Source organism: Myxococcus guangdongensis, from assembly GCF_024198255.1.
Classification (GTDB): Bacteria; Myxococcota; Myxococcia; order Myxococcales; family Myxococcaceae; genus Myxococcus; species Myxococcus guangdongensis.
The window spans coordinates 53,465-110,127 of record NZ_JAJVKW010000023.1 but is presented as its reverse complement, the minus strand read 5'-3'; the positions used below and the strand labels follow the sequence as shown (position 1 = coordinate 110,127).

Here is a 56,663-nt window from a genome sequence, read left to right as displayed (position 1 = left end):
CGCATCCCCCTGCTTCTCCAGCAGGACGGCGGCGCGGTACTGGTTCTTCGGCGCGTCCTCGGCGGAGGGGAACAGCTCCGCGTAGCGGATGAACGTGGCCGCGGCCTCCGAGTAGCGCTGCTGCCCCTCCAGCAGGCGCGCGGTGTTGAAGAGCGCCGCCTCACGGTCCTTCGACTTGGGGTAGTCCTTCACCAGCTTCTGGTAGCTGACGACGGCCTTGTCGAAGTCGTAGGACTTCTCCGCGTTGACGGCCACGCGGAACAGCGCCGCGTCCGCGAGCGGAGAGGACGGGTACTCGCGGTAGATGCGCTCGTAGAGCTTGAGCGCGGAGTCGAACCGCCGCGTGTTCTCGTGGGCGACGGCCGCGTTGTTCAGCGCCTTGTCCGCGAACTCGTGCCGGGGCGCCTCGTCGACGAGCTGCGTGTACTTGCGCGCCGCCTCCTCGTACTTGCCCTCGGCGAGCAGCTGGTCGGCCAGCTTGAAGCGGCCCGCGAGCTTGAACTTCACGAGCTGTTGGTGGAGCTCGCTGGACGGCTCGATGACCTGCGCGTTGCTGGCCAGCCGGGCGCTGACCTCCTCCACGCTGCGCCAGTCCTTGTCGATGAGGAAGGACTCGACGGTGAGGTTGGTGGCGTAGCGGGCCACCTCGTTCTTCGGCCACGTCTGGATGATGCGCTCGAAGCGCTTGCGCGCCTCGGGGAAGTCGTCGTGCGCGTAGTACAGCTCCGCGGCCTTGTACGCGATGCCCGGCGCCTTCGCGTCGCGCGGCAGCAGCGCGGCGTACCGGTCCGACGCGGACACCAGCTTCGCCTCCGTGGGCGTCAGCGGCACGGGCTTCACCGCGGAGCCCTCCGGCCGCTCACTGGAGCGCAGCACCTCGAGCTTCGGCGCCTTGCCAGCCTGCTGCTCCTGGGCGAGGAGCTGCTGCCACGCGAGCACCGCGCTGTGCGCCGCGTCGTCCCGGTGCTTCACGCTCTCGCCGGTGTCGCGCACCCGCTCGTAGGCCTGCGCGGCCTCGGCGAACTGGAACGAGAAGTAGAGGCACTCGGCGTAATAGAAGCGCATCTCGCCCGCGCTCTTGCTGCGCGGGAAGCGCTCCAGGTACGTGCCATACGAGCGCGCCGCGGTGGCGAAGCCCGCCTGTGCCTGCTCGAAGCGGCCCTCCTTCTTGAACACCAGCGCCTGCTGATGGTGGAAGGTGGCGGTGGTGTAGAGGCTCTTCTCGACGAGCGTGGTGGCGCGGGAGACCGCGTCCGGGTCGCCCATGTTCTTCGAGTGCCACGCGGTGCCGGGCTGATAACGGGTGGCCAGCTTCTCCGACTCGGCGAAGGACTCCGCCATCATCCGGTCGCGCTCGTAGGACTGCACGATGCGCTGCTGGAGCTCGGGCGCGTCGGGCGTCAGCGGCTCCTTCTCCAGCACCTGGCGATAGGCGGCGATGGCGGACGCGTAGTTCGTCTGGTCGAAGTACACGTGCCCCAGGCGGCGGTAGACGTCCGCCTCGTAGGGCCGCCCGGCGCGCCGGGTGAACAGCGACTTCGCGCGCGGCAGTCCGCCCCACGTCTCGTCCGCGAGCGAGATGGCCACGTACTGGAGGGCCTCGTCGCGCAGGTCTCCGCCCACCTCGGCGTTGCCCTGGGCCACGGCCTGGGCCTGGTAGAAGTCCACCAGCGTGAGGAAGGACTCCACGCCCTCGTCGAATCGGTCCATCCGGTAGTACGTCCAGCCCAGCTTGTAGAGGGCCTTGTCGTAGAGCGGATGGAGCGTGTCGCGGGAGGCGGCCTCGAAGGCCTGCGCCGCGCGCGGCAGCGCCTGCGGGTCCTTGTAGTTCTCGAACCAGTACTCGCCGATGCGCACCCACGCCTCGGTGGCGAAGCGGCTGCGCGGATAGCGCGCGATGAGCTGTTGATAGGCGAGGAAGCTCTCCTCCACCTGCTCCTGTTCCTCCAGGCAGTAGCCCAGGAGGTAGGACGCGCCATCGTTGAAGCGGTAGTCCGGATACTCCTTCAGCAGCCGGCGATACAGCGCGATGGAGTCCGCGTAGTCCTTCTTCGGCTCCACGGGGAACGCCGTGCCGTCGGGGTTCTTGTCGTGGATCTCCAGCCGGTCGCGATACTCCTTCATCGCCAGCTGGTGCTCGTCCTGCGAGCGCTCGTAATAGAGCTCCGCGAGGCGGAACATCACGTCGGGCGTGTAGCGCGGCTCGCTGGGGTAGCGGCGCAGGAACTCCTCGAAGCGGACGATGGCCTCCATCCGCTCCTTGCGCTCCTGGGCCTCGAAGTCACGGATGACCTTCTCGTACGAGGACGCGAGCGAGTCCCGCTTCTGCTCGTACCGGTGCTCCATCAGCCCCTGCACGTCGCGGCTGAACTCGCGCGACTCCTCGTCGTACGTGCGCAGGGCGCGACTGACGTCCTGGAGCAACAGCTCCTCGTCCGGCGAGCGACCCAGGCCATTCAGGTAGTCCCGCGCGGGCGCACCCGAGGGGCTGGGGGCCTGCGGGTCCGACGGGCTCGTGGCCTGGGCGGGAGCCTCCGTCGCCTGGGCGGCGGCGGGCAGCGAGGCCAGGGCGAGCAGCACCGCGAGAACGCGCCGCATCACCGGCTCTCCTCCGACGTGAGCACGTCCCGGAAGTCGGCGTCGAGCGCGCGCAGGGCCTCGGCCTTCTGCGCGGAGACCTTCTGGATGGACGTCGTCTTGTCCTGCTTCTCGGTGAAGGCCACGTCCACCACACCCACGTCCGCCTTGAGCACCAGGTCGTAGAACTGTCGACGCACGCGCCGGACGCTGTCGTACGCGATGCGGCCCACGAGCTGCTTCGCGTTGCCGGCCACCGCGGCCACCTCGGCCTCGTAGCGCTCGAGCAGCTGCTGCTCGGCCACCACCTTCGCGCGGATGCGCGTGGCCTTCTTCTCCACACGTCCACGCAGCGCGCCCTGGGCCTGGGCGACACGGCCGCGCAAGGCCTCGCCGCGCTGGCGCACCGCATGCGCGCGCGCCGTGATTGCTGAGGGCGCCTGTCGTCTCTCGACCTGCTCGAGCACCTCATGCTCCGCTCGCAGCGCCTGCGCGAACCGGCCGCGGATGGCCTGCTCCCCGGCGAGGGCCGCCGCCGCGCCGTTGCGCTCATCGGCGAGCCGTCCGCGCGTGCGGTCCAGCTCCCCCTGCAAGTCCTTGAGCGTCTGGACCTCGGCCTGGAGCTGCACGAGGAACTCCTGCTCCTCCTCGGGAGGTGTCTGCCGGAGCAGCCGCGTGTCATCCACCCACTTGCGCACCGCCGCCGCGACGGCGTGCAGACCCTGCACCTCCGCGCCCAGTCGGAAGGCCTCGCGGTCCACCGCGTCCACGCGCGCCTGCATCCGCCGCAGCCGCTCCTCCAGCTCCTGCTGCGTGGCGGGCATCGAGGCGAAGCGGACGGCCAGCGCCTCTCGCTCACGACGCAGCGGCGCGAGCCGGGCGCGCTCGTCGGCGGTGAGCGAGGACTCCAAGGACAGTCCCTCCAGCTCCACCAGCGAGGCCTCGACCTGGATGCTCGCCGTCTCCACGGAGTCGGACAGCGTGAAGCCCTCCTGGAGCTCCGGGAAGGTCTGCAGCTTGCGCGTGTCCAACGCCGTGAGGATGCGCGCGGCCAGCTCCCGCGCCTCGAGCGTGCCCTTCCGCCCCTTGTCGATGTCGCCCACCGTCTTCATCGCGCTGCTCACCTCGCGCTCGGTGGAGGCGTACTTCAGCGCCAGCGGGGGCAGCACCGTGCGCACGTCAGGCACGGAGTCGGTGCGCGCCAGGAGTCGCTCGAAGTACGCCACCGGGTCACGGTTCGCGCGCAGGAGCACATCCACCTTGTCGCGCTCCGGGCGGAAGGTGCCGATGAGCTCGTCGTACGACGCGATGGCCTCCTCGTACCGCTTGAGCTTCTGGAGCAGGTGGCCGCGCAGCAGCTTCGCCTCGGGCGCGAGCTTGGACTCGGGCGACACCAGGAGCAGGATGTCGACGGCGTTCTTGGCCTCCTGGTGGTTGCCCTTGCGCACCTGGGTCCACGCGATTTCGTAGAGCGACTCCGGGAACGACTCGCTCTCCTGCGGCACCCGACCGTACCAGTCGAGCGCCTCGTCGAAGCGGCCCGCCTCGTACAAGAGGCGTCCCAGCGACATCAGCGCCAGCTCGCGGATGCGCTCGGTGTCCGTGTCCGCCGTGGCGCGGACCTGGGGCTTGCCCTGGGTCTTCGGCGCCGTCGTCACGGCCGAGCCCTCCACGGGCGTGAGCAGCTGCTGCAACTGGAGGATGGCGATGGGCAGCTCACCCGCCTGCATCGACAGCACCGCCATGTGGTAGCGCGCCTGCAACTGGTAGGGCCCGCCATGGGCCTGGGCCAGGGGCGCGAAGGCGGCCCTCGCGTGGGCGATGCGCTCGGAAGGCGCCAGGTCCGTGCGACGGAAGAGCCGCTTCGCGTAGACGTACTGGATGTCCGCCGGGAGCTGTCCGCCGAACAGGCCGCGCGCCTGCTCCACGTAGGTGTCCACGTCGTCGTAGAGGTTGAGCCGGCCGCTGATGGCCAGGTAGCGCGCGAGCGCGTCGCGGTGGCGCGGCGAGGGCGTGGGCAGCGACAACAGCTCGCGCAGGTACAGCCGCGCGCCCACGTCGTTCTTCTGCTGGTACAGCGCGTCCGCGAGGAAGTAGAGCGCGTCCGCGTACCGCGGGTGGCTCCGGAACTCCGGGTCGCTCACCAGGTCGTAGAAGTGGACGGAGGCCGCGGTCCAGTCGCCCAGGAGGTACTGAATCTCCGCGTCGGAGTAGCGGCGCACGCGCGCCTGCGCCTCGTCGGGCTCCGGCTGCTGGCTGTACTTCGACTCCACCTGACGAAGGCTCTCCTCGGCGAGCTGGAGCTGGCGCTCCACCGTCGTCAGCCGCTGCTCCAATTGCTGCGCCGTGGGCGGCGGGGGAGGGGGAGTGTCGGCCCGGGCGACAGCGCCACCCGCGAGGCCGAGCACCAGGGCGAGTGCGCGAAGCGACACGTTCACCGGCGGGCCCCTACCGCGCTTCAGTGGAGGTGGTGGCCGGGGGGCTCGTTTCCGCTTCGCCATCGATGCGGGGCGCCGCGTCGCGCGACAGCTCGATGTCGTAGCGCACCGCCGGCCGGTCCTTGTGGTCCGTGGTGACGCCGCCCTGCTCGAAGCCCACCACGCGCACCGTGGACACCTTTCCCGGCTCCGCGTTGAAGGTGTAGCTGGATTGCACCTTGAACTTGTAGCCCTCCACGTAGCTGAACACGCCGAAGCCGTTGCCTCGGTACACCAGCCGCACCGCGAGCTGATGCTGGCCCGGGACGATGCGCCCGTTGAAGACCTCGAACTGCTCGCGCTTGGCCAGCTCGCCCTGCAAGTCCAGCTGCGTGAAGATGGGCGCGCCGTCGAGCGCGTACGTCACCGACTCCAGGATGAAGGAGCCGCCCATCTCGTTCTTGTGGACGATGTGCGCCCGCGCGCCCGTGGTGACGTCACCGCCGAGCACCGTCTCCTGGAGCAGCAGCAGCCGCGCCTTGGAGCGGTAGATCTTCTCCTTCAGGTCGACGACCTGCTCCTCCAGCGTCTTCACGCGCGCGTTGAAGGCCTCGTCCGCGGTGCTGTCGCCCTCGGGCGCGGGGACCTGGGCGGCAGCGACTGGCGGCTGCGCGGAAGAGCGCGACTCCTGCGCGAGCGCCGACCCACAGAGGGTGGCGCTCACGAGCGCGAGGAGTCGGAGGGTGGCTGCGACACGCACTGTGCGACCTCAGGAGGCGGACGGCCCGGCCCGTCGGCAGCAGGTTGTAACACCCTTGACCGCGGGGCGTCTCGTCACCCGCGGTGCAGGAGCCGGTTGCCCGGCCGCTTCCTCGTCAGCCGCCCTTCTTCAGCTCGGTGAGCACCAGCTTCGCCACCGCCTTGAGCGTGTCGAACACGCCCACACCCGTCGGAGCAATCGCCTCGTACTTGGGGATGTTCCGCGGGTTGAGCGCCTTCTGCATCTCATCCACCGTGACGGCGTTGGGCAGGTCGCGCTTGTTGTACTGGATGACGTACGGAATCTTGTTCAGGTCGTAGCCCTGCTCGGCCAGGTTGATGCGCAGGTTCTCGAGCGACTCCATGTTCGCCTCCATGCGCTCGATCTGACTGTCGGCCACGAAGACGACGCCGTCGACACCCTTCAAGATGAGCTTGCGGGAGGCGTCGTAGAACACCTGACCGGGCACCGTGTAGAGGTGGAAGCGCGTCTTGAAGCCGCGAATCTCGCCGAGCGACAGCGGCAGGAAGTCGAAGAAGAGCGTGCGGTCCGTCTCGGTGGAGAGCGAGATGAGCTTGCCCTTCGTCTCGGCCGCCGTCTTGTTGTAGATGTACTGGAGGTTGGTCGTCTTCCCGCAGAGACCCGGCCCGTAATAGACAATCTTGCAGTTGATTTCGCGGGATGAGTAGTTGATGAAGGACATGGCTTCCCGGGTTACTCGCTGAAGAGGTTGTCGATATCGTCGTCGGAGATCTCGGCGAACGGCGACCCGGCACCCGGGCTGTCCGTCTTCTTCACCAGACTCTCGAAGATCTTCGTGAGCTCGTCGCTGGCCTTCTTGATGCGCAGGCGGACGAGGCCCAGGCTCGTGCGGTTGTCGAAGATGACGACCAGCACCACCCGGCTGCCGACAATCGTCATGTAGAGCGAGTCCTTGGCCCCTTCGTGGAACTGGTTGGGGAACTCGTTCTCACCGATCAACTTGGCGAGCCCGCCCATCGCCGCCACGTTGCCGGCCGTCAGCGAGGCCAAGGACGTGGTGTCGATGTTCTGCGTCTGGCCCGCGGAGGAGATGAGCTGCCCGTTCTTGTCGACGAGGAAGACCACCTTCGCGTTCGCGTCCTTGGTGAGCCGGTCGCAAACGGCGTTGATCTTGGTGAACTCCTCTTCGTACATCACCAGTTGCGTGCCCATGGGCGTATGCGCTCCTCAGCGTTCGCTCGTCCCTCTCACGGTGCCACCCCGTTGTTTCTGGAGTGAATCCCGGAGGTTAGACGAGGCGCTACCGACCGTCAGGATGCTTAGCAAAGCCCCTCCACCACAGCAAGAAGCCATCCGTTCCTGGCGGTGAGAACGAGGATGTCCCGGGCTTGTCCGCCCGCTTCGGACCCTCCGGAAGCCCCGGTCAACCCCCTTCAGGACCTTTCTGGAGGCCCTGAGGGCACCGGTTTGGGGGTGTTCGCGGCTTTCTCTATACTCCGCCGGGCTTTGACGCCCCCACGCCTCCTTGCCCCCATCCTGGCGCGTCTGGCGCCCTTGCTGTTGGTGCTGGTCGCTGCTCCGTCCGTCCGGGCGGAGGAGGTGCGCGAGCGAGCCTCGCTGCGCCTTCGCTACGGCATTGCCCTTCGGAACGGACAGCAGGCCGATGTAGGGCCTGGGCTCACCTATGACGGCTTCACACCGAATGATCTGGCGGTGATGGGGACGGCGTGGGCGGGTTCGTGGCTGGGCGGGTGGGCGTCGGTGCAGCGGGAGGGGTTCGACCTGAAGGAGGACTCGGTGCGGATCACCGGCGGCAGCCTCCTGCGGGCGTCGGTGGGGCCCCGGGCCCGGGCCTTCCTGGGGCCGGTGCGCGCGGAGCTGGGGGCGGGCTACGGGTACGCGCAGCTGCCCGTCTTCGGCACCTCGGACGAGCCGGTGCTGGCGCGGGGCGTGCGGCACGCGGCCCTGGTGAGCGCGAGCGTGCGGGTGCCGCTCTTCACCCGGCTGGCGGTGGAGGCGCGCGGCGAGGTGCCGGTGTCCCTGTCGGTGAAGGACGCGGCGGGCACGAAGGCGGAGGCCAAGGGCTTCGCCGCGGGCGGCGCGCTGTTGTTCCCGCTGACGGGCGGCGGGAGCTGGTCCGGGACGGTGCTGCTGGACTTCCAGCACGTGCAGGACACGGTGACGCTCGCGGATGGCTCGCGCTCCGAGCAGCGGATGCGTCGGGTGGGCGCGGCGCTGGAGCTGGCGTGGAACGACGCGCCCTCCGCGCCGGCCGTGCCACCGCCGCCTCCACCTCGGGTGCCGATGGGCACGCTGGCGCTCCAGTTGTTGGACGCGGAGTCGGGCGCGCCGCTTCCGGCCGCGAAGGTGGTGCTCGTCGCCAATGGTGTGGAGGGCGCGCCGCGCGAGGCGGATGCCCAGGGCAATGTGGAGGGCGTGGAGCTGCCGCCCGGAGACGTGCTGGCGCGGGTGAGCGCGGAGGGCTACGCGCCCGCCGAGGGCCGCGTCACATTGGAGGACGGTGGCCGCGTGGCGTTGGCGGTGCGCGCGCGCAAGCTGCCGCCGCCCACGGGGGGGCTCAAGATTTCGGTGGTGAGCGCGGGCAACGGCGTGCCGCTGCCCGGGGTGCGGTTGATGGTGGGCGGCGTGGAGGCTCGCACGGACCTGCGCGGTGAGGTCCACGTGAAGGAGCTGCCGCCGGGGCCCGTGGCCGTGGTGGCGACGTCCCAGGGGTACCGCACGGCGGAGGAGGCGGCCATCATCGTCGCGGGACAGCAGACGGCGCTCTCGGTGCCGCTCGCCTCCGAGCGCAAGGGCGAGCCCGCGACGCTCACCGGACAGGTGCGCAACGCGCGCGGTGGCAAGCCCATCGCCGCCACGTTGCTGATTCCCCAGGCGAAGGTGAAGGCGCGCACGGATGCGAAGGGGGCGTTCACCTTCAAGGTCCGCGGTGGCACCTACCGCATCACCATCTCCGCGCGTGGGTTCTTCACGCAGTCGAAGCTCGTCACCTTGAAGGACGGCGAGCAGGCCATCTTCAACGTCGATCTCTTCCCGAGGCAGAAACGGTGAGCAACACGTGTCCCTGGCTCCTGGCCCTCCTGCTCGTCGTGTCGGGTTGCGACGATGAGGCGGCCACTCCAGTCCCCCCTCCCGTCGAGTCCGCCGCGGCCCCCGACTCGGGCCCCGCCGTGGAGCTGGCCCGACTGGAGGGCCTGTCCGGCGACGTGCAGGTGGAGCGTGGCGGCAAGAAGCTCCCCGCCCAGGCGGGCCCGCTGTACTCCGGCGACGCGGTGGAGACGGGGGCTTCGGGCGCGGCGACCTTGAGCTTCCCGGACGGGCGTTCGGTGGAGGTGGGCGCGGACGCCCGCGTCGGCGTGGGGCAGGACTCCGGCGGCGTGGTGCTGACGGTGGAGCGTGGAATCGTCTTGTCGCGCGTGCCCGCGGGGGCTGCGGCCGGGAAGAAGGTGTCGCTCACGCTGCTGACGCCCTTCGGCCTCACGCGCGTGGGCTCCGAGCCCAGCGAGGTCTCCGTCCAGGTGACGAAGGACTCCGGCCGCGTGGAGGTGAAGCTGGGCGCCATCGAGTTCGTGGCGAAGGACGGCAAGCAGCTGCGCGCGTCCGAAGGCGACTCGGTGGAGGTGTCCGCGGGCCGGGCGGAGCTGATGCTCAAGGGCTCTCGATGGGTGGAGCTTTCGCCCATCGACGTGACGGTGCGGGTGGGCTCGGGCCGCGCGGAGCTGCGCGGGAAGGACACGAAGCGCTGGAGGTCGGTGCGCGCGGACGGCGAGGTGCTCTCGCCCGGTGACGGCGTGCGCACGCGCACGGGCGGCTCGGTGGACCTGGCGCTGAAGGACTCGTCCTCGCAGCTCACCCTGGGGCCCTCGGCGGAGATGGTGCTGGAGGGCGCGGGGCAGGGCGGCACGCGCGACGAGGCGCGGATGGACCTGCGCCAGGGCCGGCTGGGGCTCCAGCTCGCGCAGGGCCGTCAGAGCCGGGTGGTGCTGGCGGGGCTCACCTTGGAAGGTGACGGGGCCTCCCGGCTGGCGGTGCGGCGCACGGGGTCGGGCTATCTGGTGGACGCGCAGACGGGGCGGGTGACGCTGGTGCGCGGCGAGGCGCGGCAGCCGCTGCGGGCGGGTGAGCGGGCCATCGTGTCGGGTGAGACGGGCGAGGCGCGCATCGAGTCGCTCGGCCCCGCGCCGCTGCTGCTCGGCGCGGGAGACGGCGCGGAGGTGTACCACCAGGACATGCCCGAGGTGGCCTTCGGCTGGGAGAAGGAGGGGGAGGTGACGGTGGAGGTGGCGACGGACGCGGAGTTCTCCAAGCCCCTGCTGACGGGCACGGTGTTCCAGCCCTTCGTCAACGTGCCGGCGCCCGCGCGAGGGACGCTCTTCTGGCGGGTGAAGGGCAAGGACGGCCAGGAGGTGGCGAAGGGCAGCGCGGTGTTCGCCCCGGAGCGCCTGGGCCGGGACTTGGACCGGGTGCGCAACGTGGTGCCGGAGGGATTGGAGAAGACGACCATCTTCTACCAGGACAAACCGCCGGCCGTGACGTTCACCTATTCAGAGGAGACGTCGGCGGCGCGCTACCGGGTGGCGGTGTATCGGGCGGGCGCGTTGGACACGCCCGTGGCGGAGCGCACGGTGACGGAGGCGCGCGCGGCGTTGGATGCGGGCGCGCTGAGCGAGGGCAGCTACCTGTGGTCCGTCACGCCGCTGTCCGAGACGGGTGAGCAGCTGAAGGGGGGCCGGATGAACAAGCTGGAGCTGGTGTACGACAACTCGGTGCCGATGCTGCTCGTGTCTCAGCCTCGCCAGGGACAACGCTCCGCGGCGAAGGTGAGGGCCACGGGCGTGGCGCCGGTGAACGCGCGCGTGTCCATCAATGGACGTCCCGCCAGCCTGGATGGCAAGCATCGGTTCGACACGTGGGTGGAGCCGGTGGGCTCGCCCCCGCTGCTGATGTTTAGAATGACGCGACCCGGTGCTCCGGATGTCCACACGGTGCGCACCCTGAAAGAGCGAGGGCCCTGAGGATGTCTCCCCCCCAGACGACACAGCCCGGCTCCGGCACCGAGGAGGCTCCTCCGCCGCTGCTGCGCCCGTACGGCCCCTATGTCCTCGTGCGCAAGCTGGCCGAGGGCGGCATGGCGGAAATCTTCCTCGCCAAGCTGCTCGGCGCCGACAACTTCGAGCGCAACGTGGTCATCAAGCGGATGCTGCCGCACCTGTCGAACATCCCCGACTTCGTGGAGATGTTCCGGGACGAGGCGCGGCTGGCCGCGAAGCTGTCGCACCCCAACATCGTGCAGATACAGGAGCTCGGCTTCACCGAGGGCTGCTACTACATCTGCATGGAGTACCTCGCGGGCGAGGACTTCTCCACGACGCTGCGGCTGGCGGGACGGCGCCGCGCGTACCTGCCGTTCCCCATCGTGCTGCGCGTGCTCATCGACTCGGCGCGCGGGCTGCACTACGCCCACGAGTTCTGCAACGAGATGGGGCAGCCGCTCAACGTCGTGCACCGCGACATCTCCCCGTCGAACCTGTACCTGACGTACCAGGGGCAGGTGAAGGTGCTGGACTTCGGCATCGCCAAGGCCGAGTCGAGGCTCGCCAACACGCGCACCGGCGTCGTGAAGGGCAAGTACATGTACATGGCGCCGGAGCAGGCCAAGGGGCAGGGGGTGGACCGGCGCGCGGACATCTTCGCGCTCGGCGTCAGCCTGTACGAGGCGCTCACGCACGTGCGGCCCTTCTCGCGAGAGAACGACCTGGCGGTCCTCAACGCGCTCCTGCACGGCGAGTTCAAGCGTCCGCGCGAGCTGCGGCCGGATTTGCCCGCGGCGTTGGAGGCCATCGTCCTCAAGGCGATGGCGCCGCTGCCGCAGGACCGCTACCCCACCGCGGAGGCCTTCGCCGAGGACCTGGAGGCGTTCCTCGGAGAGCACCTGAGCGCCGCGGGGACGCCGCAGCTCGGCGCGTTCCTGCGCAGCCACTTCGGTGAGGACCGCTTCACCGAGCGCACCCGCATCCCCACGCTGTCCTCGCTCTCCGCCGCGCTGGGCGTGGTGACGCAGGCGACGGGCGTGGTGGAGATGGGGACGGACGTGGTGGGGGCGCCCTCCTCCGCGACGGGCAGCACCGACGTGGCCACGGCGCGCGGTTGGAGTGCGCGCTCGCCGGCGTCGTCCTCGGGGCTGGTGCCAGCGGCGACGAAGACTCCGGCCACCGAGTCGGCGCCGATGCCCGCGCCTGTCGCCGCGCCCCGTGCGCGCGGCTGGCGTCCGCTCGTCGTCGGGCTCGCGGGTGGGTTGTTGCTCGCGGGGGTGGGCATCGTGGGCTACGCGCGACTGGTCGCGCCGGTGTCCGCGGGTGTCGTGCCTCCCGCGGCTCCTCCCATCGCCGCTGTCGCGCCGGCTGAGGCCCCAGTGCCTCGGGAGCCTGCGCCTTCGACGGAAGCTGTCGCAGCGCCCGCGCAGCAGGCCGCGGTGCCCGTGTCGCCGCCACCTGTCGGGACACAGCCTCCCGAGGGGATGGCGCAGGGGACTGGAGGCGAGGCGGGCGCGGTGGGGAGCCGGCTGTCACCACCGCCTCCCGTGGAGGACGCGGCGGAGGGCAAGTCGGTGAAGAGCACGGCGAAGAAGAAGGTGTCGCTCAGCGTGGCCGACATCTCTCGCGTCGTGGCGCAGGGGCGCTCGCGAATCACCGCGTGCTTCGAGAAGAACCGCAAGGACCTGCCGTCGAGCGAGGGCCAGGTCCAGGTGGAGTTCTCCATCGCGTCGACCGGCAAGGCGCGGGCGAGCGTGAGCGGGGCGCTGGCGGGGACGGGCGTGGGCCGCTGTCTCCAAGCGCAGGCGGAGCGGCTGCGCTTCCCGGCGCATGTCGACGGGGAGGTGAACGCGGTGGTGCCGTTCGCCTGGCGGCTGACACCGTAGGAAGCAGCACGGCGCCGGGAGCTCCCGGCGCCGGAGCATAGGCCTAGAGGTCGCGGCGGGCGGACAGCGCCTTCGCCAGCGTGGCCTGGTCGGCGTACTCGAGGTCACCGCCCATGGGCAGGCCCTGGGCGATGCGGGTGAGGCGCAGGCCCATGGGCTTGAGCAGGCGCGTCAGGTAGAGCGCGGTGGCCTCGCCCTCGACGTCCGGGTTGGTGGCGAGGATGAGCTCCTCCACCTGACTGTCGCTGAGGCGCTCCAACAGCTCCTTGATGCGGAGCTGGTCCGGGCCCACGCCCTCGAGCGGGGACAGCACGCCGTGCAGCACGTGGTAGCGGCCCTTGAACTCGCGGGTGCGCTCGAGCGCCATCAGGTCCGCGAAGGTCTCCACGACGCACAGCACCCGCTCGTCACGGCGGTGGTCCCGACAGAAGCCGCACGTCTCCGTGTCCGTGAGGGAGAAACAGCGCACGCACAGGTGCACCTTCTCCTTCACCTCGCGGATGGCCTGCGACAGCTCGGAGGCGTACTCGCCCGGAGAGCGCAGGATGTGGAACGCGAGGCGCTGGGCGGTCTTCTCCCCGATGCCTGGCAGCTTCGCGAGCTGGGCGACGAGGCGGTTCAGCGGATCGGGAGTCATCCGGTATCAGGTAACGCCGGGGATCTTGATGCCGCCGGAGATTTTCGCGAGCTCGCGCTGCATGTGCTGACGGCTGCTCGCCAGGGCGGCGTTCACCGCGGCGGTGATGAGGTCCTCGAGCATCGACGTGTCGTTCGGGTCGATGGCTTCCTTGTCGATCTTGATGCTGCGGATCTCCTGGATGCCGTTGGCCACGACGGTGACGCGGCCCTCGCCGGCCTTGGCCTCGACGGTCTCCTCGGCCAGCTGCTGCTTGCGCTCTTCGATCTTCTCCGTCAGCTTGTTCGCCTGCCGGATGAAGTAGTTCAGGTCGACGCCGGGCATGTGCTTCCTCGGTACGGGCGTGGAGTGTGGCGCGCACCCTAGCGTTGCGCGCGTCCATTGTCAGGCGCTGTCGTCGGGGGCTTCGACAGGAGCGTCGGCGGCCGAGGCGGCGGAGGGGCGCTCGGGCTCGTAGATCTGGATGTGCTCGATTTCTCCACCCAGCACCAGGAGCACGGAGCGGACCGAGGCGTGGTTCCGCACCTTGCTCTCGGTGTTCTTCTCATGGGTGGCGCGGCTCTGCGCGTCGCGCTCGGCGAGGCTGGGCGCGGCCCGGGAGTCATCCGCGGACACGTCCTGGAAGGACAGCTTCACGGGCCGGCCGAAGTGCTCGGCCAGGAGCTTGTCGATGGTGGCCTTGCCCGCGGCGGCGGACACCGACATGCGGTGCAGGCCCGCCGCGGGGAGGTAGCCGAGGATGATCTCCCCGGCCTTCATCGACATGAGCCGGCCGTTCGCGAGGGCGGTGCCGTGGCGCAGGGAGCCCGCCTTCACGGACTCCACCGCGGCACGCCAACGCTCGATGAGCGGCAGGTTGGGGTTGTCGCGCCCGCGCGCCACGGGGGGAGGCGAGGCGGCCACGGGAGGCGGCTCGGGCTCGGGTTCCGCGACGGGGGCCTCGGGCTCGGGGATGCATTCGCCGGAGGCGCAGCCGCCAGGGGAGGCCTCTTCTGGATAGAAGCGCGATTCCTCGTCGCTGTCGCCGTAGGGCGGCGGCTCGGGCGGGCCGGGCGGCGGCTCGGGCTTGCGGACGTTGATGACGCGGACGGTGGGCGCCGGCTCGGTGGTGCGGGAGAGCGGGGTGGCGCCCGCATGCGGGCCGGGCGGGGCGATGGGCTGCTGCGGGGCTGGTGCCGCCGGGGGCGTGGGCGCGGGAGGGCCGTTGCGCAGGAAGGACAGGGGGCGCGCGGCGGACGGGGGCAGACCCTCGAGGACGGGGCCCGAGGGCAGGGGATTCTCGACGGGGTAGGCGGCCGGTGGCGGAGCGTCCGAGACCGCCTGGGCGCCGCCGCCGTTGCGCAGGAAGGACAGGGGGCGCGCGGCGGAGGGGGGCAGCCCGGCGATGACCGGCCCGGTGGCGGGGACGGGAGGGGCGGCGCTGACGGAGGGCGGAGGCGTCCACGCGCCCGCGGCTGGCTGGGGCGCGGGGACTTCACGCACGGCCCCGTCATGTCGTGGCGGCGCGATGTTGGCGGGTGGCTCGTCGGATGCGTCCCCGCTGTGTCGCGGCAGGTCGATGTCCGGCGGTGGCTCGGGCTGGTAGTCGGCGTCGTCGTAGCGAGAGGCGCCGGAGCGCTGCGTGTCGAATGACGCGGGCGCATCGAACCGAGACGTTTGCGTGGGGCGCGCGAAGTCTCCCGCGGACTGCTGTCCGGACGCAGGAGCCGGCGCATCCCAGGGAGGGCCCGACGGAGTACGTGCCGTCGCCCCAGGGGTGGGCTGTCCCGTGGATGACCCAGGAGCATCCCAAGGTGGGCCCGAGGGAGCACGTCCCGTCATTCCGACGGGGGCATGTCCCACAGGCGCGCGGGACGCATCCGATGGACCACCCTGAGGCGATGCCGACGGCCCTGCGTGCGATGAACCCGCGGAGCTGCTCGTCCCGCTCTGCGCGACGGATGGCGCACCGTCGAACGCGCCACCCATCGGCCCGCGAGCCGACGCTCCGTGGGCCGACGACGGGCTTCCGTTGACCGCCACCCCCTGCGGATCCACGCCGCCATTCGGCGACTGCTGCGCCGAAGGCATCGCCGTGGACGCGCCATCGTTCGACGGCGCTCCCGCGGAAGTGCCCACATGCCTCTGCGTCGAGACGGGCTGCTGTCCCGCAGTGGGCGCAGCTCGACCCATCTCCCACGGACGAGGGGTGGGCGCGGCTTCGATGGACGGAGCCTGGCGAGGCTCAGGCGCGAAAGTTCGTGGAGCTGGAGCGACCTCCCGGCGCTCCAGCATTGGCCTTGTCCGCCTGAGGCAGTCCGGCCGTGAGCCGGTCCACCTTCGCGAGCAGCTCCGGAATCGAACCCCCCGGCGACAGCTGGATGGCCTTCAACAGCGCCATCTCCAGCGCGAGCCTCGGCTGCGCCGCGCGCGACACATCCCAGACCGAGCCATGCACCACGTCGAACAGCCGCGTGAGCTGCGCGCTCTCCGCGTCCTTCGCCAGCGCCACGAGCGCCTTCTGCTCGGACTCCGCCAGCTCCGCGGGCGCCTCGCCCAGCGTCTTGGTGACGAAGAGGTGGCGAAGCTGCATCGCCAGCTCCTCCGCGAGGCGCTTCAAGTCGAGGCCCCGGTTGAAGACCTCCTCCACGCGCTCAAGCACGCGCTTGGCATCCTTGTGCACCAGCGCATCGGCGAAGTCCTGCACCATCGTTCGATCGATGGCGCCCAGCGCCTCGGCGACCTCCTCGTCCGTGGGGTTCGCGCCGCACGAGGCGAGCACCTGGTCCAGCAGGCTGAGCGCGTCGCGCATGCCGCCCTCGGACTGGCGCACCACCAGCGACAGCGAGCGGTCCGAGATGCCCGCGCCCTCCGCCTTGCAGATCTCCTGCAGTCGCTGGAGCATCCGCGCCGCGGAGATGCGGCGGAAGTTGTGGCGCTGGCAGCGCGACAGGATGGTGTCCGGGAGCTTGTGCGCCTCGGTCGTCGCGAAGATGAACTTCACGTGCCCGGGCGGCTCCTCCAGCGTCTTGAGCAGCGCGTTGAACGCCGCCCCGGACAGCATGTGGACCTCGTCGATGATGTAGATCTTGTGCCGGTCGCGCTGCGGCAGGTACTTCGCGTTCTCGCGAATCTCGCGGACGTTCTCCACGCCGTTGTTGGAGGCACCGTCGATCTCCGCCACGTCCACGCTGGTGCCGGCGGCAATCTCCGTGCACGCCCGGCACTCACCGCAGGGAGTCGCCGTGGGGCCCTTCTCACAGTTGAGGGCCTTGGCGAGCAGGCGTGCGGCCGTCGTCTTGCCCACGCCACGCGGGCCGCAGAACAGGTACGCGTGCGCCACCCGGTCCATCTTGATGGCGTTCGCGATGGTCCGGACGACGTGCTCCTGTCCGGTCATGTCATCGAACTTCTGCGGACGCCATTTGCGGGCGAGGACGAGGTAGCTCATGGGGGCAGTCATCTAAACACGACGGCGCGAAGGATCCATCTCCAGGCGCTGCGACTCAGCGTCCGAGCGCCTTCAGGACGACCTGGGCCGAGTTGTGCCCCGCCGCGCCGATGACACTGCCCGCCGGGTGGCAGCCCGCGCTGCAGAAGTAGAGCCCCTGCACCGGCGTCTCGTAGGGCAGCCTGTCGGTGAAGCCCAGCTTGTTGTCCACATGGTGGATGTGGCCGCCGGTGATTCCGAAGTGGCTCTCGATTTTCGGGGGCGTGAGGGCGAAGTACTCCTGGACCAAATCACTCGTCCCCGGCGCGAAGCGGTCGCACACCGACAACAGCTGCTGCACGTAGCGCGACTCCTCCTTCTCCCACGTCGTGCCCTCGAGCTTGTAGGGCACCCACTCCACGAAGAGCGCGGAGTTGTGGCGGCCCTCGGCGTCGCGCAGCGACGGGTCCACCGTGGTGTGGATGTACCACTCGATGGAGGGGAAGTCGGACAGCCTGCCCGCCTGCGTGTCGCGATACGAGCGCTCCAGTGCGCCGAGCACGTCGTCCTCCTGCGGCAGCAGGTGGATGGTGGGGCCGAACTGGCCCTTGTCCTCGGGCAGACACGTGAACTTCGGCAGCTCCTTCAGACACAGGTTCACCTTGAGCGTGGTGCCCGGCACCGCCATCGCGCCCACCTTCGCGCGGTAGTCCGCCGGCAACGCCGCGGTGTCCACCAGCTTCAGCGTGCGGAACGGGTCTCCGTTGGACACGACGACCGAGGCCTGGAGCTCCTCGCCGTTCTCCAGCACCACGCCCTTCACCACGCCCGCGTCCACGCGCACCGACGTCACCTTCGCGCCCGTGCGGATGACCGCGCCGTGCTTGCGCGCGACGTTGGCGATGGACTGGGTGACGGTGCCCATGCCGCCGCCGACAATCATCCACGTGCCTCCGCTGCCCGGCAGCCGGCACATGTTGTGGACGAGCAGGTTCATCCCCGTGCCCGGCGTGTCATAGCCGCCGTCCAGTCCGGAGAACGCGTCCGTCACCGCGTACATCGCCTTCACGAAGTCGGACTTGAAGCCGAAGCGCTCCAGGTACTGGCGCGCGGAGCCTCGACACAGCTTGATGAAGTGCTCGCGCAGCGCGGGCCGGATGTAGCGCTCGGCGGTCTCCTCGTGGGACAGCGGCGGCTTGAGCCACGCGGGCGCCAGGTCGTCGCGCAGCGCGGCCAGCTCCGTGTTCATCGCCTGGTTGGCCTCCCAGTCCGCTTGCGAGAAGAACTCGAGGAACTGGCGCTTCAGCTCGCGCTCATCCGAGCCGAACAACAGATAGCGCTCGCCCGTGGTGGGCAGGAAGTAGTGCGGGTCCCTCCGCTTGAGGGGCAGGTCCAGCTCCAGCTCGCGCAGGAGCTCCGGCGGCATCAATCCCAACAGGTACGCGCCCGTGGACACGCCCAGCCCGGGCGCGCTCTTGAACGGGTACTCCGTCCGGCACGCTCCGCCGATGACGTCCTTCTCCTCCAGGACGGTGACGGACAGGCCCCGGCGCGCGAGCATCGCCGCTGTCACGAGTCCGTTGTGCCCCGCTCCCACCACGATGACGTCCGGCATGGCCTGCTCCTTCTCGAGGGAACCGCGTTCCTACCCGAGCGAGGCCCTGGCGGACAAACGTCCGATGGCTTGCACCTCGCCGCGGGGCCGGGGAGAGTCCCGGGCGCCCGTGTCCGCCGCCCTGCCCGAGACGCCCACCCCGCCCATGCCACCCGAGCCCCTGCCGTCGGATGACGCTCGGCCCCATCCTCCGGCAAGGCCCTCCCGCCTCGCGCTGGCGACCCTCGTCGTCGTGGCGCTGCTGCCCGCCGTCATCGCCGTGGCGCAGCTGGGCCGCATCCACCCCGACGAGGTGTTCCAGGCGCTGGAGCCCGCGTACTGGCGCGTGCACGGCTACGGCGTGCTGGCGTGGGAGTGGCGCGATGGCATCCGTAACTGGGCTGTCCCTGGAGTCCTGGCCGGCTTCCTGAAGCTGGCGGGGATGCTGGGCATCACCGACCCCCAGGGCTACCGCGCGATGACGGCCGTGCCCCAGCTCGCGCTGCATGCGTGGAGCCTGTGGGCCGTGTACCGCTTCGCCGCCCGGCGCACGGGAGTCTCGGGAGGTTGGCTGGCCGTCCTGCTGGTGGGCCTCTACGGGCCGGTGCTCGTCTTCGCCGGACGCACCCTGGCGGAGTCCTTCTCCACGTCCTTCCTGGTGGTGGCCCTGGAGGCCCTGGACCGGCGAGAGCGTGAGGCGAGGGCCGGGCTCCTGGGTGGCGCCGCGCTCGGGCTCGCGGTGGTGACGCGCTACCCGTCCGCCATCTGTGTCCTCACCGCGCTGCTCTATCTGCTGGTGGCACGGCGCTGGCGGATGCTGGCCTTCACCTGCCTGGGCGGGCTCGTCGTCGCGGCGGGGCTGGGGCTGTTGGACCACCTCACCTGGGGCAGCCCCTTCCACTCGTTCTTCACCTATGTCCGCTTCAACGTCCTCTCGGGCGAGGCCGCCGCCCGCTTCGGCTCGGCGGCTCCCGGCTTCTACCTGCTGCCCCTGGTGACGGCCGTTCCCGTCTGGGCCTGGGTCGCGGTGCCCCTGGGCCTGGAGGCAGCGAGGCGAGGACGCACCGGTATGTCCCTGCCGCTGACGTGCGCCGCCGTCTACCTGGGCGTGCTGCTCGTCACCGCGCACAAGGAAGAGCGCTTCCTCTACCCGGCGCTGGTGTTGGGCGTGCTCGCGGCGGTGCCCGTCGTCGCGGACCTCCTCACCACGCGCGTTCCCGCGTCCGCTCGCTGGGGCGTGACGGCGATAGCGCTCGTGACGGGGCTCGTCTCCGCCCGCTGGTTCCCGCCCCAGGACCTGCGCGCCGACCAGTTCCGCGCCATCGTCGCGTCGACGCGGATGGGCGGCGCCACGGGGTTGCTCATCGTCAACGAGGGGCTCTGGGGCTCCGGCGGCTTCTTCTACCTGGGCCAGCGAATCCCCTGGCTCACCTGTGACTGGCCCCGCGACGAAGCCTTCCAGCGAGGGCTGAACGACAGGACCTTCAACCGCGCCGTCTCCTTCGAGGACCGGTCCCTGCCCGAGCTCCAGGCCGGCGGCTTCCGGATTGCGGAGCGCATCGGCCGCGAGACGCTGCTCGTCCGCGACTGAAGTCAGAAGGGGAGGGCGCCGGCCCTCCCGCCGAGGGTGAACGCCGTAGCCCGCAAAGGCGAAGAGCCAGCCTCCCGAGGGAGACTGGCTCTTCAGAACGGCCGGGACACACGCGGTGGTACGCTACCGTTGCTTCCTTCCGGACCTGGCGGGGTTCGCGCCCCCACGTTGTCCCGACCACAAAGGCTGTAGACATCAACTGCAGTATCAACAACGGAGAGGGTGGGATTCGAACCCACGATACCCTTTCAGATATACACGCGTTCCAGGCGTGCGCCTTCAACCGCTCGGCCACCTCTCCATAAAGTCTGGAGCGGAGAGCGTAGGATTCGAACCTACGATACCGTTACCGGTATGCCTGATTTCGAGTCAGGTGCCTTCGACCACTCGGCCAGCTCTCCAAGTATTCAATTGTCGCGTCGCTTCGCGCGCAAGCGCCCGAAGAACGTTTTGAGAAGAGTCGCGCTGTCCTCAGCGAGGATACCACGAGTGACCTGGAGCCGGTGGTTGTGCCGGGGTTCCTCGGCCAGATTGTAGAGAGAGCCGACCGCGCCGGCTTTCGGGTCCATGGCGCCAAACACGAGGCGAGTCACCCTGGACTGGACCAGCGCCCCGGCGCACATGGCACACGGTTCCAACGTCACGTATAGGGTGACGCCCGTCAACCGCCAGACCCCCAGATGCCTTCGAGCGGCATCCAGTGCGAGGACTTCCGCATGGGCGAGGGGATTGCGATCCACTTCGCGGCGATTGAAACCTGTGCCGATGATGTTTCCATCATGGACGGCAACCGCACCGACGGGGACCTCTCCGAGTGTCGCGGCTTCCCGCGCGAGCGCGAGCGCCTGCTGCATGAAAGCTTCGTCGTCACTCATGGAGACGGCGTGAAAGAAGGGAGCGCTCCCTGGAGGATTCGAACCTCCGGCCTTCGGATTCGTAGTCCGACGCTCTATCCAGCTGAGCTAAGGGAGCAAAATCTTCACGCGCTGCTACAACGACAAGTGGCGGAGAGAGAGGGATTCGAACCCTCGATACCCTTTCGAGTATGCAGGTTTAGCAAACCTGTGCCTTCAGCCTCTCGGCCATCTCTCCAACTCTTCTCTGTCAAAGAACCGCAAAACTCAAGAACATTTTCGGAGGCGGTAGGATTCGAACCTACGGAGAGCTTGCACCCTCTGCGGTTTTCAAGACCGCTGCCTTCAACCGCTCGGCCACGCCTCCAAACAACCCAGCCGGCGGTGTCCCTCGGACCGACGTCGACCGTGGGGCCGCCCTTCTACCTGATTCTTCGCCCGTTGCAAGCGGATGATCACACCTTTTCGCCACACTTCTTCGCTACAGCGGCTTGAGCTCCTTGAGCCCTCCCATGTACGGCCAGAGGACCTCCGGGATGGCCACGGTGCCGTCGTCGCGCTGGTAGTTCTCCAGGATGGCGATGGACGTGCGGCCCACGGCGAGCCCGCTGCCGTTCAGGGTGTGAGCGAGCTGGGGCTTGTCCCCCTTCTGGGGGCGGAAGCGGATCTTCGCCCGGCGCGCCTGGAAGTCGCCGCAGTCCGAGCAGGACGAAATCTCACGGTACGCGTTCTGCCCCGGCAGCCAGACCTCGATGTCGTAGGTCTTGCGGGCCGAGAAGCCCATGTCGCCGGTGCACAGCAGCATCACCCGGTGGTGCAGGCCGAGCCGCCGCAGGATGTCGCACGCGTCGTCCGTCATGGCCTCGAGCTCGTCCAGGCTCTTGTCCGGCTGGGCGAACTTCACCATCTCCACCTTGTGGAACTGGTGCTGGCGGATGAGGCCGCGGGTGTCCTTGCCGGCCGCGCCCGCCTCCGCGCGGAAGCACGGGCTGAAGGCGCAGTAGCGGATGGGCATCGACTCGCCCTCGAGGATCTCGTCCGCGTGGTAGTTGGTGACCGGGACTTCGGACGTGGGGATGAGGAAGCGCTCGGGGTCGCCCACCGTCTTGAAGGCGTCGTCCTCGAACTTGGGCAGCTGGCCGGTGCCCATCATCGTCTCGCGCAGCACCAGGTAGGGCGGCAGCAGCTCCGTGTAGCCCTTCTGGGTGTGCACATCGATCATGAACGTGACGAGCGCCCGCTCCAGCCTGGCCAGCGCGCCCTTGTAGAAGGTGAAGCGGCTGCCGGACACCTTCGCGGCGCGCTCGAAGTCGAGCATGCCCAGCTTCTCACCCAGCTCGAAGTGCTGCTTGGGCGTGAAGGGCAGGTTGGGCTTCTCACCCCAGCTCTTCACCTGGACGTTCTGGTCCGCGCTCTCGCCCACGGGCACCGACTCGTGGGGGAGGTTGGGGATGACCATGAGGATGGCGTTGATCTCCTCCTCGACCTCCTTGAGGCGGTTCTCCTTCTCCTTGATGTCCTGGGAGACGGCGCGGAGGTCGCCGCGCAGCGCGTCCAGCGCCTTGGGGTCCTCCTTCGCCTTCTTCTTCATCTCCTCGTTGGCGGCGTTACGGCGCGCGGCCAGGGACTCCATGGAGACGTACAGCTCGCGGCGCTCGGAGAAGAGGCGCTGGAAGGGGCCGAGGTCCAGGTTGCCGCCCCGCGTCTTCAGGCGAGCGACGACCGCATCGAAGTTCTGCGCAACGTTCCGGAGGTCCAGCATGGGGGACGCCTTGTAGTCACCCTCGGTGGGCGTCAGCAAGGTTCCTGGCGCCCGGGGTGCTCAAGGGCGGACGCCCCGGGCGCCTGGTGCCTGACGCCGGCCATCCCCGGGAGGACGGCCGGCTGTCGGCTGCCGGCTAGTTCTGCAGGTCGTAGATCTCTTCCTCGATGTCCTTCTTGTCGGTCGCGTCCGGCTTCTTCACCAGGTAGTCCTTGAAGGCCTGGACGGCTTCCTTGCGCTTGTTCTTCTCCTTATAGGCGAAGCCCAGGTAGTAGTAGGTCATCGGGTTCTCCGGCTCGGCGTCGGCGGCCTTGCGGTACCAGTCGATGGCCTTGGCGTGCTGGGTCTGCTCGGTGAAGGCGCGGGCGACCTTGTAATAGACGTACGTGAGCTTGGTGTCCGCCTTGAGCGCCGTCTGGTAGCGCTTGATGGCGTCGTTCCAGCGGGCGGCGTTGAAGTACGCGTCACCGATGGAGCCGAGCACGCGGGTGCGGCGCGGGTCCGACTTGAGGCTGGCGTCGAAGGACTCGATGGCCTCGTCGAACTCGCTGTTCTCCAGGTGGGCGTGGCCCAGGGCCTCGTGCGCGTCGGCGTTGGCCGGGTCCAGCTCCACGGCGGTGTTCCACTCGCGGATGGCGTCCGGGAGCTGCTTGGCGTCGCGCAGGATGACGCCGTAGGCGTAGTGGTAGTCGGGGCGCTTGGGGGCGCGCTCCACGGCCTTGCGCATGGCGTCCATGGCCTGGGTGAACTCCAGCCGCTTCGCCTTCACCAGGGCCAGGTAGTAGAGCGCCTCGTGGTTGGAGGGCTCGTTGCTGAGCGCCAGGCCCAGGTTGCTCTCCGCGCCGGGCAGATCGCCCCGCTCCAGCAGGACCGCGCCCAGGGTGATGGGGATGGTGGTGGAGCGCGGGTCCTCCGCCTTGGCCTTCTCGAGCTCGGCCACGGCCTCGTCGAGCTTGCCCAGCCGCCACAGCACCAGTCCGCGCTGCAGCCGGCCGTCCTTCAACAGGTGCGGGTCCAGCTCCAGGGCGCGGTTGGCCTCCGTCTGGGCCTTCTCCAGGTCCCCGTTGAGCAGCGCCACGCGCGACAGGCCCAGGTGGGCGTCGGCGAGGTTGGGGTCCAGCTGCACGGCGCGCTCGAACTCCTGCTGGCCCAAGAGGGCGTTGTTCTCCGCCAGGGCCAGCTCGCCCAGACCCGCGCGAACGCCGGCCATGTCCGGGGCCTTGGTGGCGGCCTGCTCCAGCTGGGTGCGAGCCTCCGCGTTGCGGCGCTGACGCAGGTAGAAGCGGCCCAGGTAGAGGTTGGCCTCCACCAGGTTGGCGTCCGCGGCGATGGCGCGCTTGTAGTGGCCCTCCGCCTCGGAGAGCTTGTCCAGCGCGTCCTCGATGCGGCCGTAGAGGTACGCGATGCGCGCCTCGTTGGGGAAGCGCTGGCTGGCCTTCTGCACGGCGTCCAGCGCCGCCTGCATCTTCCCGGTCATCACCAGCGAGGTGATGTGGCCGTCGGCGTACTCCAGGTTGTCACCCTCCTCGGACGCGAGCGTCGTGTAGAGGGGCAGGGCGCCCTCGTAGTTGCGCTGGGCGCGCAGCACGTGGGCCAGCTGGGCCTTGAGGAAGTCGGACTGCGGGTCCTTCTCCATCGCGGACTTCAGCTCCGCCTCGGCCTCCTTGGGCTTGTGCTGGTGGAAGAGCGCCACGCCCTTGAGCCCCCGGGCGCGGGCGAGCTCCGCCGGGCCCAGCGCGGACTGGACGTCCTCGGCCAGGGCCTCGTCGACGGACTGGGCGCCCTTCTCCGAGTCCTTGCGCACCAGGAGCTGCACGGCGGCGAGCTCCACGGCGGAGGAGGCGTGCTTGCGGTCCGCCTCGAGCGCGGCGGCGTAGGCGGCGGCGGCTTCGTCGGCGCGGCCGGCGGCCTGGTGCAGGTTGCCCAGCGCGTGGTGGGCCTTGGCGGACTTGCCGTCGGCGGCGAGCACCTTCTTCAGCGTCTCGATGGCGCCGTTGAAGTCGCGCTTCATCGTCTGCGCCTCGGCCACGAGGAAGGCGAGCTCCAGGTCGCCCTGGTTCCCTTCCCGCGTGTACGCGTCCATGAGCGGCGTCAGCGCGGCGTCCGCCTGCCGAGAGGTGAGCGCGAGCGAGGCCTTCACCTTGATGAAGTCGACGTCCTTCTCCCCGAGCAGCTCGATGTCCGCCATGCCGTCGCGGCAGCGGGCCATGTCGGACGCGACCGCCGCGGCGTACTTGCGCTGCAGGTAGTAGACGGACTGGCACCACAGCGAGCGCACCGCCGGGTACTCCTTCTCCTGGAGCGCCTGCGCGGAGAGCGTGTGGGCCTGCTTGTAGCTGGCGAAGGTGTCCTGGAGCAGGGCCTGCTGGGCCTGGCTCACCAGCTGCGCCTGGGGCGAGCCGTCCGAGACGCGCGCGGGGAACAGGGCCCGACGGCCGAAGGCGCCGTAGCGCGTGCCGAACTCGGTGCCCGCGCCGATGCCCAGCAGCAGCACGCCGACACCGGCGGCGATGAACATGGGGACGCGCTTCTTGAGCTTCTCGTTGGCGCCGCTGCGGTCCACCACGGAGACGGCCGCCATGCGGCCCTCGTAGAGCTGCTCCAGCCGGCGCATGTTCGCCTGCTGTCCGTTGGTGTCCGCGGTGGGGGCGCTGGGCGAGTCCGACGCGGCGGCGACGGGCGCGGCCGCCACCACCTTGGCCGGGCCCTCCATCAGCCGCTGGATGGCGGCGGCGAAGGTGGGGATGGTGCCGATGGCGGACCAGGACTCGGAGTCGAGCGAGACGTCCTCGTTGCCGAGCAGCTGGCCGTCCTCGAGCATCTTCACGACGACGCCCTCGTCGAACGGGCCGAACACCTTGCCCGAGCGGCGGCGGACGTGGAAGCGGCGCACCTTCGCGCCCGCCTGGGCGCCAGCGTCGCGGCCGGCGGCGTCGTCGATGAACGACAGCATCTCCAGGCCGTCGGCGGGGCCGGCGTTGGGCGGCGGAGGCAGCGGATCCGACAGGTCCGCCTCCAGGTCATCCGTGGGCCTCGCGGTGGGGTCGAACTCGAGCGAGTCCGGGATGCCGGGCGAGGCCGAGGCCGAGGGCGGGGGCGAGCCGAAGTCCACGTCGCCGAAGTCCACCGCGGGGTTGAAGGGCGCGGGCGGCGGGGGGGCGGCCTGGGGCGGGGGCTCGGCGAAGTCGAGGCTGAAGTCCGGCATCGGCGCGGGCCCGGAGGGCGCGGCGAAGTCGAACGACAGGTCCTGCGGCGGCGCGGCGGGGGCCGGCAGGTCGGCGAAGTCCATCGACGGCGCGGCGGGGGAGGGCAGGTCGGAGAAGTCCAGCCCGGGCGAGGCCACCGGCGCCCCGGCCGCGAACGGATCCGCGGGCATCGGCAGCTCGGCGAAGTCGAACGACGGGCCACCGTCGGGAGCCGGGGGCATCGCGAACGGGTCCGCGTCGACAGGCGGCTGCGAGTACGCGGGAGGCGGAGGCAGCGCGAACGGATCCTCGTCGACGGGCGGCTGCGAGTACGCGGGGGGCGGAGGCAGCGCGAACGGATCCTCGTTCACGGGCGGCTGCGAGTACGCGGGGGGCGGAGGCAGCGCGAACGGATCCTCGTTCACGGGCGGCTGCGAGTACGCGGGAGGCGGAGGCAGCGCGAACGGGTTCGCCTCGAGGGGGGCGCTGGCGTGACCAGGTGTCGGAGGCAGCGCGAAGGCGGTGGCCTCGCCGCTCGGCGACTCGACGTCGAAGGCGAACGGGTCCGCCTCCGGCGGGGGCTGCGCGGGGACGGGCAGCGAGTCGTCGGAGAAGTCGAAGTCGCGCGCGGTGCCGAGCGTGTCGGGCTGGCTGAAGGACGAGGACGCGTCCAGGTCCACGGGCGGCGCCAGCGAGTCGTCGGAGAAGTCGAAGTCGCGCGTGCCGTTGGCCCGGGCGGGTGGTGCGCCCTGCTCCGGGAACGCGGCGTTGGGCATCGGAATGGCCACGACGCGCGTCACGTCGCGGTCCTGGCGCTCCGGAGGCGCCACGTCGTCGAAGCCCGTGCTGAACGGATCCGCCTGGGGCGCGGCGCCGGGCAGGGGGATGGCGTCCATGGCCGAGGCGGCACTGGGCAACGGAATGGCGCCGGCGTCGTAGCCGTACGGGTCCGCCTGGGGCGCGCTGCCCGGAAGCGCAATCGCGCCCGTGTCATAGGCGGAGGGGTTGGCCTGAGGCGCGCTGCCGGGGAGCGGGATGGCGCCGCCGGCGTCGTAGCCGTACGGGTCCGCCTGGGGCGCGCTGCCCGGAAGCGCAATCGCCCCCGCGTCATAGCCGTACGGGTCGGCCTGGGGCGCGGCGCCGGGCAGTGCAATGGCCTCGGGACCCGCACCGGGCAGCGGGATGGCACCGCCTCCAAAGGCCTCCGCCTGCGGCGCGCTGCCCGGAAGGGGAATGGCGCCGGCGTCGTAACCGAAGCCGCCCGCCTGAGGCGCGCTGCCCGGGAGCGGAATGGCCTCGGCGCTTGCGCCCATGGCTCCGGCGGGCGCGGCGCCCGGGAGGGGAATGGCGGCGGGCGCGCTGGCCTGTCCCGGGAGGGGAATGGCGGCGGGCGCCGGAGCGCTCACGGCCTCGGCTTTGATGGGGAAGGTGGTCTGGCACCGGGCGCATTTGAGCTTCGCGCCACCCGGGGGGATCCGCTTGTCATCGATGTTGTAATTCGTCTGGCAAGACGGGCAGGAGACTTTCATGGGGTTCCTTCGACAGGACCGGCGCGGCGCAGGCTAGCAGAGGCGTTTCCAGCCCGGAAAGAACGCGCAAGCCCGCACTGAGGGCGTTGTTCCTCCCCCGCCTCCCCAGGCGAGCATCCGAGGGCCCGTCGACGCCGCCTTCCCGGCACGCGCACGTTCGGTTCCCCCGTCACCGGGAGGAGGTGGTAGGACCGACCCGGCATGGAACCCATCGTCATCCTCGGGGCGGGGCTCGCGGGCCTGTCCACCGCCCACTTCCTCCAGAAGCCCTGGCGCCTCATCGAGAAGTCCGAGCGCGTCGGCGGTCTCATCAAGACCGAGGTCATCGATGGGTGTTATTTCGACCCCACCGGCCACTGGCTCCACCTGCGCGACCCTGAAATCCAGGAGCTGGTCAATACGCGGTGGCTGCCGGGGCAGATGGTCCGCATCCAGCGCAAGGCGGGCATCTTCACGCGCGGCGTCTTCACGCGCTTCCCGTACCAGGTGAACACGCACGGGCTGCCGCCCGAGGTCGTCTCCGAGAACCTCATCGGCTACGTGGACGCCGTCTACGGTGAGAAGGGCCGCGCGCTGCGGGAGCGAGAGCCCCGCGACTTCGAGGAGTTCATCCTCCGCTACATGGGCGAGGGCTTCGCGAAGAACTTCATGGTGCCCTACAACCAGAAGCTCTGGACCGTGCACCCGCGCGAGATGTCCGCCGCCTGGGTGGGCCGCTTCGTGCCGCGCCCCTCGCTCAAGGAGGTGGTGGACGGGGCGCTCGGCGCCGGCAGCGACGCGGTGGGCTACAACGCGTCCTTCCTCTACCCGCGCGAGGGCGGCATCGAGAGCCTGGCGCGCGCCATGCTCAGAGACTTGAAGGGCGGCGAGCTCAGCCTCAACACCGAGCCCACCTCCATCGACTGGAAGGCGCGCAAGGTGGTGCTGAACGACGGCCGGACGCTGTCGTACTCGGGCCTCGTCTCCTCCGTGTCCCTGCCGGGGCTGGTGCGCCTGCTGGCCCAAGGGGCCTCGGGCGTTCCCGACGAAGTGGTCGCCGCCGCGAAGCGCCTTCGCGCCACCACCGTCACCTATGTCGCCGTGGCCGCGCGTGGGCCCAACCGTCAGCCCTGGCATTGGATCTACCTGCCGGAGCCGGAGTTCCACACGTACCGCATCGGCTCGCCGTCGGCCGTGTACGACGCGCTGGCGCCCAAGGACACGTCCACCTTCTACGTGGAGTACAGCCACCACGGCGAGCTGTCCCCGGCCACCGCCGAGCAGTACGCGGTGCAGGACCTGGTCCGCTCCCAGATGATCCACTCCGCGGACGACGTCCTCTTCGCCCAGGCGCGGGAGATTCCCCACGCGTATGTCCTCTATGACGAGGCCTACGGTCCAGCGAAGACGGAAATCCTCCGTTTCCTGGAGCACGCTGGCATCCAGACGGCGGGGCGCTACGGCCAGTGGGAGTACTCCTCCATGGAGGACGCCATCCTCGGCGGGCGGGCGTGTGCGCGGACGCTGAACGGGTGACGGACATCTGCGACTTCCGACGCATCTTGTCGACGGGTGACGCGCGGCATGCTAGGCGGACCGGACTGTCGCTCGTCCGGACGTGATTCCATGGCACCGCACCTGTCCGTCGTCATCCCGGTCTACAACGAGGAGTCCATCATCGCCTCGGCGGCGGAGGAGTTGCGCCAGGGGCTCGATTCGCGTGGGCTCGATTACGAAATCATCTTCGCGGAGAACGGCTCGAGGGATGCCACCACGAGCATCCTCGACGAGCTCTGCGCGAAGCACCCTCGGATGCGCTGGTTCCACTCCGAGCGCCCCAACTACGGCGTCGCCCTCAAGGCCGGCATCCTCATGGCCCGGGGCACGTACGTCATCTGCGACGAAATCGACCTGTGCGACGTCACCTTCTACGACGCGGCGCTGCCGCGGCTGGAGCGGGGTGAGGCGGACATGGTGGTGGGCTCCAAGGCGGCCAAGGGCGCCAGCGACCAGCGCCCGCTCATCCGCCGCGCGGCCACGCGGGTGCACAACAAGCTGCTCAAGGTGACGCTGGGCTTCCAGGGCACGGACACGCACGGGCTCAAGGCCTTCCGCCGCGAGGCGCTCCTGCCCGTCATCCAGAAGTGCGTGGTGGACATGGACGTGTTCGCCAGCGAGTTCGTCATCCGCGCGTGGCGCGAGGGGCTGAAGGTGATGGAGATCCCCATCCAGCTCCACGAGAAGCGCCAGCCGTCCATCCACCTCTTCAAGCGCGTACCCAACGTGCTCAAGAACGTGGGCAAGCTGTTCTACGTCATCCGCGTGCGCGGCACCTGACGCGAACGGGAGGGCGCGTGACGAGGATTGCGTCCATCTCCGTCGACCTGGACTCGCTGCCGCACTACTGCCGCATCCACGGGCTGCCGGAGTCGCTCCTGGACGCCCGCGCCCGCTCGCTGGTGCACCAGGTGGCGGTGCCGCGCTTCCGCGAGCTCTGGGGCGCGCTCGGCGTGCCCGGCACCTTCTTCGCCATCGGCGAGGACCTGGAGTCGGACCCCGTCGCCGCGGCGGGCATGCGCGCCGCACATGAAGCGGGCATCGAGGTGGCCAGTCACAGCCACGCCCACGACTACGCGCTCACGCGCCGGGGGCCGGACGCCATCCTCGCGGACCTGCGGCGCGCCGATGACGTCATCCTCCAGGCCACGGGCGCGCGCCCGGTGGGCTTCCGCGCTCCAGGCTACACGCTCAACGCGGACCTCTACGCCGCCACCCAGGCGCTGGGCTACCAGTACGGCTCCTCCGCCTTCCCGGCCGCGCCCTACTACGCGGCGAAGGCGGCGGTGATGGGGGCGCTGGCCCTCGTCGGCCGGCCCTCGCGCTCGGTGCTCGACACGCCCCGGGTGCTGCTCGCTCCGCGCGTGCCATACCGGCCGGACCCCGCGAATCCCTATCGGCGTGGCACCGGCTCCGTGCTGGAGCTGCCCATGGCGGTGACGCCCGCGCTGCGCTTCCCGTTCATCGGCACCTTCGCCACCACGCTCCCCCTGCGCTCGCTGCGGGGCGCGTGGCGCGCGTGCCGGCGCGATGCCTTCTTCAACTTCGAGCTGCACGGGGTCGACGTGCTCGACGCGACGGACGGCATTCCCGGCGAGCTGGTGCGCCAGCAGCGGGACCTGCGCGTCGGCGCGGCGCGAAAGCTGGAGCGGCTGCGCGAAATCTTCGGCTGGTTGCGCTCGGAGTGCGACGTCGTCACCCTGCGCGACGCGGCCGGGCGCCTGTCCGCGCGCATCTGAGCCTCAGCGCGCCACCGCGGGCGAGCCGAGCACGTCCACCACCGCGTCGTGCACGCGCCGGTCCGTGAGCATCCACGGGTGCAGGAGCACGGGGAAGCGGCGCTCGCTGGCGCCGGACAGCCGCGAGCTGGAGGCGGGGAGGATGGTCAAATCCCACGGCGTCCAGAAGCTGTGCACCTCCATGCTGCCCCAGGGCCGAGGGTCCTCTTGGAGCGTCCGCAACAGCCGGCTGCCCGGCCGCATCTGCGCCACGCCCTTGCCGCGCCCCAGGAACGCCAGCCCCGTGCCCGCGTGGGGACCGGAGATGGAGATGAAGCGCCGCACCACCAGCCGTCCCCCGAGCAACTGCACCCAGTAGCGCGTGACGAGCGCCCCCATGCTGAAGCCCACCACGTCCACGCGGCGGGCGCCGGTGCGCTCTCGCAGGGCCTCGGCCTCCCGGGCCACCTGCCGGGCCAGGATGGGAATCCCCGCGCTGCCGTTGTTGGGCCGCAGGGAGATGGCGTGGACGTGGGGCCAGCCCGACTGCTCCAGCCGGGCGCGCAGCGAATCGAAGGCGCTGGCGTCGTCACCGATGCCATGCACCAGCAGCACCGGCACGCGCTGCTCCACCGGCGCCAGACGGTGCGCCGAGGCGGCCGTCATGGCACACCCCGAGACGAGCCACACCAGGCCCAGCAGGACGAGCAACGCGCGCATGCGGGGCGAGACATGGCGATGTCACCCCCGCCCGGCACGGGGCCACGGGGGCATTCGTCCACTCGTGGAGCCCCGGGCTTCAGGCCGCGTCACGCAGTGCACTCCAGTCGGCCCGCACCTGGTCGGCATAGGTCCGAGCGAAGGCCGACAGCCGTCGGGTGGCCTGCGCCTCGTCGGCGCCCACCCAGGCCTCCAGCTTCTGCGCCTGCGCCTGCGTGGCGCCATGGGCCCGCGCCAGGGTCTGCCCCGCCTGGGTGAAGACGGAGACCAGGTCCTTCTTTCCCGTCAGCGCCCCGTCCTGCAGCTTCGCCTTCTCCGGCTCCACCTCGCGCAGCAGGAAGGCCCGGCCCGCCATGCGCGTGGCCCCGGTGAGCGGGTTGGTGTGACCGGAGAGCCGGCGCTGCGCATCCACCACCGCGCTCGCGTCCGCCGGCATCGGGGACGCCTCGACGCTCGGCGCGAGCAGCTCCTTGAGCTCCAGCAACACCGGCGGCGCCTTCGGGTCCACCGCGCGCGCCAGCACCCAGTACCGCTCCAGCCCGTAGCTGCTACCACCGGCATCCAGCCGCTGGGCGACATCCAGCACGCGCGGGGGCAGGGCGATGTCCTGCCGACCCTTCAGCGCGCCCAGGGCGTCCGTCAGCGCCGCCCGGACCTCCCGCTGCTTCTCGGGGGACACCGACTTCAACGTGTCGGAGGTGCGGAAGCTCGCGGCGTCCGGCCCCTTGACCCGGGCGTGCTTCTTCACCAGCTCCTCTCGCGAGGTGTCGTTCGCGTCACGGATGAGGTCGTCCACCTTGCCCTTGGCCTCCTTCTTCGTGAGGAACGCCCCAGGGTTCTGCTTTCCTCCCGCGAGCGACGCGAGTGTCGAGAAGTAGGCGTCCGCGAAGGCCGCGACGACGGCGTCCTGCTCCTTGGCGGACAAGCCCGACTCGCGCGCGGTGAGCACGGCGCTGGTCGCCATGCGCGTCAGGTCCACCTCCGGCGAGCCGCGTCCGGCCTGGTCGAAGTCGTTGAGCCCCCACACCGGCTTGCCGTCGGGGCCCCGGAACGTCCCGAGGTTCCCGACGTGCGCGTCACCCACCACCAGGATTCGGGGCGCGGGGCGGTCCACCAGCCGGGCCTCGGCGGCGAAGGGACCTTTCAGGTCCGCGTGGAAGAGGGCGGGCATCATCCGGAAGAAGGACGACGGGCGCTCGCGCATCAGCGCCAGCTTCTCCTCCAGCCGCGCGGGAGGCAGGTCCAGCCGCGCATGGAATTCCTGGCTGAAGGCCACCGCCTGTTCGGGCTCGCGCCGGAGGGTGGTCGCGGACGGGGCACGGGCGCTGGCGACGGTCGCCGGGGCGGGAGGAGCGCTCTTCGAGGGGAGCGGCGTGGGGCGGGAGGAGATTCGCATGGGCGTGGGCTCATGACGTTATCTCGGATGGACACCGCCAGGTTTCTCCACTCCCGGTACGGGGGCCGGTGGTGTAAAGAGCGAGACCATGCTGGAGCGACTCGGCGACCGAGTGAAGAAGGGCCTGCGCGACTGGACCGACCGCCTGGCCAACGACGAACAGAAGGAACGGATGCTGGCCTTGGCCCGGCCGCAGAACGAGTACGGGGTGGACCCGTTCGGGTACAACCTGGACTTCAGTCTGTCCGCCGTGGCGCCCTTCCTGTGGCTCTACCGCAACTACTTCCGCGTGGAGACGTTCGGCGTGGAGAAGGTCCCCGCCGGCCGCGTGCTCCTGGTGTCCAACCACTCCGGGCAGCTGCCGCTGGACGGCGCCATGATTGGCGTGTCGCTGATGCTCGAGGCCAGTCCGCCCCGCGCCATGCGCAGCATGGTGGAGAAGTGGGTGCCGTCACTCCCGTACGTCTCCACCTTCATGGCGCGCATGGGGCAGATTGTCGGCACGCCGGAGAACTGCCGGCGGCTGCTCGAGTCCGACGAGGCCATCCTCGTCTTCCCGGAGGGGCTGCGCGGCATCAACAAGCTGTGGCCCCAGCGCTACCAGCTCCAGGAGTTCGGCCTGGGCTTCATGCGCCTGGCGCTGGAGACGCGCACGCCCATCGTCCCGGTGGCCGTGGTGGGCGCCGAGGAGCAGGCCCCCGCGCTGATGGACCTGAAGCCGGTGGCGAAGCTGCTGGGCTTCCCGTCCTTCCCCATCACCCCCACGGGCGTGCCCTTCCCGCTGCCCACGAAGTACCGCATCTACTTCGGGGACCCGATGCACTTCTCGGGGCGCCCCGATGACGAGGACAGCGAGCTGGACAAGAAGGTCCGCACCGTGAAGGCGGCCATCCAGTCCATGCTCCACCAGGGCCTCAAGGAGCGCCGCGGGGTGTTCTGGTGAGCGATTACGCCCGGAGTCGGGGGACCAAGAGAGTGCAACCATGAGACCGGCCGTCGTCGTCACGGGCATCAGCGGCAACCTCGGCCGTACCCTCGCCAAGCTCCTCCACAAGCACGAGCGCATCATCGGCATCGACCGGCGTCCCTTCGCGGGCCGGCCGAAGGACGTCGAGATGTACGAGCTCGACTTGCGCAAGAAGAAGGCCGAGGACGTCTTCCGCAAGAACGAGGTCCGCGCCGTCATCCACATGGGCATCATGCATGACCCGCGCATGAGCGAGGAGGAGCACCACTCGTTCAACGTCGTGGGCACCACGCGCCTGTTGGAGTACTGCGCGAAGTACGGCGTGAAGAAGGTGGTGGTGCTGTCCTCGGCCAACGTCTACGGACCCAGCCCGGACAACTCCAACTTCCTCACCGAGGACGCGCCGCTCATGGCGGCCAGCCGCTTCTCCGGTGTGCGGGACTTGATTGAAGTGGACATGCTCGCGCATGGCTTCTTCTGGAAGCACCCGCACATCGAGACGGTGATTCTCAGGCCCGTGCACATCGTCGGGCCCACCATCAAGAACGCGCCCTCCAACTACCTGCGCCTGCGACACCCGTGGATGATGGCGGGCTTCGACCCGATGATTCAGCTCATCCACGTGGAGGACGTCGCCCGCGCCATGGTGGCCGCGCTGCGTCCGGAGCCCAAGGGCGTCTACAACGTGGTGGGCCCGGGCGAGGTGCCCCTGTCCGCGGTGATGCGCGAATTGGGCAATTCGCCCATCCCCGTGCCCCACCCGGTGGCCCGGCCCCTGTTGGGCATGCTCTTCAAGTACCGGCTGGCCAACTTCCCGCCCCCGGAGCTGGACCACATCCAGTTCCTGTGCGCCGTGGACGGCAGCCGCTGGGTGCAGGACGTGGACTGGAAGCCCCGCCACTCCATGCGCGAGACCATCCGCGCGGTGAACGGCGAGTAGCCTCCAGGCCCCGGAGGAAAGTCCGAGGGTCCCCTGACACGGTTGTCGTGCCTGGCACGACGCCGAAGGCTGGACCCTCTGACACGAGTGTCAGGACCCCGACGGCTCCACCCCAGGACTGTCGGCGCGCCCTCCTCGCAAGCCCTTGAATCTCCATGTGAAGCGATGCGGGCTGGCCGGTGCGCGGAGCATGGCATCGCCATTGCTCTAGTGGCCGGCGTCACCGCGCGGCGACGCGGGCCTGTTCAACACCGTCGCCCCGCCCACATGTCAGGGCACTCCATGGGGGAGTTCCCGACGCCCATCGACTCGGCCGGCCCCGAGCCGATGGGCGGATTCTTGTAGGGCACTCCATTGGGGAGTTCCCGACGCCCACCGCCTCGGCCGGCCCCGAGTCGGTGGGCGGTTTCTTTTTCAGCGCAGCTCGTCCGCGAACGGCCCGTCGTCCTGACGGTCCAGCAGCCACGCGCCGTGCTGGTAGACGAACTCCGACGTCACGACGGAGGTGTGCTCGGACGCGGAGGGCAGGCGCATCCACTGGATGCGGCTCTGGATGAAGGCCCGCGTGCCGTCTTCGGAGAGCTGCCCGTCCTCGATTTCGTAGTCGGTGATGGTGAGGTCGCGCTCGTCGTTGAGCGCGATGCGCGCCTTGGTGAACGCCTTGCGCTTCTCCGGGACGATGAACCGGGCGGCGGACCGGAAGTCCTTCCAGCGGATGACCTGATGGAACTGCTCCACCGTGGGCTTGAGTTCTTCCAGGTTGGATTTCTTGGATACGGTTGCGCACCCGGACAGGGCCAGGACGAGGAAAAGGGCAGGCAGGCGATTCACGAGGGGAACGGTAGCATCCGGCGCCCGCCCCGGACGAGGGCAGGGTGCTATGGTCCGGCTCCCCGCCCGAGCACCGGAGTCGCAAGCCCTCATGGCCAAGTCGATGGTGGAGCGCTACGAGCAGCTCCTCCGGCAGGACCCCACTTCTTCCGTTTTCGTCGAACTGGCCAAGGCCCTGCTGGAAAAGGGGGACGCGCCGCGCGCCATCGAGGTGTGTGAGCAGGGTGTCTCGCACCATCCGTCCTCGACGGTGGGCCGGGTGCTCTGGGGCAAGGCGCTCATCCAACTGGGCCGCCCCGCCGAGGCGATGGAGCAGTTCGACCGCGCCATCGCCATCGAGAAGGACAACCCTTACGCCTACAACCTGATTGGCGAGGTGTTGCTGCAGCGCGGGCTGTACCGCTCGGCGCTGCCGATCCTGCGCAAGGCCGTGGCGCTGCAGCCCAACGACGGCCGCGTGAAGCTGTGGCTGGAGCAGGCGCAGCAGGCCCTGGCCGGTGGCCCGGCCCCGGTCTTCGCGGACCTGATGGGGTTGGAGAAGGCCGAGCCCGAGGCGGGTGAGTCCGAGGCCGACGCGGCGAAGCCCGAGAGCGCCGAGAGTGCTCCCGCCGCCGCGTCTCCCATGGCGGCCGCGAGGCTTCGCGCCGCCGCGCTCGGAGACGCCGCGAAGGCCGCGAGCGCCTCGGGGCCGGGGGCCTCGAAGAGCGCGGGTGTGCGGGCCGCCGTGGACCTGGCGAGCGCCGCCGCTGCGGGTGGGCGCGCGAGCCCGGGGGATGCGGGTGCTCCGGGCACGGACGATGCGTCCGCGACGGAGGCGGGAGGCGAGCAGGCTTCTTCGGGGGCGGAGGGCGATGCGTCGGCCTCGGTGCCGTCGTCTGATTCTCTCGGGTTGATTGACCGGCAGGTGCCGGTGCTGCGGCCCTCGTCGGGCACCCAGCTTCCGAGCCTGGAGCTGTCCCTCTTCGACGAGGAGGACGGAGCCCGTTCCCCAGACGCGAATGCGCCGACGGGGGAGGGCGCCGACGCGGAGGCTTCGCAGGCGGGGCAGGCGTTGGATCCGGCCGCCTTCGGGGACGGTCCTGCCGCGTCCTCGGAAGCGGGCGCGGTGTCCGACGAGACCCGCGAGCAGGCGCTGCTGCGCTCCAGCGAGTTCACCACCGCGAAGCCGGTGGTCCCCGCCGCGTCCACCCATTCGCCTGACTCGGATGAAGAGCAGGCGCTGCTGCGCTCCAGCGAGTTCACCACCGCGAAGCCGGTGGTTCCCGCCGCGTCGGGCGGGCTGCTGGGGGATTTGCCTCCGCCCGAGCCCACCGCCGCCACGCCCGTCGTCGCGCGCGCGCAGCCCCAGGCGCGTGGCTCGGGCTCCAAGCGCTCGCTGCTGGAGGATTTGCCCGAGGCTTCGGACGCCACGGGTGCCACGGGCCGCGCGAAGGCTGGCGCGCCCAAGCAGGACACCGAGGCGCTGACCGCCGCCTACGAGAAGGAGCTGCGGCAGAAGCTCGCGCGCGAGGCGGCCAAGACGTCCTTCCTCAAGCGCAACGGCGTGAAGGTGGCCGGCGGCGCCGTGCTGCTGATGGTGGTCATCGCGGTCATCGTCGGTGTGCTGCGCATCCGCGCGGCCACCGGTGGGCAGACCCTGAACGAGGCCCTGGCCAAGAGCGAGGACCTCATCACCCAGGACACGCGCGCGTCGCTGGACGGGGCGTTGCAGCAGCTGGACCGGGCGCTGGACATGGACGAGAGCAGCAGCCGCGCGTGGGCCCTCAAGGCCTGGACGCACGCGCTGCTCTTCGCGGACCACGGCCTGTCCCCGGATGACCGGCTCAAGGCGCTGGAGGCGCTGGAGAAGCCCGGGGTGAGGGAGGCCGCGCCGGGGCTGACGCTCGCCACCAACGTCCTCGTGGCGGATGACCGGGGACGCGAGCCCGCGCGCCGCGCGCTGCTCGCGGCGACGGAGGAGAGCACGGAGGTCCACGCGCTGGCCGCGAGCCTGCTGCTGGCCGCCAAGGACGAGAAGAAGGCGCTGGAGCGCTTCGACCGCGCGCTCCGGGCCTCGCCGTCGAACGTGCGCGCCCTGGTGGCGCTGGGTGGCTACTACCTGGCCTCCGAGGACTTCCCGCACGCCATCGAGATGTTCGGCTCGGCGCGCACGAAGTCCCCCAAGCACCCCGTGGCGCGCATCGGTCAGGCCGAGGCGCGGCTGGCGCTGGAGCAGGACCTGGAGGCGTCGCTGGCGGACGTGGCGCCCCTGGCGGGGAGCCCGGAGCTGCCCGCAGACCTGGGGCCTCGCCAGCAGCTGGTGCACGGTCGGCTCCTGTCCGCCGTGGGCAAGCATGATGAGGCCCGAGCGCTGCTCGCCAAGGGCACGCAGGGGCCGCTGGCCTTCGACTTCCAGCTCGCGCAGGGCGCGGCGAGCCGGGCCGCCGGGAAGCTGGACGCGGCGCAGTCCGCGTACGAGGCGGCGCTGAAGCTGCAGCCCAATAGCGACGAGGCCCGCGAGGGACTGGGCCGCACGCTGTTGGACCGGGACAGGGAGCGCGACGTGCTCACCCGCCTGGAGGCGGACGGCGGCCGCAAGGTGGCGCTGGTGCGGGGCACCGCGTACGCGCGGCTCGGGGACTGGAGGCGTGCTCGCACGGAGCTGGCGCGCACGCGGGTGAACGAGCGCTACCCGCCGGAGGCCGTGTCGCTGCTCGCGCTGGCGGACGCGGCGGAGGGCAACGCGGTGCAGGCCCGCGAGCTGCTCGAGAAGGCGCTGGCCGCGAGCAAGCGCCCGCGCAACGACATGCGACTGGCGCTGGGACAGGTGTACTGGCGTGAGCGCGCCTTCGACAAGGCGCAGTCCCAGTTCGAGGAGGCGCAGAAGGACCCTCGGGACTACGAGGCGTCATGCTCGCTGGGCCGGCTCATGCTGGCGCGCGGACTGCCGGACATGGCGCTCAAGCCGCTGACTCAGGCGGTGGAGCGCAACGGCTCGCACGGCGAGGCGCGCGACGCGCTGGGGCGCACGCTGCTGGCGCTGGGGCGCACGCCGGAGGCCCTCAAGCAGTTCGAGACGTGGCAGCTCGACAACCCGGGCAGCGCCGATGCGCACAAGGGCTTCGCGCTGGCGCTCTTCCACTCCGGGCGTCGCAAGGAGGCCGAAGGGGCCGTGGGGCGCTCGGCGAAGCTGGCGCCGGACGACGCCGAGGCCCACCGGCTGCGCGCCGCCATCCTCTTCGCCTCGGGTGACGCGAAGGGCGGCTTCTCCGCGCTCGAGCGCGCCAACAAGTTGAACCCGAAGGACCCGGACACCTTCTGCGAGATTGCCCACGCCTTCCTGCGCCAGGGCAACCCGGACAACGCGGACGCGGCCTTCGCGGCGGCGCGGCGCGAGGGGCCGGATGCCACCTGTGGCCGGGTGGGGGAACTCTACGCGCAGCTGCCCAGCGGCGGCCGTCCCGCGGCGCGGACGCTGGAGGACCTGGCCTCGCGCGCGCCCACCGTCTGGGACAAGGCCTTCGCCCAGGCCACCATGGCCCGGGTGCTCCTGGGGGCTGGCGTGCTGAAGGAGGCCCGGACGGCGGCGGAGGAGGCCGTGCGCCTGGCGCCGTACGAGGGCCGCTCACACCTGGCCCTGGGCATGGTGGCGCTCAAGCAGCGTCAGGAGCCCGTGGCCAAGGCGGCGCTCTTGAAGGCCGTGGAGCTGGAACCGACGGATGGACTGGCGCACCTGGCGCTGGCGGACGTGCTGGTGCGCGAGTCGGCGGAGCTGCCCCGGGCGGTGGAGTCCTATGAGGCCTTCCTCCGACTGGCCGGAGGCAGCGAGGATGCGGGCCGCGTGAAGAAGGCACTGCCGTCCCTCAAGAAGAAAGCGGCCCGCTAGCGTGAGGAATCCTCCCCCCGGCTCGGGGCCCGAGTCCCCGTTGCTGCGAATCATGTGGGGCAACGCCTTCCTGCTGTCGGCGCTCTACCTGTTGGTGGGCGTCGTGGTGGAGGTGGCGCTGCGCTATTTCCCCTCGCTCTTCCTCCAGCGGCTGTCGCTGTCGCTGGACTCGCTGCCCGCGCGCGCCTTGGAGCTCATGGGGGCGATGGAGCCCCTGCGCACGGCGTACTTCAACGGGCGCATCCCCGAATATGCGGTGCGCCTCGTGTTCGGCCTCACCACGGTGGCGGTCATCTTCCTGCTCGCGCTGGTGGTGGGCACCGTCATGGGCACCCTGCGCCACCTGCTCTCCCGGCGCCGGGGCGCCTGAGTCACGGGCGCCCGCCGTCAGTCGGCGCCCATCGCGCGGCGGATGCGAGGCTTCTTCGCTCGCACCGCGGCCATGGGCGCCACCTGCGGCTCGTGTCCCGCGGCGCGGGCCATGAGGCAGATCTCCACCACCTTGGGGCCGAAGCGCTCCCAGCGGCTCTCCCCCGTGCCCTTCACCGTGAGGAAGCCCTCCCGGTCGATGGGCAGCGCCGCCGCCAGACCCAACAGCGTCGCGTCGTTGAAGATGATGAAGGGCGCGACGCCCAGGTCCTTCGACAGCTCCTTGCGCCAGCGGCGCAGCTCCGTGGAGGCCAGCTCGCTGTAGTTCGTCACCAGCGTCGCGGCGGCCGCGGCGCGGGCGCGTGAGGCGGACGGCCCTCCCGACAGCAGCACCGGCATCTTCGCGGGCGCGCACACGTCGCAGTTGCCGCAGGAGGTCTCCACGTCCTGCTGGCCGAAGTAGTGGAGGACGGCGCGGCGCCGGCAGCGTGAGTCCCGGTCCGAGTAGGCGTAGTCCGTCATCCGCCGCAGCAGCTGGAGGTTCTGCCGCTCCTGTTCGCGCACGTGGGACAGGTCCATGCCCAGCTCCCGGAAGGGCAGCCTCATGAGCGCGCGGATGGAGCGCCCCGAGAAGGGCCTGCGCACCCGCACCACGCCCGCCTTCTCCAACAGCCCCAGCGCGTGGCGCGTCTCGTCCACCGACAGGCCGATGCGGCGCGCGAGGATGGTCAGCTCCGTGGTGGCCTGACGGCCGATGGGGAACGTCTCCATCAGCGACTTGAGCAGCCGCTGCGCGTCCGGGGAGTGGGGGTGCGCGGCCTGGGCCTTCTCCGTCAGCAGCACCCCGTGCTCGCCCTCGCCCCGGCCTCCGCGCTCGAGCTTCCCGGCGCGCTCGAAGATGCGCAGCGCCGCGGACACCTCGAACTCACTGGCGTTCACCATGCCCGCGAGCACGTGCACGCCCCGCTCGAACTCCTCCACCGACTGGAGCACGGCCCACACGTCCGCCAGCACCGCCTCCGAGGGGTGGCTGCCCTGGATGAGCCGCTCCTGGGTGTACACGTCCGAGTGGTTGAACAGCAGCACCGCCCGGGCATCCCCACCGTCTCGGCCCGCGCGGCCAATCTCCTGGTAGTACGCCTCCACCGCGCGCGGGATGTTGGCGTGCGCGACGAAGCGGATGTCCGGCTTGTCGATGCCCATGCCGAACGCGTTGGTGGCCACCGCCACCGCGTCCTGGGTGGACATGAAGGTGTCCTGCGCCCGCCGGCGCGCGTCGTCCTCCATGCCCGCGTGGTACAGCACCGCCTTGAGCTTGCGGCCGTGCAGCTCCGAGAAGATGCCCTCCGCGGCCCGGCGCGTGGAGCAGTAGATGATGCCGCTGCCCCCCAGCGCCGCCAGGCGCGCGCACGCCTCGTGCCGGTCCGTGTCCCCGCCCACCTCCTGCTTGCCGAGGAAGAGGTTGGGCCGGTCGAACCCCATGGCGAACTCGCGGGGCTCCTTCATCAGCAGCACCCGGACGATGTCCGCGCGCACCTCCGGCGTGGCCGTGGCGGTGAGCGCCACCGTGCGCGGAGGCCGCAGCCGCTTGCGCACCTGTCCCAGCAGCGCGTAGTCCGGCCGGAAGTCGTGGCCCCACTGGGAGATGCAGTGCGCCTCGTCCACGGCGAGCAGGTCCACGCCCACGTCCATGACCATCTGCACGAAGCTCGCGCTGCGAAAGCGCTCCGGCGCCACGTACAGGAGCTTGTACTCACCGCCGCGCAGCCGGCGCATCCGCTCGGCCCGCTCCAAATCCGTCAGCGACGAGTTGATGAACGTGGCGGAGATGCCGCGCGCGGTGAGCTGCTCCACCTGGTCCTTCATCAGCGCGATGAGCGGCGACACCACCAGCGTCAGCCCTGGCAGCAGCGTGGCCGGCAGCTGGTAGCACAGGCTCTTGCCGGCGCCGGTGGGCATCACCACCACGGTGTTGCGCCCGGACAGCACGGTGGAGATGACCTCCGCCTGTCCCGGACGGAACTGCGTCAGGCCGAAGTGGCGCACCAGGCCCTGCTGGGCTTCTTCGAGGTAGGGCAGGGCCACCGACATCGCTCGCATGTCCACCATCCTGGTCCAGCCGTCAACGCAAACCACACCCCGCCACCCCTCACAGCTCCAGCCCCGGCGGCACGGGGACGGCCAGGCGGGCCCTCCTCCGCGCCACCTCCATCACCCTCAGCGCCGTGGCCTCAGGCTCCACGCGGCCGTCCACCACCACGTCCCCCTCGCGCGCGTCCGTCGGGAGCAGGGTTCGCTCCACCACGCAGGCCTGGCCGCCCTCCAGCCGCACCACCTGCGCGCGCGTGTCCTCCAGCAACTCCACCTGCACCATCCCCACCAGGCATCCCGCCATCATCCACGTCCTCCCGCCACGTTCCATTCCCGCTTCGCCTCCCACTCCCCGTCCGGGAGCAGGCCTCGCTCCAGCATCGACACGAAGCCGCCGTCGCCCACCACCAGGTGGTCCAGCACCTTCACGTTGAGCAACCTCGCGCCCGCCACCAGGTGCCGCGTGAGCGCCACGTCCTGGACGCTGGGCTCCGGGTCTCCCGAGGGGTGGTTGTGCGCCAGGACGATGGCCGTCGCCCGGGACACCAGCGCCGCGGCGAACACCTCCCTTGGGTCCACCGGGCACGTGTTCATGGTGCCCTCCGCCACCCGCGCGTCGTGCACCAGCACGTTGCGCGTGTTGAAGCACAGCACGTGGAAGACCTCGCGCCTCAGCCCGGTGAGCCCCGGCGTCAGGTACGTGTGGATCTCCCGGGGAGAGCGCAGCCTGGGCCTGCGCTCCGGCGACCTCTGCGCGCGCCGTCCCAACTCCAGCGCCGCGAGCACCTGGGCCGCCCGCCGTGGCCCCAGGCCCGGCACGTGGGCCAGCTCCACCGGCTCCGCCTGCAGCAGCGCCTTGAGTCCCCCGCAGCGCTTCAACACCGCGAGCGCCGCCTCCGTCGCGCCGCGCGAGCCCGAGGCCACGCCCCACGCCACGCACAAGAGCTCCGTGTCCGTGAGCGCCCGCGCTCCCAACCGGAAGAGCCGCTCCCGGGAGGACTCGACGTCCCCTCCCTTGCGCGCGTCCCTCGACCCCTCACCCACCTCGTCCGCCGCCCACGCCTCGCCCATCCGCCACCCCATCCCGCCCACCTTCACCGGCGCGGCGATTGAGCAAGGCGTGTGCCCGCTGTCTCTACCTGGAGCGTGATGTGCCTACCCATCCCGGCCCGCGTGGCAGCGGCCCGTCCGGCGGACTGTCATCGCCCCGCCACGGGCCTGCCGCCCGACGAGCGCCGGGCCGTGTCCAGGCTTTGTCTCAGAAGCGGGAGATGGCGAAGAACGATTTGATCTTGTCGTTCGTCTCGCGAAGTCGCTCGCTCAGCGTCCGGACGAACGTCCACAGCAGGACGTACGCCAGGTCCTTGTCGGTGAACATGAGCTGGTCCAGCTTGGAGCGCTCGATGACCCACACCGCGCAGCTCACGTGGGCGATGGCGTCGGCGGAGCGGGGCGAGTCCTCGATTACCGCCATCTCACCGAAGTACTGGCCGGGCTCCAGGATGGCGAGCGCCTCCTCGCCGATGCCGGGCACGGACTTGGAGATGCGGACCTTGCCCCGGGAGATGACGAACATCTCCTGGCCGGACTCCCCCTCGCGGAAGAGGAAGGCGCCCGCAGGGTAGTCCCTGGTCTGGCCGAGTTGAGCCACCTTGGCGAGCTGGCCCTGGGTCAAACCCTCGAACAGCGCAACCTTCTTGAGGAGCTCGGCATCCATGAGGCCAGCTTCGTATCACGCGCCCGAGGGCCTCTGGTACCTTCGCGGCCTCAACGAGTTAAGAGGGAAGGAGCCACCCGTGGCGGAGGAGAAGATCAACAAGGTGACCATCATCGGCTCGGGGCCGGCGGGCTACACCGCGGCCATCTATGCCGCGCGTGCCAACCTGGAGCCGGTGGTGTTCGCCGGTGGGCCCACGCTGGAGCACCCCCAGCGCGTGCCGGGCGGGCAGCTCATGGTGACCACGGACGTGGAGAACTACCCGGGCTTCCCGGAGGCCATCACCGGTCCGGAGCTGATGGAGCGCTTCCAGAAGCAGGCGGAGCGCTTCGGGACGGTCATCCACATGGAGAACGTGGTGAAGGTGGACTTCAGCCAGCGCCCGTTCCTGTTGGAGAGTGAGAGCGGCCTGCGCGTGCGCTCGGAGACGGTCATCATCTCCACCGGCGCCACGGCCAAGTGGCTGGGCGTCAAGGGCGAGGACACGTACAAGAACCGCGGCGTGTCCGCGTGCGCCACGTGTGACGGCGCGTTCTTCAAGAACCAGGAGGTCCTCGTCGTCGGCGGCGGCGACACGGCGATGGAGGAGGCCACGTACCTGGCGAAGATCGTCAAGCACGTCACCCTCATCCACCGGCGCGATTCGCTGCGCGCGTCGAAGGTCATGCAGGAGCGCGCGCTCAACAACCCGAAGATCTCCTTCCTGTGGAACTCCGCGGTGGAGGAGGTCCAGGGCGACGCGAAGGGGATGTCCGGCGCGGTGGTGCGCAACCTCAAGACGGGCGACAGCCAGCTGCTCAAGGCGACGGGCCTGTTCGTGGCCATCGGCCACACGCCGAACACGGAGCTGTTCCAGGGCATCCTGGAGACGCACCAGGGCGGCTATCTCAAGACGGTGCCGGGCAGCACCCGCACGAACATCCCCGGCGTCTTCGCTTGTGGTGACGTGCAGGACAGCTACTACCGGCAGGCAATCACCGCCGCGGGCACCGGCTGCATGGCGGCCATCGACGCCGAGCGTTGGCTCATCGAGCACGGCGAGTAGCTAGCCCGCGCATCGCCGCGTGACGCATGCTCCAGGCCGGTCCGCTCCCAAGAAGAGCGGGCCGGCCTTTTTCGCGTCGAGCCGGGACACACGCGCCCGGGAACGGACCCGAGGACCCTCTCTCATGAGCACGAAGCAGAAGACGCTGGCGGTGCACGCCGGGACGCGGCTGACGGGGAGCAAGGCGGTGCCTGTCTCGCCCCCCATCTCCGTCGCGGCGGTGAGCTGGTTCGACAGCAGTGACGACCTGGACGGCGCGCTCGACGGCAAGGACTACGCCTATGCCCGCATCAGCGCGCCCAACACGACGCTGCTGGAAGAGGCCGTGGCGGCGCTCGAGGGGGCCGAGTCCTGTGTGGCCTACGCCAGCGGCATGGCCGCGCTGCGCTCGCTCTTCGAGGCGCAGGGCTTCCGCCCCGGCGACAGGTTGGTGATGCCGGCCGACGGCTACGGCGTCACGCGCGCGCTCTACAAGAAGCTGTGCGCGGCGCTGGGCGTGGAGCTGCACGCGCTGAAGCTGACGGACGCGGACGCACCGGCGCGCATCCGGGAGCTCCGACCCCGGCTGGTGCTGGCGGAGAGCATCACCAATCCGCTCCTGCGCGTGGCGGACCTGCGCGTCCTCGCGAAGGCGAGCCATGACGTGGGCGCGGCGTTCGCGGTGGACGCGACGTTCCCTTCTCCCATGGGGCAGCGCGCGCTGCAGATGGGCGCGGACTACGCGGTGCAGTCCACCAGCAAGTGGCTCAACGGGCACAGCGACGCGCTGGGTGGCACGGTGAGCGGCTCGCGTGAGCGCATCGAGGTCCTGCGCGCCGCGCGCATCCTCGCGGGCGATGTGCTGGGACCGTTCGAGGCGTGGTTGACGCTGCGCGGGCTGCGCACGTTGCCGGTGCGGATGAAGGCGCATGCGGAGCACGCGGCCCACGTGGCGAGGCGACTGTCGGAGTCTCCGCTGCTCGAGCGGGTCATCTACCCGGGGCTGCCCTCGCATCCGGACCACGCGGTGGCGCGCGAGCTGTTGAAGGACGGTGGGCCCATGGTGGCGTTCGAGATTCGGGGCGCGGGGCGCCCGGAGGCCATGCGCTTCCTAGAGGCGTTGAAGGTGGGGCGGCCCGGGCCTTCACTGGGCGATGTCTGCACGCTGGTGATGCACGCGGCCAGCGCGAGCGCGCGGCGCTTCACGCCCGAGGAGCGCGAGGCGGCGGGCATCCGCGAGAGCCTCATCCGTGTCTCCGTGGGGCTGGAGGACCCGGACGACGTGGTGGACGATTTGCTCCAGGCCGTGGCCCGTGGGGTGGCGCGATGAAGATGGTGGATGTGGGCGCGAAGCCGAAGACGGAGCGCGTGGCGGTGGCCACGGGGCTCTTGCGCATGCAGGCCGAGACGCGCGAGCGCCTCCTCGCGGGGAAGATGGAGAAGGGGGACGTGCTCGCCGCGGCGAGGCTCGCGGGCATCATGGCCGCCAAGCGCACCCCGGACTTCATCCCGCTGTGCCATCCCATCGCGCTGTCCGGTGTCGAGGTGACGCTCGAGCCCGTGGCCGAGGGGCTCACCGTGCGCGTGACGGTGCGCACCGTGGACCGCACGGGCGTGGAGATGGAGGCGCTCACCGCGGCGTGCGCGGCGGCGCTCACCGTCTATGACATGTGCAAGAGCTCGGACCGCGGCATGGTGCTGGACGCGGTGCAGCTGGAGTCCAAGTCGGGTGGCCGCTCGGGGACGTGGGAGCGCGAGCCGGTGAAGAAGGCCGCCGCGTCCTCGCGCACCGCTCGAAAGCGTTCTGTCCGGTAGGCGCTCGCGGTCGCTTCCCCGCGGGGGGCGCGAGCCGGCGAAGACGGCCGGCGCGTCCTGCGTTCTCGTAACGAGAAGGAAGCCACCTCCGCGCGGCGCCCGCGAGGACTCACCAGCCCCTCGACCCTCGCGGCGCATCGGGCACGGGGGCGCGAATGCGCCGGTGGCGTTCGCGGCGTCGCCACATCTGAGCCGCACACGCGTGGCCACCCGCCTCGCCACGCGCTCACTCTCGCCCGGCTTCGTCCACCCGCGTCATTCGCCCACGGCCCCGTGCGGGCCAGACACTGTCCGCAGCGCGACGTCGCGACTGTGTCCCTCCACACGTCGCACCCTGAGCCGGTGCCCTTCGGGGCTCCCCCTTGTCGGAGGGGGCTCCCATGTTGGGTGGGCCATGCACGCCCGGCGGGGCGTCGTCGGCCAGGGAGGAGGTCGGAACGGTGCTCGACGACAGGATGATCCGCTCCACCCTGGTCCTGCTCGTGGCCCTGCTCGGCGGGGGCTGCAGCGCGGGTGAGGGGGCTTCGGAGGCTCCTCCGACACTGGTCGCCGAGGAGTCCCACGCGCGCTGCGGTGCGGGCGCGGACCGGCGCTCCATCTCCAAGGACCCGACGGACTGCCGCCACATGCTCTTCGTCTGCGCCCCCGGAGAGACGCCCTTCTTCGACGCCTGCGGCTGCGGCTGCCAGCGTCCCTGAGCCCTACGGAGTCTTCGCCTCCGCGCGGAGCCGCTCCAGGAAGAACGCCCCCACCACCAGCGAGTGGGTGATGCGCCCCTCCAGGATGAGCCTGGGCGCGTCCGCGCGCGGGTGCAGCTCCACGGCGATGTCCTCGCCTTCGTCCTGCTGCCCCGCATGTGCCTTCACGCAGTCCAGCGCCAGGAAGCTGAAGCACCGGTTGTCCTGCAGCGCGGGATTCGGGTGCACCCAGCCGAGCGGAAGCACACGGCCCGCCACGTACCCCGTCTCCTCCTCCAGCTCGCGCGCCGCGGCGACCGCGGGGTCCTCGCCCTCGTCCACCATGCCGCCGGGTACCTCCAGCGTGTCCGCGCCCGTGCCGAAGCGGAACTGCCGCACCAGCACCAGCTCGTCGGCCGGCGTCACCGCGATGACGTTCACCCAGTCCGCGCAGTCCACCCGCACCCGAGGGTGCTCCAGGTTCGTGCGAGGGTCCGCCCACTTGTCCTCGCGCACCGTCAGCACCTGGTAGTCATGCTCCAAGCCCAGGCGCAGTCGCAGCCAGGGCTTCACCGTCCGGGACATGGGCACTCGTTTCCGGGCCCCACCACACCAGCGGGCCCCACGGCAATCAGTTGAGCAGGGCCGCGCGCTCGCGCAGCTCCTGGGCCGTCAGCTCCAGCCGCTCACGGTCCGGCGCCTCGGGGGACAGCTCCAGGCAGCGCTCCACGTCGCGCAGCGCCGCCCGGTACGCGCCCAGGTTCGCCAGCAGCGCCGCGCGCGTGCGCAGCTCTCCGGGATGGTCCGGCGCCAGCAGCAACAACAGGTCCACCACCGCCAGCCCGCGCTCACGGTCCTCACGGCCCAGGTACACGCGCCGGAGGTTGGACAACATCCGGTACGCAATCAGCTCCACCGGCGCGGGCGCCAGCATGGCCCGGTCGAACTTGAGCTGCGGGGCCACGCGCTTGAGCAGCTCCTCGCAGCCGTGCTCCGTGAGGATGTCCCCCTGGTGGAACGGGTCCATCACCAGCTTGTGGTCCCCCGCGTCGTGCGCCACCAGGAAGTGGCCGGGGAAGGGCACCCCGTACAGCGGGATTCCCGCCCGGCGCGCGACCTCCAGGTACACCACCGACAGCGTTATCGGCAGGCCCAGCTTCCGCTCCAACACCTGGTCCAGGAAGCTGTTCTCCGGCGAGTGGTAGTTCTCCTCGTTGCCCCGGAAGCCCTCGATGTCCGACAGCACGTGACGCAGCGCCCGGAGCGGGGCCAGCGCCTCGCCCTTGTCGTTGAGCCGCTCCGCCTCCACCTGCACCCGGCAGGCGAGCACGTCCAACATGTGCAGACACGCCGGCGCGTCCAGCCCCGGCCTGTCCAGTGTGGCAATCGCCAGCGCCGCCAGGTCCAGGCGGGGAGGCTCCGCGGCCAGCGCCGACACCAACCGTTCCCGGGCCAGCGGCGGGCTGAATCCTGTGGTCATGCTCACGGCGGCAACCACTAACCCACGACGAGCCCGACAGCAAAGGCAGGCGGCCGAGCGTCAGAAGGTGGGCGGCGCATAGGGCAGCCTCCCCTTGATTTCGGCGCGCAGCCCCATCTGGGCCGAAATCAATCCCGCCAGGATTCCATCCTCGAACTCGAAAGTCGGGTGTTCCTTGAGTTGGGGGAAGTCGTGGGGATTGCGGAGCTCCTCGGGGGTCATGTTGGGGACGGCCTCGCGGGCCAGCCGCAACACCTTCGCCTGTTGTTGGGAAATCATCCGCTCGAAGAGCTGGGCGGACAGCTCCAGCATGTCCTGGGCCACGTCTTCCGTCATTGCGTGTCTACTCCTGGGCGATGTCCCACTTGGCGCGGCGGTAGCTGTAACGGAAAGCCGCCGCGTCCGCCTCTTTCGCGAGCCCCTCGCCCTCCCGGCCGTCCAGGAAGGCGACGAAGTCCAGCTGGCGGTCCTCCCGGCCGAACTCGGTGTCGAACAGGCGGACCAGCTCGTTGGCGGGCAGCGTGCGCCGGCCGACGACGTCGACCAGGGGGATGGCGAGCCCCCGCAGCTCCTTCGAGGGCGCGTAGGACTTCCACACCAGCTCCGTGCACACCAGCGTCTGGTCGGAGAAGAAGTCGAAGTCGAAGTCGTAGGGACGGCCCTGGTAGCCGAAGGCCCGCAGGATGGCGCGCGCCTTGTCCACGCGCGTCAGCCGGGGGCGCATCACGCCCAGGTAGTCCACGCGCATGCCGTGCTCGGGGCCGGTGAAGCTGACGCCCTCGCTGATGGACTCGATGATGCGCAGCGCTTCCCCCTGCGTGTCGGTCTGGTTGTACGCGGCCCACTTCGCGGGGAAGGCCGTGGCCAGGTGCCCCGTGAAGCTCCGCGGCTTGCCCTCGAGCGTCGCGAGCCAGGCCTTCACGTCCGCGTCCTCGTCGAAGTAGGCGGCCAGCTCCTTTCCGGTGCCCACGTACAGCTCCGCGTGCGGCCAGAAGCCCGGCAGGCCGATGTTGGAGAGGTACCAGTTCTGACGGGCCACCAGGATGTCGCCGGGCTCCATGCGGCCCAGCAGGGCCTGCACCTGCTCGCGGGAGATGAGCGGCTGGCCGGAGCGGTGCACGCGCGTGTCGCCCATCCACTCGGCCACCGCGCGCTGCACGGGGAAGAAGGCGCGCTGGGCGCTGTCCTGGGTGAGGTCCGTGGCGGCCTTGGCGAAGAGCACGGGGCCGCGCTTGATGAGCAGTCCCTTGGCCACCTCGCTGTTGAGCTTCATCTCCTGCATCACCCACGGGACGCGCGGCGCATCCAGCGCGCCGGCCTTCACCAACAGGGGCCGCAGCTGCTGCTTGTAGCCGTCACCCGTGAGCAGCTGGGTGGTGGTGCCCACGTGGATGACCTTCTCCTTGAAGCGGGCGAAGGCGCGCGCGGGCAGGCCGTACTCGGGGGCGGGCTCGTCCAGGAGCACCTCCAGCTGCTTGCGGCCTCCGGTGAGCTCCGCGTACGTCAGGCCGTGGGCCAGCTCCGTGGTGAGCGCGCCGTGGGTGAGCAGGAAGCCCCAGGCGTGCTTCTTCGGCTGGGTGAGCGACGGCACCTTCACGAAGTCCCAGTAGCGCTGACGGATGACCTCGGTGGAGACGAAGTAGTCGAAGAAGGCGGCCCACGTGGTGAGCAGGCGCTGCTTCTGGTCCGGCGTGTACGGCTCGCTCTGCTTCTGCAGGTACAGCGCGCGTGACGCCTTCACCTCTTCCGACAGCCGCCTGAGGCCCTGGGCGTAGCGCTCCAGCTGTCGCAGGTCCTCCTGGGCCTGGGCGACGAAGGCGTCGTCCTCGAGCGCGTAGACGCTCTTGGGTGGGGCGGCGGGCGCCTGGGGAGGCGGACTGGCGAAGGTGAGCCAGGCGAGCAGCAGGGAGGCGGCGGGCATGGGGTGGGGCTCCGGGCGGAGACAGGACGGCGGCGGGACTCTACCTCGGGAGCAGCCGGGGCGGCTGACCCCCTGGCTGCCCAGGGGAGGGGAGGGGGACGGCCGGGTGGTCCGGCGTGGGTTTCGTCCCCAGGTTCCTGGGACTCAAGTGACTCACGTCCGGACTGGGCTTGGCCGGGCAGAAAGGCAGAGCGGCAGATGGCATTCGGAACCGCGGAAGACCCCGGGCTCTCCATCACCCCCCACCTGGACTCGGTGGACTACCCCACGACGAGGGATGACCTGGTCGAGGCGGCCGAGGACGGCGAGGCCCCCGTCGACATCATCAACGTCCTCAAGTGCCTGCCGCGCACGGAGTATGCGTCGCGCGAGGACGTGATGCGCGACCTGGCGGAGGCCGCCCGGCGGTTCTCCCAGGGGGGACTGCCCGACGACGACGGCGCGAACAGGGACCGGCGCAACATCGGTCGGGACCTGGTGGAGAACGCGCCCGACGGCAGCTCGCGTCACCCCTGAGGGGCGACTTCCCTGGGAAGAAGCGCTCGCGGGCGCTGGCCGTTTCTGCCAGCGTTCGCGGGCGCATGCGTCCAGGTCTCCTGCTGAGCTGTCTCGTGCTGTTGCTCTCGTCCGGTTGTCGGAAGCCGCCGCCCTTGAGGGTGCCCATCCCCTCGGTGACGCCTCGGGTGCGCCTGAGCTTCCAGCCGGCCGTGGGGCGCGTGCTCACCGAATCCCAGCAGGCCCGCCGCGCGGTGGAGCAGGACGGGCAGGTGGTGCGCGAGGAGGCGGAGTTGACCACCGAGTCCCGCTTCGCCACCTCCGAGGGCGGCTGGCTCCTCACCCAGTCCGTGACGCGGGCGCAGCGCACGCGCGCGGGCGTGGCGGTGGAGGGCTGGGTGGATGACGTGCTGCTGCGCTTCGCGCTCCGGTTGCAGCTGGCGGCGGACGGCGCGTTCGTGAAGCTGGTGTCGCCGGAGTCCGCGACCGAGGCGCTGCGGCAGTCGGTTCCCACGGGCGTGGACGCGAAGGCGCTGGAGCGCTTCCTCGCGCCGGAGGCCCTGGAGGCGCGCACGCGGCGCGAGTGGGAGGCGAAGTTCGGTGGCCTGTTCCAGCGTCATCTGTCGGAGGGTCAACGCACGTGGGCGGTGGACACGCTGCCGATGGGCGACACGCAGGTGGCGTATGTGCTGGAGCGCACGCTGCAGGGGACGCGGGACACGGAGTACGGTGACGCGGTGGTGCTGAGCCTCAAGTGCCTGGACTCGGTGCCGGAGGACGCGCCGCAGGAGCTGACGGACGCGTGGGTGGCGGCGGGGCGCCCGGAGCTGACGGCGGGCGTGACGTGCGAGGGCGAGCAGGTGGTGGCCTACGGGCGCTTCGTGCCGGTGAGCCGCGAGCTCACGGTGAAGGCCCGCGTGGGCCCGGCGGCGTGGACGGTGACGATGCAGTCGCGAGCGCAGGCCCTTCAGGAGGAGACGCCATGAGCTGGAGAGACAACCTCGTCGAGGACGAAGCGGGAGTGGAGCGCGTGGTGAAGAGCGCCAGGCGCGTGGCGGTGCTGGGCATCAAGACGGAGCAGCAGTCGGGGCAGCCGGCCTTCTATGTGCCGGACTACCTGGCTCGCGCGGGCGTGGAGGTGGTGCCCGTGCCCGTCTACTACCCGGACGTGACGCACATCCTCGGCAAGCCCGTGTTCCGCAAGCTCACGGACGTGCCCGGTGAGGTGGACCTGGTGGATGTGTTCCGCAGGCCCCAGGACATCGACGCGCACGTGGACGACCTCATCGCCAAGAAGCCGAAGGCGGTGTGGTTCCAGTCCGGCATCCGCAACGACGCGGCGGCGCAGAAGCTCGCGGAAGCGGGCATCCAGGTGGTGCAGGACCGCTGCCTGATGGTGGACCACCGCCGCTACGGCGGACGCTGAGGCGTCATCGAGCAAGGCCGCGCGGTCGGGCCCCTTCGCGTGGAGGAGCCCGACCCGGTACCCAGTCCGTCAGGTCTGCTCAGGACGCGTCATAGGTCCACGTGAAGTACAGGTTGCGGCCGCGCCAGGCCGACAGGTCCTCCAGGCAGTACATGCCGGTGTGGATGCCGAACAGCTTGCCCTTGAGGAACTTGATGGCCCACAGGTTCGGCGAGTCGGTGTTGTTGACGACGATGTCCATCGTGTAGGGACCGCGGCCGGTGTTGTGCGTCTCGAGCACGCTGGGGTGGCGCGAGCCGTCCGGGCGGAAGACCTCGATGCCCTTCCACCAGGTGATGTTCGCGGCGGCCGTGAGGGTGATGCGCACGACGTTGGACGGGGCCGTCCCCGCGCCGCCGTACGTGAAGAACACGCGGTCTTCCGAGCTCTGGATGAGGTTGCCGGCCCAGCCGTTGTTGACCGTCCCGTTGGAGTTGATGACGCCGAAGGGCCAGTAGACCTGCGGGTCCCTGCAGCCGGGGTTGAGCGCCTGCGTCGTGGAGTCGAGCTCCTCGGCCGCGGGCGTGCTGGTGGGCTCCTGCGTGGTGGGGGCCTGCGTGGAGTCCACCTCCAGCTCCGGGCCGCAGCCGACGAGGCCGAACATGAGGGAGAGGGAAGCGACGGTGACGTGAGTCTTCACGGGGTGCCTTTCGGATATCGGTGGGACGCACCGCTCGGGGTGCGGTGACACGCGAACTGCTCGGCGTGTCGCGTGGGGGCCTTGTGCACCGCTCGTGCCCGCGTGAGCGCACGCGCTTCTCCGAGGAGGCTGCTCGGTGGTGGGCCTCGATTCGTCGCGCGGTGACACGCAGGGTTGGCACGGGTGGCACGTGGGCTTCGTGCCAGGGCTCACCGTGGAGGACCTGGCGCGCTAGAGTCGAGGGCATGTCGGACGCGGATGACCGCCGGGACGGGGCCGGCGTGCCCAGGGGGCTCTCCACCCAGGAAGACAGCGTCGCTCCGGAGGAGCCCTGGGAGGACGCGGGGCTGCCCGGTGCGTGGGAGCGCTTCGCGGACCTGACGCTGCTCGGCCAGGGTGGGATGGGCGTGGTCTACCGCGCGAGGGATGCGCGCCTGGGCCGCGATGTGGCGCTCAAGTTCGTGAAGGGGACCTCGCCCGCGCGCGCGATGCGATTGGTCCAGGAGGCCCGGGCACAGGCTCGCATCGACCATCCCAACGTCTGCAAGGTGTACGAGGTGGGGCAGGTCGCGGGCCGCGACTTCATCGCGATGCAGTTGGTCTCCGGGCGCAGGTTGGATGTGGTGGCCGTGGACATGTCGTTGGAGGACAAGGTCCAGGTGCTTCGGGACGTGGCCCTGGCCATCCACGAGGCGCATCGACTGGGCGTCATCCACCGCGACCTCAAGCCCTCCAACATCCTGGTGCAGCGGAGTGACGAGGGGCGCTGGTTCCCGGTGGTGATGGACTTCGGCCTGGCGCAGGAGACGGGACTGGAGCGCGGGCTCACGCAGTCCGGAGCGGTGCTGGGGACGCCTTCGTACATGTCGCCGGAGCAGGCGCGGGGGGATGTCAGGGCGCTGGACCGGCGCTCGGATGTCTATGGTCTGGGCGCGACGCTCTACGAGGCGCTCTGCGGTGTCGCGCCGTTTCATGGCGTGTCCGCCGCGAGCGTTTTGCACCACGTGCTCCACGAGGAGGTCCGCGCGCCCCGAGAGCTCGTGCCGGGCCTGCCCGTGGACCTGGAGACCGTGCTCCTCAAGTGCCTGAGCAAGGAGCCCGCGGCGCGGTATGGCTCGGCGCGTGCGCTGGCGGAGGACCTGGGGCGCTTCCTCGATGGCGAGCCCATCCTCGGACGACGACCGGGCGTGTGGGCGAGGCTGGCGCGACGCTGGAGGACGCAGCGCGCGCTCGTCACCGTCAGCGCGGTGTCCCTCGTGTGCATCGCGGTCCTGTCGGTGCTCGGGGTGCATTCGTGGCTGGAGGCGCGGGCCGTCGAGCAACGCTCTGGAGCACGTGCTTTGCTCGCGCAGCAACTCGGGCAGCAGGTGAAGGACCTCGAGTGGATTCTTCGCGCCGCGCACCTGGCTCCGCTGCATGACACGGGGAAGGAGGAGGCGCTGGTCCGTGAGTACATGCGCCACATCGCCTCGCTGCCTCATGAGCTTGGGAGCTCGGGTGAGGTGCTCGTGCTGCAGGCGCTGGGAGTGGGGCACCTGGCGATGAACGAGCTGGAGCCCGCGCGCGAGGCACTGGAGGCCGCGCGGGCCAAGGGGCTCGAATCACCCGAGCTGCATCATGCGTTGGGGCGGGTCCTCGGTGGGCTGTACCACCAGGAGCTCGAGGCGGCTCGACGCAGTGGCGACGCGGCGTGGGTGGCGGAGCGTCAGCGTTCGCTCGAGGCGCGCTATCTGGTGCCGGCGTTGCAGTCGCTGGAGCGCAGTCGGGAGGTCGAGTCGGGGGCGTATCTGGAGGGGCTCATCGCGTACTACCGGGGCTCGCTCGATGCGGCGGCGGACACGGTGGTGCATGCGGTCGATGAGTCACCGTGGAGCCTGGAGACGCGGTTGCTCGCGGGCGAGGTGACACTGGCTCGGGCGATGCGCGAGCTGGAACGCGGGGCCTACGATGTGGCGCGCACGGGACTGCAAGAGGCCGCCCGGCGCTACGAGGCCGCGACGGACCTGGGACGCAGTGATGCCCGTGGATACGAGGCGCTGGCCGAGGTCTGGCTGCAACAGTCGGAGCTGGACAAGCGCCAGGGGCGTTCGCGTCGGGCCTCGTTGGAGCAGGCGCTGGCCGCGAGCGAGCGGGCCGTGAAGGCCGCGCCCGGACGCTCCTCGGTGCACACGAAGCGGGCCTGGGTGCTGATGAACTGGTACCGCCTGGTGAACTTCCAGGAGCGCGACACGGACCCGAAGGCCGTGCTGTCCGACTGGACCTCCACCGCCGCGCGGGCCGTGGCGTTGGACCCCGCGAACGTCCAGGCCCACGACACGCTGGGCTACAGCCACTTCATGCGGGGGCTCCAGGATGCGCGCGAGGGGAAGGACCCGCGTCCCGCCTACGACGAGGCCGTCGCGTGGTTCGAGAAGGCATTGCGACTGCAACCCCGCTACCCGTGGGCGCTCAATGACCTGGCGCTCGTGCACCGGTGGCGGGGGACGTGGTTGCGAGAACATGGCCAGGACCCGAGCGCCGCGTTCGCCGAGGCCGCGCGTCACCTCCGCGACGCCGCGCGCGTGGACCCGAAGTACCTCTTCGCGCACGCCAACCTCACGGAGGTTCACAACTCGTTGGCGCAGTATGAACTCTCGCTCGGGAGGGACCCCTCGGCGGATGTCGAGCAGGCGCGCTCCGCTGGGGCACGGGCGCTCGCGCTGGATGCGCGGTATGCGCCGGTGCTCACGCAGCTGGGGCTGGCGGAGCTGACGCAGGCGCGCCATGTGTCGCGCACGGGCGGCGAGCCGGGGACATTGCTCTCGGCGGCGCTGGAGCATGTCGCGCGCTCGCTGGAGCTCAACCCCACGGCGGGGAGGACACACTTCCTGGGAGCGTCGGTGCACCTGCTAGCGGCGGAGCATGCGGTGCGCTCGGGCTCGGACCCCAGCGCATCACTGGAGGCCGCGCGCCGGGCGCTCGCCGTGCCGTACCCGGGAGACGCCTCGTGCGCGGACTGCCGTGTCCTGGGAGCGCGGTTGTCGCTGACTCGGGCCTCGTGGGAGCGCCGGCGCGGACACTCGGCGCGGCGATGGGTGAGCGAGGCGCTCGATGAGGCCCGGCGGGCCGTGAAGCTCTATCCCTACGACGAAGCCCACCTGGAGCTGGCGCGCGCGAGCTGGTGGATGGCGTCGGAGGCACAGACGTCATCGCTCCTCACCGAGGGGCTGGCGCAGGCCGACCTCGCCCTCGGGCTCAATCCCCGGCTCGCGGCTGCTCATGCGGTTCGAGGAGCGCTCCTGCTCGCGCGCTCACAGGGGGCGCCCTCGGCGGATCGCGAACCGCTGAGAGCGCAGGCCCGCGCGTCGTTGGAGCGGGCCTTGGCGCTCGATGTCTTCCTCCGCGAGGAGTACGCCCGACCGCTGCGGGAGCTGGGGGTGCTCACGTCCGAGCGCGGACCTCATCAGGCGGGACGCTGAGCCGTCGCCGTTGCGCGCGCTGGACGTGCCCGACGGCGTCGTGCACGGGCCCAGGTCAGCGCGCGGGCGCGGTGGCGAGCTTGCCCCATTGCGTCCAGTGGACGGGCTCGCAGCGGGGCAGCAGGCTGACCCACCTGGGGTCGACGAGCTCGGGGCGACGGAAGTTCTCCGGGAGGATGCACTCCGCGCCACGCGGGCTCCACAGCGCCTCCAGGCGGGGCAGGGTCTCCAGGTCGCTGCTCTGCTCCAGGCCGACCGCGAACTCGTCGCGCCTGCGGATGAGCGTGTTGTTGGCGGTGTA

The 56,663-nt window shown here is 70.5% G+C and carries 45 protein-coding genes, 5 tRNA genes and 1 other RNA gene (2 of these 51 running past the window's edge); 19 read left to right on the top strand and 32 right to left on the bottom strand.

Annotated features, from left to right (window positions below):
* From LXT21_RS42175 to mglB, 5 genes are all read right to left on the bottom strand, one after another.
* Positions 1-2,598 carry the 5' portion of a tetratricopeptide repeat protein gene (locus LXT21_RS42175; RefSeq protein ID WP_254043900.1) on the bottom strand. Its footprint begins 789 nt before the window's first position, so only the first 2,598 of its 3,387 coding nucleotides appear in the window; its start codon is at positions 2,596-2,598; its stop codon lies beyond the left edge, outside the window.
* Positions 2,598-5,009: a tetratricopeptide repeat protein gene (locus LXT21_RS42170; protein WP_254043899.1), complete on the bottom strand. Its 2,412-nt coding sequence runs from the start codon at positions 5,007-5,009 to the stop codon at positions 2,598-2,600. The genes LXT21_RS42175 and LXT21_RS42170 overlap by 1 nt, the downstream gene beginning before the upstream one ends.
* 16 nt (positions 5,010-5,025) lie before the next feature.
* Positions 5,026-5,754: a dihydrolipoamide acetyltransferase gene (locus LXT21_RS42165; protein ID WP_323395710.1), complete on the bottom strand. Its 729-nt coding sequence runs from the start codon at positions 5,752-5,754 to the stop codon at positions 5,026-5,028.
* Between the two features lie 115 nt (positions 5,755-5,869).
* Positions 5,870-6,457: a gliding-motility regulator Ras-like GTPase MglA gene (mglA, locus tag LXT21_RS42160; RefSeq protein ID WP_046712132.1), complete on the bottom strand. Its 588-nt coding sequence runs from the start codon at positions 6,455-6,457 to the stop codon at positions 5,870-5,872.
* Between the two features lie 11 nt (positions 6,458-6,468).
* Entirely contained in the window at positions 6,469-6,948 is a 480-nt protein-coding gene (gene mglB / locus LXT21_RS42155) for a gliding-motility regulator GTPase-activating protein MglB (protein ID WP_002637270.1), read from the bottom strand.
* Positions 6,949-7,299: 351 nt separating this feature from the next.
* Between mglB and LXT21_RS42150 the strand changes: the two genes are divergently transcribed.
* The 3 genes from LXT21_RS42150 to LXT21_RS42140 are packed head-to-tail and all read left to right on the top strand — an operon-like array spanning position 7,300 to position 12,676.
* Complete coding sequence (locus tag LXT21_RS42150) at positions 7,300-8,808, top strand: MSCRAMM family protein (RefSeq protein WP_254043938.1); 1,509 nt, start codon at positions 7,300-7,302, stop codon at positions 8,806-8,808.
* Entirely contained in the window at positions 8,805-10,772 is a 1,968-nt protein-coding gene (locus tag LXT21_RS42145) for a FecR family protein (protein WP_254043897.1), read from the top strand. Before LXT21_RS42150 ends, LXT21_RS42145 begins: the two co-directional genes overlap by 4 nt.
* 2 nt (positions 10,773-10,774) lie before the next feature.
* On the top strand, positions 10,775-12,676 hold the full coding sequence (locus LXT21_RS42140; protein WP_254043896.1) for a protein kinase domain-containing protein: 1,902 nt from the start codon (positions 10,775-10,777) through the stop codon (positions 12,674-12,676).
* Positions 12,677-12,719: 43 nt separating this feature from the next.
* Here LXT21_RS42140 and recR read toward each other — a convergent pair whose 3' ends face one another.
* The 5 genes from recR to LXT21_RS42115 form a co-directional block, all read right to left on the bottom strand.
* Complete coding sequence (recR, locus tag LXT21_RS42135; protein WP_254043895.1) at positions 12,720-13,313, bottom strand: recombination mediator RecR; 594 nt, start codon at positions 13,311-13,313, stop codon at positions 12,720-12,722.
* Positions 13,314-13,319: 6 nt separating this feature from the next.
* On the bottom strand, positions 13,320-13,637 hold the full coding sequence (locus tag LXT21_RS42130; RefSeq protein ID WP_046712137.1) for a YbaB/EbfC family nucleoid-associated protein: 318 nt from the start codon (positions 13,635-13,637) through the stop codon (positions 13,320-13,322).
* Positions 13,638-13,697: 60 nt separating this feature from the next.
* Complete coding sequence (locus LXT21_RS42125) at positions 13,698-14,795, bottom strand: DNA polymerase III subunit gamma/tau (protein ID WP_254043894.1); 1,098 nt, start codon at positions 14,793-14,795, stop codon at positions 13,698-13,700.
* Positions 14,796-15,537: 742 nt separating this feature from the next.
* Positions 15,538-16,743, bottom strand: a complete 1,206-nt coding sequence (dnaX, locus tag LXT21_RS42120; protein ID WP_254043893.1) for a DNA polymerase III subunit gamma/tau — start codon at positions 16,741-16,743, stop codon at positions 15,538-15,540.
* A gap of 55 nt (positions 16,744-16,798) precedes the next feature.
* Positions 16,799-18,337, bottom strand: coding sequence for a phytoene desaturase family protein (locus LXT21_RS42115; protein WP_254043892.1), 1,539 nt, complete (start codon positions 18,335-18,337; stop codon positions 16,799-16,801).
* Positions 18,338-18,401: 64 nt separating this feature from the next.
* On the opposite strand from LXT21_RS42115, the gene LXT21_RS42110 reads away from it, so the two are divergent.
* On the top strand, positions 18,402-19,907 hold the full coding sequence (locus tag LXT21_RS42110; RefSeq protein ID WP_407667102.1) for a glycosyltransferase family 39 protein: 1,506 nt from the start codon (positions 18,402-18,404) through the stop codon (positions 19,905-19,907).
* 91 nt (positions 19,908-19,998) lie between these two features.
* On the opposite strand, the gene ffs is transcribed toward LXT21_RS42110, so the two are convergent.
* The 9 genes from ffs to LXT21_RS42065 all read right to left on the bottom strand — a co-directional run bounded on the left by ffs (position 19,999) and on the right by LXT21_RS42065 (position 27,237).
* Positions 19,999-20,091: signal recognition particle sRNA small type (ffs, locus tag LXT21_RS42105), an RNA gene on the bottom strand.
* A 30-nt stretch (positions 20,092-20,121) separates the two neighbouring features.
* Positions 20,122-20,208: transfer RNA gene (locus tag LXT21_RS42100), tRNA-Ser, on the bottom strand.
* A 13-nt stretch (positions 20,209-20,221) separates the two neighbouring features.
* Positions 20,222-20,308, bottom strand: a tRNA-Ser gene (locus LXT21_RS42095).
* Between the two features lie 6 nt (positions 20,309-20,314).
* Positions 20,315-20,782, bottom strand: a complete 468-nt coding sequence (gene tadA, locus LXT21_RS42090) for a tRNA adenosine(34) deaminase TadA (protein ID WP_141332762.1) — start codon at positions 20,780-20,782, stop codon at positions 20,315-20,317.
* 23 nt (positions 20,783-20,805) lie between these two features.
* A tRNA-Arg gene (locus LXT21_RS42085) sits at positions 20,806-20,879 on the bottom strand.
* A gap of 30 nt (positions 20,880-20,909) precedes the next feature.
* A tRNA-Ser gene (locus LXT21_RS42080) sits at positions 20,910-20,999 on the bottom strand.
* Between the two features lie 42 nt (positions 21,000-21,041).
* Positions 21,042-21,128: transfer RNA gene (locus LXT21_RS42075), tRNA-Ser, on the bottom strand.
* Between the two features lie 114 nt (positions 21,129-21,242).
* The gene (serS, locus tag LXT21_RS42070; protein WP_254043937.1) at positions 21,243-22,523 is read right to left on the bottom strand and encodes a serine--tRNA ligase; all 1,281 of its coding nucleotides are present in this window, start codon (positions 22,521-22,523) and stop codon (positions 21,243-21,245) included.
* Between the two features lie 136 nt (positions 22,524-22,659).
* Positions 22,660-27,237, bottom strand: a complete 4,578-nt coding sequence (locus LXT21_RS42065; protein ID WP_254043889.1) for a tetratricopeptide repeat protein — start codon at positions 27,235-27,237, stop codon at positions 22,660-22,662.
* Positions 27,238-27,438: 201 nt separating this feature from the next.
* On the opposite strand from LXT21_RS42065, the gene LXT21_RS42060 reads away from it, so the two are divergent.
* From LXT21_RS42060 to LXT21_RS42050, 3 genes are all read left to right on the top strand, one after another.
* The gene (locus LXT21_RS42060; RefSeq protein ID WP_254043888.1) at positions 27,439-28,752 is read left to right on the top strand and encodes a protoporphyrinogen/coproporphyrinogen oxidase; all 1,314 of its coding nucleotides are present in this window, start codon (positions 27,439-27,441) and stop codon (positions 28,750-28,752) included.
* A 90-nt stretch (positions 28,753-28,842) separates the two neighbouring features.
* A complete protein-coding gene (locus tag LXT21_RS42055; protein ID WP_254043887.1) occupies positions 28,843-29,553 on the top strand; it encodes a glycosyltransferase family 2 protein in 711 nt (236 codons plus the stop codon).
* Positions 29,554-29,570: 17 nt separating this feature from the next.
* Entirely contained in the window at positions 29,571-30,512 is a 942-nt protein-coding gene (locus LXT21_RS42050; protein ID WP_254043886.1) for a polysaccharide deacetylase family protein, read from the top strand.
* A gap of 3 nt (positions 30,513-30,515) precedes the next feature.
* Here LXT21_RS42050 and LXT21_RS42045 read toward each other — a convergent pair whose 3' ends face one another.
* Both LXT21_RS42045 and LXT21_RS42040 read right to left on the bottom strand, forming a co-directional pair.
* Positions 30,516-31,211, bottom strand: a complete 696-nt coding sequence (locus LXT21_RS42045; RefSeq protein ID WP_254043885.1) for an esterase/lipase family protein — start codon at positions 31,209-31,211, stop codon at positions 30,516-30,518.
* Between the two features lie 79 nt (positions 31,212-31,290).
* A complete protein-coding gene (locus LXT21_RS42040) occupies positions 31,291-32,607 on the bottom strand; it encodes a DUF2252 family protein (protein WP_254043884.1) in 1,317 nt (438 codons plus the stop codon).
* Positions 32,608-32,695: 88 nt separating this feature from the next.
* Between LXT21_RS42040 and LXT21_RS42035 the strand changes: the two genes are divergently transcribed.
* Positions 32,696-33,550 carry a lysophospholipid acyltransferase family protein gene (locus tag LXT21_RS42035; protein WP_046712143.1) on the top strand — a complete coding sequence of 285 codons (855 nt, stop codon included), beginning with the start codon at positions 32,696-32,698 and terminating at the stop codon, positions 33,548-33,550.
* Positions 33,551-33,590: 40 nt separating this feature from the next.
* Complete coding sequence (locus LXT21_RS42030; protein ID WP_254043883.1) at positions 33,591-34,514, top strand: SDR family oxidoreductase; 924 nt, start codon at positions 33,591-33,593, stop codon at positions 34,512-34,514.
* A gap of 414 nt (positions 34,515-34,928) precedes the next feature.
* Here LXT21_RS42030 and LXT21_RS42025 read toward each other — a convergent pair whose 3' ends face one another.
* Positions 34,929-35,345, bottom strand: coding sequence for a hypothetical protein (locus tag LXT21_RS42025; protein WP_254043882.1), 417 nt, complete (start codon positions 35,343-35,345; stop codon positions 34,929-34,931).
* A gap of 91 nt (positions 35,346-35,436) precedes the next feature.
* On the opposite strand from LXT21_RS42025, the gene LXT21_RS42020 reads away from it, so the two are divergent.
* Together LXT21_RS42020 and LXT21_RS42015 are read left to right on the top strand one after the other, a co-directional pair.
* Entirely contained in the window at positions 35,437-39,210 is a 3,774-nt protein-coding gene (locus tag LXT21_RS42020; protein WP_254043881.1) for a tetratricopeptide repeat protein, read from the top strand.
* Between the two features lie 52 nt (positions 39,211-39,262).
* Positions 39,263-39,580, top strand: a complete 318-nt coding sequence (locus LXT21_RS42015; RefSeq protein WP_254043936.1) for a hypothetical protein — start codon at positions 39,263-39,265, stop codon at positions 39,578-39,580.
* A 17-nt stretch (positions 39,581-39,597) separates the two neighbouring features.
* Here the strand turns inward: LXT21_RS42015 and LXT21_RS42010 are convergent, their stop codons facing one another.
* From LXT21_RS42010 to LXT21_RS41995, 4 genes are all read right to left on the bottom strand, one after another.
* The gene (locus tag LXT21_RS42010) at positions 39,598-41,688 is read right to left on the bottom strand and encodes a RecQ family ATP-dependent DNA helicase (protein WP_254043880.1); all 2,091 of its coding nucleotides are present in this window, start codon (positions 41,686-41,688) and stop codon (positions 39,598-39,600) included.
* A 40-nt stretch (positions 41,689-41,728) separates the two neighbouring features.
* Positions 41,729-41,977 carry a DUF3006 domain-containing protein gene (locus LXT21_RS42005; protein WP_407667101.1) on the bottom strand — a complete coding sequence of 83 codons (249 nt, stop codon included), beginning with the start codon at positions 41,975-41,977 and terminating at the stop codon, positions 41,729-41,731.
* Positions 41,974-42,753 carry a RadC family protein gene (gene radC / locus LXT21_RS42000; RefSeq protein WP_254043879.1) on the bottom strand — a complete coding sequence of 260 codons (780 nt, stop codon included), beginning with the start codon at positions 42,751-42,753 and terminating at the stop codon, positions 41,974-41,976. The genes LXT21_RS42005 and radC overlap by 4 nt, the downstream gene beginning before the upstream one ends.
* Before the next feature lie 175 nt (positions 42,754-42,928).
* Complete coding sequence (locus LXT21_RS41995; protein ID WP_254043878.1) at positions 42,929-43,387, bottom strand: cyclic nucleotide-binding domain-containing protein; 459 nt, start codon at positions 43,385-43,387, stop codon at positions 42,929-42,931.
* A 79-nt stretch (positions 43,388-43,466) separates the two neighbouring features.
* Between LXT21_RS41995 and trxB the strand changes: the two genes are divergently transcribed.
* The 4 genes from trxB to LXT21_RS41975 all read left to right on the top strand — a co-directional run bounded on the left by trxB (position 43,467) and on the right by LXT21_RS41975 (position 46,924).
* Entirely contained in the window at positions 43,467-44,432 is a 966-nt protein-coding gene (gene trxB, locus LXT21_RS41990; RefSeq protein WP_254043934.1) for a thioredoxin-disulfide reductase, read from the top strand.
* Positions 44,433-44,556: 124 nt separating this feature from the next.
* The gene (locus LXT21_RS41985) at positions 44,557-45,741 is read left to right on the top strand and encodes a trans-sulfuration enzyme family protein (RefSeq protein ID WP_254043877.1); all 1,185 of its coding nucleotides are present in this window, start codon (positions 44,557-44,559) and stop codon (positions 45,739-45,741) included.
* Complete coding sequence (gene moaC, locus LXT21_RS41980; protein WP_254043876.1) at positions 45,738-46,226, top strand: cyclic pyranopterin monophosphate synthase MoaC; 489 nt, start codon at positions 45,738-45,740, stop codon at positions 46,224-46,226. The genes LXT21_RS41985 and moaC overlap by 4 nt, the downstream gene beginning before the upstream one ends.
* 440 nt (positions 46,227-46,666) lie before the next feature.
* Entirely contained in the window at positions 46,667-46,924 is a 258-nt protein-coding gene (locus tag LXT21_RS41975; protein WP_254043875.1) for a hypothetical protein, read from the top strand.
* Between the two features lie 3 nt (positions 46,925-46,927).
* On the opposite strand, the gene LXT21_RS41970 is transcribed toward LXT21_RS41975, so the two are convergent.
* Genes LXT21_RS41970 through LXT21_RS41955 form a run of 4 tightly spaced genes read right to left on the bottom strand, consistent with a single transcriptional unit; the run spans position 46,928 to position 50,304 of the window.
* Positions 46,928-47,488, bottom strand: coding sequence for an NUDIX hydrolase (locus LXT21_RS41970; RefSeq protein WP_254043874.1), 561 nt, complete (start codon positions 47,486-47,488; stop codon positions 46,928-46,930).
* Between the two features lie 46 nt (positions 47,489-47,534).
* Positions 47,535-48,383, bottom strand: a complete 849-nt coding sequence (locus LXT21_RS41965) for a SirB1 family protein (RefSeq protein WP_254043933.1) — start codon at positions 48,381-48,383, stop codon at positions 47,535-47,537.
* 60 nt (positions 48,384-48,443) lie between these two features.
* A complete protein-coding gene (locus LXT21_RS41960; RefSeq protein WP_254043873.1) occupies positions 48,444-48,719 on the bottom strand; it encodes a hypothetical protein in 276 nt (91 codons plus the stop codon).
* 7 nt (positions 48,720-48,726) lie between these two features.
* Positions 48,727-50,304 carry a YiiX/YebB-like N1pC/P60 family cysteine hydrolase gene (locus LXT21_RS41955; protein ID WP_254043872.1) on the bottom strand — a complete coding sequence of 526 codons (1,578 nt, stop codon included), beginning with the start codon at positions 50,302-50,304 and terminating at the stop codon, positions 48,727-48,729.
* Positions 50,305-50,502: 198 nt separating this feature from the next.
* Between LXT21_RS41955 and LXT21_RS41950 the strand changes: the two genes are divergently transcribed.
* The 3 genes from LXT21_RS41950 (at position 50,503) to LXT21_RS41940 (ending at position 52,225) form a co-directional block, all read left to right on the top strand.
* Entirely contained in the window at positions 50,503-50,820 is a 318-nt protein-coding gene (locus tag LXT21_RS41950; RefSeq protein ID WP_254043871.1) for a DUF2795 domain-containing protein, read from the top strand.
* Between the two features lie 65 nt (positions 50,821-50,885).
* Positions 50,886-51,785, top strand: a complete 900-nt coding sequence (locus LXT21_RS41945) for a hypothetical protein (protein WP_254043870.1) — start codon at positions 50,886-50,888, stop codon at positions 51,783-51,785.
* Positions 51,782-52,225 (top strand): CoA-binding protein, encoded by a 444-nt coding sequence (locus tag LXT21_RS41940; protein WP_254043869.1) that lies wholly within the window; start codon positions 51,782-51,784, stop codon positions 52,223-52,225. Before LXT21_RS41945 ends, LXT21_RS41940 begins: the two co-directional genes overlap by 4 nt.
* 79 nt (positions 52,226-52,304) lie before the next feature.
* On the opposite strand, the gene LXT21_RS41935 is transcribed toward LXT21_RS41940, so the two are convergent.
* A complete protein-coding gene (locus tag LXT21_RS41935) occupies positions 52,305-52,904 on the bottom strand; it encodes a hypothetical protein (RefSeq protein ID WP_254043868.1) in 600 nt (199 codons plus the stop codon).
* Between the two features lie 245 nt (positions 52,905-53,149).
* Here LXT21_RS41935 and LXT21_RS41930 point away from each other — a divergent pair, with 245 nt between their 5' ends.
* Entirely contained in the window at positions 53,150-56,362 is a 3,213-nt protein-coding gene (locus LXT21_RS41930; RefSeq protein WP_254043867.1) for a protein kinase domain-containing protein, read from the top strand.
* 55 nt (positions 56,363-56,417) lie between these two features.
* Here LXT21_RS41930 and LXT21_RS45590 read toward each other — a convergent pair whose 3' ends face one another.
* Positions 56,418-56,663, bottom strand: partial view of an ADYC domain-containing protein gene (locus LXT21_RS45590; RefSeq protein WP_254043866.1) — the 3' end only. The gene runs 1,008 nt beyond the window's last position; the window shows 246 of its 1,254 coding nt (coding positions 1,009-1,254); its start codon lies beyond the right edge, outside the window — the gene reads right to left on this strand; the stop codon is at positions 56,418-56,420.

What these genes read in the sequence shown, in the direction of transcription:
- LXT21_RS42030 (WP_254043883.1), top strand. Translation starts at nt 33,591, where the DNA reads ATGAGACCGGCCGTCGTCGTCACGGGCATCAGCGGCAACCTCGGCCGT.
- LXT21_RS41940 (WP_254043869.1), top strand. Translation starts at nt 51,782, where the DNA reads ATGAGCTGGAGAGACAACCTCGTCGAGGACGAAGCGGGAGTGGAGCGC.
- serS (WP_254043937.1), bottom strand. Translation starts at nt 22,523, where the DNA reads ATGCTGGACCTCCGGAACGTTGCGCAGAACTTCGATGCGGTCGTCGCT.
- LXT21_RS41985 (WP_254043877.1), top strand. Translation starts at nt 44,557, where the DNA reads ATGAGCACGAAGCAGAAGACGCTGGCGGTGCACGCCGGGACGCGGCTG.
- LXT21_RS42015 (WP_254043936.1), top strand. Translation starts at nt 39,263, where the DNA reads ATGTGGGGCAACGCCTTCCTGCTGTCGGCGCTCTACCTGTTGGTGGGC.
- LXT21_RS42055 (WP_254043887.1), top strand. Translation starts at nt 28,843, where the DNA reads ATGGCACCGCACCTGTCCGTCGTCATCCCGGTCTACAACGAGGAGTCC.
- LXT21_RS42115 (WP_254043892.1), bottom strand. Translation starts at nt 18,337, where the DNA reads ATGCCGGACGTCATCGTGGTGGGAGCGGGGCACAACGGACTCGTGACA.
- radC (WP_254043879.1), bottom strand. Translation starts at nt 42,753, where the DNA reads ATGGGGTGGCGGATGGGCGAGGCGTGGGCGGCGGACGAGGTGGGTGAG.
- recR (WP_254043895.1), bottom strand. Translation starts at nt 13,313, where the DNA reads ATGACTCCCGATCCGCTGAACCGCCTCGTCGCCCAGCTCGCGAAGCTG.
- LXT21_RS41950 (WP_254043871.1), top strand. Translation starts at nt 50,503, where the DNA reads ATGGCATTCGGAACCGCGGAAGACCCCGGGCTCTCCATCACCCCCCAC.
- tadA (WP_141332762.1), bottom strand. Translation starts at nt 20,782, where the DNA reads ATGAGTGACGACGAAGCTTTCATGCAGCAGGCGCTCGCGCTCGCGCGG.
- dnaX (WP_254043893.1), bottom strand. Translation starts at nt 16,743, where the DNA reads ATGAGCTACCTCGTCCTCGCCCGCAAATGGCGTCCGCAGAAGTTCGAT.
- LXT21_RS41965 (WP_254043933.1), bottom strand. Translation starts at nt 48,383, where the DNA reads ATGACCACAGGATTCAGCCCGCCGCTGGCCCGGGAACGGTTGGTGTCG.
- LXT21_RS42140 (WP_254043896.1), top strand. Translation starts at nt 10,775, where the DNA reads ATGTCTCCCCCCCAGACGACACAGCCCGGCTCCGGCACCGAGGAGGCT.
- LXT21_RS41955 (WP_254043872.1), bottom strand. Translation starts at nt 50,304, where the DNA reads ATGCCCGCCGCCTCCCTGCTGCTCGCCTGGCTCACCTTCGCCAGTCCG.
- LXT21_RS42035 (WP_046712143.1), top strand. Translation starts at nt 32,696, where the DNA reads ATGCTGGAGCGACTCGGCGACCGAGTGAAGAAGGGCCTGCGCGACTGG.
- LXT21_RS42060 (WP_254043888.1), top strand. Translation starts at nt 27,439, where the DNA reads ATGGAACCCATCGTCATCCTCGGGGCGGGGCTCGCGGGCCTGTCCACC.
- LXT21_RS42040 (WP_254043884.1), bottom strand. Translation starts at nt 32,607, where the DNA reads ATGCGAATCTCCTCCCGCCCCACGCCGCTCCCCTCGAAGAGCGCTCCT.
- LXT21_RS42045 (WP_254043885.1), bottom strand. Translation starts at nt 31,211, where the DNA reads ATGCGCGCGTTGCTCGTCCTGCTGGGCCTGGTGTGGCTCGTCTCGGGG.
- LXT21_RS42065 (WP_254043889.1), bottom strand. Translation starts at nt 27,237, where the DNA reads ATGAAAGTCTCCTGCCCGTCTTGCCAGACGAATTACAACATCGATGAC.
- moaC (WP_254043876.1), top strand. Translation starts at nt 45,738, where the DNA reads ATGAAGATGGTGGATGTGGGCGCGAAGCCGAAGACGGAGCGCGTGGCG.
- LXT21_RS42010 (WP_254043880.1), bottom strand. Translation starts at nt 41,688, where the DNA reads ATGGTGGACATGCGAGCGATGTCGGTGGCCCTGCCCTACCTCGAAGAA.
- LXT21_RS41995 (WP_254043878.1), bottom strand. Translation starts at nt 43,387, where the DNA reads ATGGATGCCGAGCTCCTCAAGAAGGTTGCGCTGTTCGAGGGTTTGACC.
- LXT21_RS42130 (WP_046712137.1), bottom strand. Translation starts at nt 13,637, where the DNA reads ATGCCCGGCGTCGACCTGAACTACTTCATCCGGCAGGCGAACAAGCTG.
- LXT21_RS41960 (WP_254043873.1), bottom strand. Translation starts at nt 48,719, where the DNA reads ATGACGGAAGACGTGGCCCAGGACATGCTGGAGCTGTCCGCCCAGCTC.
- mglB (WP_002637270.1), bottom strand. Translation starts at nt 6,948, where the DNA reads ATGGGCACGCAACTGGTGATGTACGAAGAGGAGTTCACCAAGATCAAC.
- LXT21_RS41945 (WP_254043870.1), top strand. Translation starts at nt 50,886, where the DNA reads ATGCGTCCAGGTCTCCTGCTGAGCTGTCTCGTGCTGTTGCTCTCGTCC.
- LXT21_RS41970 (WP_254043874.1), bottom strand. Translation starts at nt 47,488, where the DNA reads ATGTCCCGGACGGTGAAGCCCTGGCTGCGACTGCGCCTGGGCTTGGAG.
- LXT21_RS42110 (WP_407667102.1), top strand. Translation starts at nt 18,402, where the DNA reads ATGGCTTGCACCTCGCCGCGGGGCCGGGGAGAGTCCCGGGCGCCCGTG.
- LXT21_RS41930 (WP_254043867.1), top strand. Translation starts at nt 53,150, where the DNA reads ATGTCGGACGCGGATGACCGCCGGGACGGGGCCGGCGTGCCCAGGGGG.
- LXT21_RS42005 (WP_407667101.1), bottom strand. Translation starts at nt 41,977, where the DNA reads ATGATGGCGGGATGCCTGGTGGGGATGGTGCAGGTGGAGTTGCTGGAG.
- mglA (WP_046712132.1), bottom strand. Translation starts at nt 6,457, where the DNA reads ATGTCCTTCATCAACTACTCATCCCGCGAAATCAACTGCAAGATTGTC.
- LXT21_RS42020 (WP_254043881.1), top strand. Translation starts at nt 35,437, where the DNA reads ATGGCCAAGTCGATGGTGGAGCGCTACGAGCAGCTCCTCCGGCAGGAC.